The following is a 48,478-nucleotide window of genomic DNA, read 5'->3' on the forward strand; positions in this document are numbered from 1 at the left end:
AATCCGTTCGCTCGACTTGCATGTATTAGGCACGCCGCCAGCGTTCATCCTGAGCCAGGATCAAACTCTCCAATAAAGTTAGTTTGTCTAGCATCATAAAATAAAAATTGACGTTTCACGTTGTTTGTTTCGTTCAGTTTTCAAAGAACTTCTTCATCGCTCAGAAGCGACTTTATTAATATAACATTTCGTTATATTTTCGTCAACAACTTTTTTCAATAAGTTGTTTTTCGTTTGTTTTGTTTGTTACCTTTCGTGGCAACGAATATAAATATACCAGTTTGATTATTAAAATGCAATAGTTTTTCTAATAAAATTTTTAACTTAGTAAAAAAGTATAAAAATAGCACTTTTCTTCTATATAAATATAATTTTTCGCACTATCAAGATTTACTATCTCCAAGCTGTTCACACCCAAATAAAAAAAGCTTTGGAGAAATCTCCAAAGCTTAGTCTTGTTTATGACGCATAGCAGGGAATAATAATACATCACGAATAGATGGTGCATTCGTTAATAACATAACAAGGCGATCAATACCAATTCCTAGTCCACCTGTAGGAGGCATACCATACTCAAGAGCTTCGATATAATCATCATCCATCATGTGAGCTTCGTCATTACCTTGTTCGCGTTCTTTTAATTGCGCTTCAAAACGTTCTTTCTGATCGATTGGATCATTTAGCTCAGTGAATGCATTTGCATGTTCACGTGCAACGATAAACAATTCGAAACGATCTGTGAATCGTGGATCTTCATCATTCTTTTTCGCAAGTGGCGAAATTTCTACCGGATGACCGTAAATAAATGTTGGTTGGATTAATTTATCTTCTACTTTTTGCTCGAAGAATTCATTAATAATATGACCAACTTCCATTGTATCCTTAATTTCTACATTATGTTCTTTTGCAAGTTCACGCGCTTCTTCTACACTCATCGGATTCCAGAAATCTGCTCCAGAATGTTCTTTAATTGCATCTACCATATGAAGGCGTGTCCATTCTGGTTCTAGATTAATTTCATAATCACCATATTGGATTGTTGTTGTACCTAGTACTTGCTTCGCGATATGAGCAACCATATTTTCTGTTAGTTTCATAATATCTTTATAATCAGCATACGCTTCATATAATTCAATCATCGTAAATTCAGGATTATGACGAGTTGATACACCCTCATTACGGAATACACGGCCGATTTCATAAACTTTTTCTAATCCACCCACAATAAGGCGTTTTAAATGAAGTTCAATTGCGATACGCATATATAATTCCATATCTAACGCATTATGATGCGTGATGAAAGGACGAGCAGAAGCTCCACCTGCAATTGCATGCATCATAGGTGTTTCCACTTCAAGATAACCGTTGTCATCTAAGTATCTTCTCATTTCGCGAATGATCTTACTGCGAGTGACGAATGTTTCACGACTTTCCATACTTGTAATTAAGTCTAAGTAACGTTGACGGTAGCGTTGTTCAACATCTTTTAACCCATGATATTTATCCGGTAATGGACGAAGAGATTTCGTTAATAGTGTAAAGCCTGTTGCTTTCACTGAAAGTTCTCCAACGTTCGTTTTAAAAACTTTACCTTCAATACCTACTAAGTCACCTAAATCTGCTGTTTTAAATAATTCGTATTCTTCATCTCCAACAGCATCTTTACGAACATAAATTTGAACTTGTCCATGTAAATCTTGAATATGTGCAAATCCAGCTTTTCCTTTACCACGCTTTGTCATAATACGACCAGCGATAGAAACAGAGATTTCTTTCTCTTCTAATTCTTCTTTAGAGAACTCTCCATATAGGCTTAATAAGTCATTTGTTGCATTTGTACGTTCAAATCGTTTACCGAAAGGATCGATTCCTTGCTCACGTAAGTTATGTAGCTTTTCACGACGAACAAGCAATTGGTCGTTTAATTCTTCGTGGTTCATGTTATCCATGGTATTGATATCACTCCAGCTCTATTAATTTTTACAATATATACAGTATAGCATTTTCTACTCAACTAGAAAAACTGCCAGCAACTAACTGGCAGTTCTTCTTTCTTTCACGTAATTATAGGAAGTGTATAGAAGAATGTCAATCTTCCCTCCCTATTATTAACCAACGTGAATTGTTTGTTGTTTCGCTTCCACTTCTTCTACAAATACACCTAATACATTTGCAAGGTCTTCACGCGTATTACAAGCATTTATACCATTACGTACATTTGCATTACCACGAATACCTTTTAAATACCAAGCTGCATGCTTTCTCATCTCTCTTACAGCGACACTTTCGTTCTTTAAATCGATTAGACGATCTAGATGCAACATACATACGTCAATTTTCTCACGTACTGTCGGTTCCGGCATTAATTCACCTGTCTCTAAATACTTTACCGTACGATAAATCATCCAAGGATCTCCAAGGGCAGCGCGGCCAATCATAACACCATCTACACCAATTTCATCAAGCATACGCTTTGCATCTTGCGGCGTTGCGACATCACCATTTCCGATAACCGGGATATTTACAGCTTGCTTTACTTGTTTAATAATATCCCAATCCGCTTTTCCTTCATACATTTGTACTCGTGTACGCCCATGAACTGCTACCGCTTGTCCGCCAGCACGCTCAACAGCTTTCGCATTCTCGATTGCGAAAATATGATCCTCATCCCAACCAATACGCATTTTAACTGTAACTGGTTTTTCTACAGCATCTACAACTGCCGCTACCATTTCATATATTTTATTTGGGTCTAAAAGCCACTTTGCTCCTGCATCACACTTAACGATTTTCGGTACTGGACACCCCATATTAATATCAATGATGTCTGCTGTCGTATATTGATCTACGTATTTCGCAGCATCTACAAGGGTTTCTTTCTCTCCACCAAAAATTTGTAAACTTAATGGCTTTTCTCTCTCATCGATATATAACATATCTAATGTTCTTTTATTATTCAATAGTATCGCTTTATCACTTACCATTTCGGCACAAACTAGGCCTGCACCGAATTCTTTTACTGTCAAACGGAATGCAGAGTTACACACTCCCGCCATCGGTGCTAATACAACCGGATTTTTCATCTCAATATTTGCGATTTTTAACACTCGATTTACTCCTTCCTTCATAGTTACTTTGGCATTAGCTCATCTATCGAGACTTTTAATGCTTTAGCAACTTCCACTACAAAATCTTGGGAAGGCGATCGATTCCCTCTCTCAACTTCACCTAAAACAGATACAGATACCCCTAATTCTTTTGCAAAACCTTCTTGCGTATAACCTTTTAGTTTTCGAAAAGCACGAATGCGTCTTCCCCATTTTTCTGCTTCCATACCGTTACTCCCTCTCGCCTTTTCATTTCTTCTACTTGTGAACGTGAAATGTTTTGTTTTATATCTTGATTAATCTCTAACAACGGAACGATAACAAAAGCTCTTTCGAACATCCGCGGATGCGGAACAATAAGATTCTCTGCTTCAATATTTTCTTGATTATATAGTAAAATGTCAAGGTCGATAGTCCTAGGGCCCCACCTAATTTCCCTTTTTCTTCCTAGGTCATTTTCTACTTTTTGCGTTACTTTCAATAATTCTTGCGGTGATAAATTGGTAGAAATTTTTATAACTAAATTTAAAAAGCAACTTTGGTCAGTATAGCCAACTGGTTCCGTTTCATATACAGATGAAACATCTTCAACTTTGATATAAGGATTTTTATTTAGAAACTGAATCGCTTCCGTTAAATACGTATAACGTTCTCCAATATTTGAACCTAATGCAATATAAGCTATATTATTCATGGACGTTCTCTCGTAATCTCTACCGCTACAGCACGATAATGTCCCGGTATCGGCGGATCTGGTTTAATTACCTTTATCGTACATCTTGAAATACTCTCATATTGTCTCAATATATCTGTAGCGATATTCTCAGCAATACTCTCTACAAGCTTATATGTTCTATCTTCAACAACTTTTCTACATAACTCAAAAAGCTCTCCATAATTAACAGAATGCTCTAAGTCATCACTTTCTCCTGCTCGTTTCAAATCCAATTCTACCGTTAAATCCACCTTGAATCTCTGGCCCAATTTATTTTCCTCTGGGAATACACCATGATAACCGTAAAACTCCATATCATGAATATAAATTTTATCCAATTACTTTACCCCCTTACCAATCATCGCATCCATCATCTTAGCCATACGCGACATTTCCTTCACATCATGAACACGAACAAACTCACAACCCTTTTCAATACCAAGACAAACGGTAGCTCCCGTTCCCTCAAGACGTTCTTCTACCGGTAAATCTAGCACATGCCCAATAAAGGACTTCCTTGAAGTACCTAAGAGAACTGGATAACCTAGTACGTTTAACTGTTCTAAATTACGCATCGCTTCTAAATTTTGTTCAGGTGTTTTAGCAAAACCAATACCTGGGTCTAAAATGATATTCTCATCTCGCACACCAGCATCTTTAGCAATTTTAACACTGTCATATAAGTCAGCAATCATATCAGCCATTAAATTACGATAATTCATGTTATCGCGATTGTGCATTAAGATAATAGGTACATCATAATGGGCTGCAACTTCAGCGATTTTTGGTTCTGCCTTCGCTCCCCAAATATCATTAATAATATGAGCACCAGCTTCAATTGCTTGTTTTGCAACTTCAGCTTTATACGTGTCGATAGAAATAGGCAATTTTACCTCTTTTGAAACAGCCTGAATCATCGGAACAACTCGTTTTATTTCTTCTTCCACCGATACTTTAGCAAAACCCGGACGAGTAGATTCGCCACCAATATCAATAATATGAGCACCTTCATCTCGCATTTCTTTCGCATGGCGCACTGCAGCATCTACCTCATTATAACTCCCACCATCAGAAAACGAATCTGGTGTTACATTTAAAATCCCCATAATTAACGTTTTTTCATTTAAGTTCAATGTATATTCGCCGCAGCGCAAATCATAATCCCACTTCAAACTACACATCTCCTCTTCGCAATTCATTTCTGCTCCACAATTTCTCTCTCTGCATTTCATAAAGATTTATAAACCCTTTTGTAACCATCCCTACTTTACCCGGGAAATCTCGCTCCTCTATACGATTAAGCGGAACAATTTCTTGAATCGAGTTTGTTACGAAGACTTCATCAGCTGAAAGCAATTCATCTTTTGTAAAGAAACCTTCCTTCACTTCTACGCCTAGTTCTTCAGCAACCTTTATAATAAACGCACGAGTGATGCCATTTAAAATCCCTGTTTCGAGCGAAGGTGTATATAAAATATTATCCTTCACAAAAAAGAGATTCGAAACAATACCCTCTGCAACATAACCTGTTTCAGTAAGAAAAATACCTTCCTTATTCACAACATTTCCAATTTCACGTTTTCCTAAAATGTTATTTAAATAATGATGAGACTTCAAACGAGCCGCACCCTCTGGTGTATTTCGAACTTGTTTTAAAACAACCCCTTCTTTTTCTGCTACTTCTCCTAGGGCTGCTAAAGGTTTTATAAAAACAATAACAGACGGCTCTTCATACATTTCTGTTTGCAATCCAATTTCATCTATACCCGCCGATACATTAAAACGGACATACGCATTCTCTAATTTATTCTTAATGAGTAAATTCTTCAAAATAAGCAGTACTTCATCTTTCGTCATCGACCATTTAATTTGCAACATATCAAGCGCATCTATTAAACGGTCATAATGATCATCCAATAAGAAAGGATGACCATTATAAATACGAAAAGTCTCAAAAACTCCAAGACCATATAAATAACCGTGGTCATACGGCGAAATTCTCGCTTCACTCGCTTCTACATACTGACCGTTTACGTAAATTAACATGACGTCACACTTGGACTGTATTTACGAATGAAATTCTGCAACAACTCTTTCCCGTGAGACGTCATAATAGATTCCGGATGGAACTGTACACCTTCAATCGGTAATGTTGTATGACGGAGCGCCATAATTTCCCCTTCTTCTGTCCAAGATGTTACCTCTAAGCAATCAGGTAACGTCTCTTTCTTAACAATAAGGGAATGATAGCGCGTCGCGGTAAACGGATTTGGGATATCCGAAAAAATCGTCTTTTCATCATGATGCATAAGCGATGTTTTCCCATGCATTAATCGCTCTGCGCGGACAACCTCTCCACCAAACACTTGCGCAATGGATTGATGCCCAAGACAAACCCCAAAAATCGGAATCTTTCCAGCAAAGTATCGAATAACCTCCATACTAATTCCTGCTTCATTCGGACTGCATGGGCCTGGCGAAATCATTAAAAAGTCTGGTTTCATATTCTCAATATCTGAAATAGTCACTTCATCGTTACGTTTAACAACAAGCTCTTGTCCAAGTTCTCCAAGAAACTGCACTAAATTAAATGTAAAAGAATCATAATTATCTATCATTAATATCATTTCTCTCACCTAACCGTTTCTTCGCTACGTTCTTTTGCACGCCATAAAGCAATCGCCTTTTTTAACGACTCTTTATATTCATTTTCCGGATTTGAATCAATTACAATTCCCGCTCCTGCTTGTACATGCGCTTTTCCGTCTTTAGCAAGAAGTGTCCTAATTACAATATTCAATTCTGTATCTCCAGAATAACCGATCCAACCGATTGAACCTGTATAAATCCCTCGGCGAACAGGTTCTAATTCTTCAATAATTTCCATCGTACGTATTTTCGGAGCACCCGTAATTGTTCCTCCAGGGAATACAGCCTTCACTAAATCGAAAGCATCTTTATCTTCTTCCACCTCACCACGCACATTAGAAACAATATGCATAACATGTGAGTATTTCTCAATTACCATAAACTCGTCTACTTCTACAGTGCCATATTTACAAACACGTCCTAAATCATTTCGTTCTAAATCCACAAGCATGACGTGCTCTGCTCTTTCTTTTTCATTCTCAATTAATTCCCTTGCCAATTCTTCATCCTCTTGTTCATTTGCCCCTCTAGATCTCGTTCCAGCAATTGGTCTTGTACTTACTTCAGTTCCCTGTTTCTTAATTAGCAACTCTGGCGATCCACTTACAATTTGAAAATCCCCGAGCTCCAAGTAACCCATATATGGAGATGGATTAATTTCACGAAGACTTGTATATATTTCTAGTGGGTGTGTTTGTAACGTTCTTTCTTGTCTTGTCGACAAGTTTACTTGGAACACATCACCAGCCCCAATATATGCTTGAATACATTCAACCGCCTTCATAAAGCTTTCTTCAGTAAAAGCAACTGCTTCATTTTTCTTTTCAGGGCACGCAAACGGTATAGTCACTTCCGGCGCTTCTGTCGCCCAAAGAATCTTCCATTCATTTAATCGCTCTTTTGCCTCTTCATGCTTATCTACATAATGTGTAATAATCCATAATACTTTTTCTTTTTGATCATACACAAACACATCATCAAATAATAAAAAGAATATATCAGGTATATTAATATCATCCTCCGCAAGAGAAGGAAGTTTTTCAATATAACGGATGCAATCATAACTAAAGTAACCAATTGCACCACCTTGAAAAGGCGGGTATTCCGGATTATAATCCGTTTTCCATCGCTCCATATATTCCTGCATTAAATCCAATGGGTTTCCTTGCTTTATTGTTTCCTTACCACTTTCACTTATATGTAACGTTTCACCCTTCCCTCGGATTACCGCTACTGGGTTTAATCCCACGATGTTATAACGACCGCCACGTCCACTCTCTAACAAAATGTGTTGCGGTTTATCCTTAGAAAGAAATTTATATTGCTTAAAGAAATCTAACTGATATGGAATAGAAAGCGCTAAAGATTTTCTTCGTTGCATATCAACACCCCGTCTTCTTTTATCCCACCCTCTTATATTAACCACTTCAAGCTACATTCGTTATGTATATAGAAGGGTTATATTCGAAGGCTAGTGAAAATAAATTAATGATACTACCTCTTATTTTACATGAAGTTTTCTAGTCATTCACTCTTTTCCTATTTCCAATCCAAAAAGAAAAAGCATCCTTTTTCAAGGATGCTTTTTCAATCACATGTAATTAAGACTCAAATTGATAAAGTGGTGTACTTAAATAACGTTCACCATTACTTGGGATAATAACAAGTACCTTTTTCCCTTTACCTAACTTTTTCGCAACTTCTGTCGCTGCATAAATAACCGCTCCTGAAGAGATACCAACTAAAATACCTTCCTCTTTAGCCACTCTTCTTGCGTATTCGAACGCTTGCTCTGTTTTCACTTGAATGATTTCATCATATACTTCTACATCCAATGTTTCTGGAACAAATCCAGCCCCAATTCCTTGGATTTTATGTGGACCCGGTTTTCCACCAGATAACACCGGTGAATCCGCAGGTTCTACTGCATAAATTTTAATATCTTTATATGCTTCCTTCAGCACTTCACCAGCACCAGTAATCGTTCCACCTGTACCAATACCTGCAATAAATGCATCTAATTGATCACCCATTTGCTCAACAATTTCTGGACCTGTTGTTAAACGATGAATTTCTGGATTTGATTGATTTTTGAACTGTTGCGGTATAAAGTAGCCATGTTCTTTTGCTAATTCAGTCGCTTGACGAATTGCTCCGCCCATTCCTTCAGGCCCTGGAGTCAATACTAATTCAGCGCCATAAGCACGTAATAAATTGCGACGCTCAACGCTCATTGTTTCTGGCATTACTAAAATTGCCTTATATCCTTTAGCAGCTGCTACCATCGCTAAACCAATTCCTGTGTTACCACTTGTCGGCTCAATGATTGTATCGCCTTCTTTTAATAATCCTTTTTTCTCAGCATCTTCAATCATAGCTAATGCGATACGATCTTTAACGCTGCTCCCCGGATTCATAAATTCTAATTTTAAGTATATATCTGCGCTGTCTGATTCTACGATGCGGTTCAACTTAACGATCGGCGTTTTCCCGATTAATTCTGAAACTGATTGTGCCACTCGCATTCCTGTCACTCCTAACACCGAGTATTTTTATTGGTTTTGTCTATATTTAGATTTTGTCAGAAAATTCCCTGTTTGTCAATGTATTTAGAGGTAAATTCCCTTATTACAAATTCTCAATTAAATTTGTAATATCTTCTTTAGAGAACTTGTATCGCTCATTACAGAAATGACAATGAACTTCTGTTTCTTCTTCTTCTTCACGAACTTGCTCTAACTCCGTTTTACCTAAACTAATTAACACACTCTCGATACGTTCGCGTGAGCATGTGCAATTAAATTGAACATCCATCGTTTCTAATACTTTTACCTTATCTTCTCCAAGGACTGCATACAGTAACTCTTCTGGAGAAAGCCCTTGTTCGATCAATGTTGATACAGGAGGAATCTTCTGCAAACGCTCTTCAATGAATGAAATTGTTTCTTCCTGTGCACCCGGCATAATTTGAAGGATAAATCCACCTGCTGCTAATATGCTATCGTCTCCATTTACAAGGACGCCAACACCTACAGAAGAAGGCGTCTGCTCAGAAACTGCAAAATAATACGTGAAGTCTTCTCCTAATTCTCCTGAAACAATTGGAGATTGACCAATAAACGGCTCACGCATACCAATATCTTTAATTACCGTTACAAATCCTTCAGTACCTACCGCTTGATATACACGTAATTTCCCTTGTTCTGTTCCTTCAAAGTCAACATGTGGATTCGTTACATAACCACGTACATCTCCATTTGCATGAGCATCTACTAAGATAGGACCAATCGGACCATTTCCTTCTACCTTAATTGTTAGCTTTTGGTCACCTTTTAACATTGCCCCCATCATTGTACCTGCAGTTAAAGAACGACCAAGCGCCGCTGAAGCTGTTCTCCATGTATCATGACGTCTTTGCGCCTCACTTACCGTGTTTGTAGTACGTACACTATACGCACGCACTTCTCCATCAAACGCTAACGCTTTTACTAAATAATCTTTCATACTTATTTATTCACCTTTCTCATGCTGTAAATTTGCATTACGCTCGTATAACATATACAAACCTTTTAATGTTAAAAATGGATCTACAACATCAATTACATTCGATTCTTCTGAAATTAATTTCGCCAATCCACCTGTTGCAATAACTTTCGGTTCTTGTTTAGCTTCCTCTTTCATGCGCTTAACAATACCTTCCACTTGTCCAACATAACCATAAAGAATACCAGATTGCATCGCACTTACCGTATTCTTCCCAACTACACTGCTTGGTTTTGTAATTTCAATACGAGGAAGTTTTGCCGCTCTACTATATAAAGCCTCTGCTGAAATCATAATTCCCGGTGTAATAACTCCACCCATATAATGCTTTTCTTCGTTAATATAACAATATGTAGTAGCCGTACCAAAATCGACAATAATAAGCGGACTTCCATATAAGTGGATCCCTGCTACTGCATTTACGATTCGATCCGCACCTACTTCACGTGGATTTTCATATTTAATATTTAGCCCCGTTTTTATTCCAGGACCTACTACAAGCGGCTTAATTTTAAAATACTTTTCACACATGCGCTCTAAAGCAAACATAATTGGTGGTACGACTGAAGACACGATAATACCTTTCACATCTTCAAACGAAAGACCCTCATGCTCAAGCAACTGCTTCACAAGCATTCCATATTCATCTTCTGTCTTATGACGATCTGTTTCCATGCGCCAATGTTGACGAAGTTCCCCCTCTTCAAACACGCCCAGTACAGCATTTGTGTTCCCTACATCCAATACAAAAATCATATTCTCACCACTTATCTTATTTAATCTATATTTGTGTAGTATGTATAAAACTTATAAAAACATCATATCACACATACTTATATAATCAGCTTTTCTATCCTCATCATTTTACAAAAAGATTACTCCCCATTTCAATTTTTAATACCAGATTTATTTAAATTCTTTTTCTACTTAGTTCCCTTCTACAAATAAAAAAGGAGTGACTATCGTCACTCCTTCATCTCTTACTTATCTTCTGATTCTTCATCGTCCTTCTTCATGTTGATGTTTACTTTCACATCAGCTGAAGATGTTGGACGTTCTGGCAATCTGCCATAATCACATAAATGATTGATTTGCTCTGCATCTAACGTTTCTACTTCAAGTAACGTTTTCGCAATAAGATCTAGTTTATCACGATTGTCAGTAAGAATTTGTTTTGCACGAGCATAACATTCTTTCATAATCGTTTGCATTTCCATATCGATTTCGTGTGCAATCGCATCACTATAGTTTTGTTCTGAATGGAAGTCTCTTCCTAAGAACACTTGACCACCTTGTGAGCTACCAAATTGCATTGGTCCAAGCTTATCACTCATACCAAATTCCGTAACCATACGTCTTGCAATACCAGTCGCACGTTGGAAGTCATTATGAGCACCTGTACTCACTTCACCAAATACAATTTCTTCAGCTACTCGACCACCAAGTAAACCAGTGATTTTATCAAGTAACTCTGGTTTTGTCATGAAGTAACGATCTTCTTTCGGAAGCATTACTGCATATCCACCAGCTTGACCACGAGGGACAATTGTTACTTTATGAACGACATCAGCTTCATCAAGAACAACACCAATTACAGTGTGGCCCGCTTCATGGAAAGCAACGATATTACGTTCTTTTTCAGAGATAACACGACTTTTCTTAGCCGGACCTGCAATAACACGATCCGTCGCTTCATCAATGTCACTCATATCAATTTTCTTCTTATCTTGACGCGCAGCTACTAAAGCAGCTTCGTTTAATAAGTTTTCAAGATCGGCACCAGAGAATCCCGGTGTACGAGTTGCAATTGCTCTTAAGTTAATATTCTCATCAAGCGGTTTATTACGAGCATGTACTTTCAGTACAGCTTCACGGCCATTTACATCTGGACGATCTACTGTAATTTGACGGTCAAAACGACCTGGACGTAATAATGCTGGGTCAAGAATATCAGGACGGTTTGTCGCAGCGATGATAATAATACCTTCGTTTGCACCGAATCCATCCATTTCAACAAGTAATTGGTTTAACGTTTGCTCACGCTCATCATGGCCACCACCAAGACCTGCGCCACGTTGACGTCCTACCGCATCAATTTCATCAATGAAAATGATACAAGGAGCATTTTTCTTTGCGTTTTCGAATAAATCACGTACACGTGATGCACCGACACCGACGAACATCTCTACGAAATCAGAACCACTGATAGAGAAGAACGGAACGCCCGCCTCACCTGCAACGGCACGTGCTAATAAAGTTTTACCTGTACCTGGAGGTCCCACTAATAGAACACCCTTCGGAATACGGGCACCAACTTCAGCAAACTTGCGAGGATCTTTCAAGAATTCAACTACCTCAACAAGCTCTTGTTTCTCTTCATCCGCTCCAGCAACATCTCTGAAACGAACTTTTTTCTTTTCGTCATTATATAACTTCGCCTTACTTTTCCCAAAGTTCATAACACGGCTACCGCCGCCTTGAGCTTGGTTTAATAAGAAGAAGAATAAAATGAAGATAATGACAAACGGGATGATAGAAGTAAAGAAGGTTACCCAAGCACTTGTTTCTTCTGCTGGTTGATACTTAACTTCAGCACCTTGCGCTTTATCATTAATTTTCTTTTGTAATTCCTCAGTATTTGGTGCATAAGTAACAAATTGTTCTCCCTGGCTAGAGTTATTAAATTGTCCTTTTACTTCAAACACACCATTTTTCGGTTGAAGTTGCACATTACGCACTTCACCTTTTTCTAGTTTAGTAATGAATTTATCGTAGCTAACTGATGTCGTTTTTTGTGTCGAACCATTAAAATAGCTCACGATTCCAATTACTACTAGGAATATCAGTAAATAAAAGATGGTATTACGGAAGATACGATTCATTCCTAACCTCCTCTCACGGCATAAACACTATAGTAAATCGTAACATAGAAAAACTTTCCTATACAATTGTGACGCCTGTATTTAATTAATTTGAGTAAACGCTTGGTTTTAATACTCCTACATAAGGAAGATTACGGTACTGCTCTTTATAATCTAATCCATATCCTACAACAAATTCATGCGGTACAGTAAATCCAACATAATCCGCTTTCAAATCTACCTTGCGGCCTGTTGGTTTATCTAATAACGTAACGATTTTTACAGACTTCGCTTTACGATATTTAAATAGGTCTACTAAGTAACTTAGCGTAAGACCGCTATCAATAATATCTTCAACGATTAAAATATCGCGACCTTCTACAGAAGTATCAAGGTCTTTTAAAATTTTTACTTCGCCTGTTGAAACAGTTGAGTGACCGTAACTAGATACAGCCATAAAGTCCATTTCAAGATATGTATCTGTTCTCTTTAATAAATCTGCCATGAATGGCATTGCACCCTTTAGTACACCAATCGCAAGAGGTACTGTGTTTTTATAATCCTCTGCAATAATCGCGCCTAATTCGAGCACCTTTTCTTGTATTTGCTCTTCAGAAATTAATACTTTTTCGATATCTTGATTCATCATTTCATTATCCTCCCGGAAGACTCCTTGCTTTTGTAGTGAATAATCATATATTTATCCTTCTTTGCTGTCTCTTTCGAGATAGCAAATGCAGATCGCTTCAACAAGGGTAACCAAATAATATTCCCACTTGCATCACAAACGACCGGCCATTCTTCTCTTTTTTCTCTTGGTACTTTTGCTTCGATAAAAATAGCTTTTATCTTTTTCGTGCCATTCATACCTTGTATTGACATACGATCTCCATTTTCTCTAGACCGAATACGAATTGGATATGATATATCATTATACTTAGCAACAAATACTGTTTCATTCATGTCACTTGGTATATCTTCGCTCACCTCTGTTACAAGTTTATCCCCGTTCGATAGCGTAATTGTCCCGGGCACTGATAAGTCTTGTAAGAAAGGGGAAACAATTTCTTGTTTAAATCCAAAGCTACACTCCTCGTATGCGCGAACAATTTTCAAATCACCTGGGAAATCAAGTGAACCCGAAGGTTGTGTCCGCTTAAAAAACTCAATCACCTTGTCAATATGTATAGAGGAAAGAGAAGATGGAATCTTATATTCATAAAGATAGTTTAATATTAGTTGAATCCCTCTTCTTTGTAAAGGCATAGACATGGATTCAAAGGCAGGAATTGATAAGCTAATTTGTTTATCACTTTTTTTTGTAATTACTTTATTCATTTTCTCAAAAGCTAATTCCTGCAAATACGCCTCATCCTCTTGCATCTGCATGCTAAATTTTTGGAATTTCTCATGCACTTGTGGGTTTTCTTCTTTCAAATGAGGAAGAACATATTTACGTAATCGATTCCTTGTATATACTTCCTTTTTATTACTTGGATCTATACGAGGAATTATTTTTAGCTTATTACAGTAATTAACAATTTCTTCCTTCGTTACTCCAAGTAACGGCCTAATTAAATACCCATTATGAAAAGGACGCTTCACTGCAATTCCTGCATATCCTTTCGGAGTACTTCCTCGTACAAGACGCATTAAAATCGTCTCTACTTGATCATCACCATGATGTCCAAGGGCTACATATCTCGCATCATATTTCTTCATTATTCTTTCCAAAAATGCATATCTGCATTCTCTAGCAGCAACCTGTGCATTCATCCCGTATTGCTTTTGATATTGCGACACATTAATCCTTATCGTTTCGCAAATAACTCCCAGTCCTTTACAAAGGTCCTGCACAAACTGTAGGTCCTCATGAGATTCATCACCTCTAAACATATGATCCACATGCGCCACTACAATTTCAAACTGTTTTGCTGCTCTTTTTTCTAATAAATAATATAGAAGAGCCAAAGAGTCAGGACCACCAGAAACCCCTACAACAATTGTTGAACGTTCCTTTAATACATCATGCTGCCTTACAAAGTCATCTACCTTTTCAACAAATGTATCTTTCAACTTCGTAATCACCTTTCATTAAACAAGAACAGCAACGTTAGTTACCTTGTTTATAATGGTACAACTTTTACAAACATTGTGCAAAAAAAAGATATACAAAAATTACATTTTTATCTTACATCATCCGTACATATTCACAAAAATAATAACATTATGTTATAAAGCAAAAAAACCTAGGTATTCACCTAGGTTTTTAGAAAGAAAAAGCGATAAAGAAACATTACACTCCAACTTTATTGTGCCTGCATTCCCACAATTGGAATGGTAGCCCACTTCGGCATATTTTTCTTCACTTTCGCCACTACAATAGTCATATCATCATTTATATAACCATCACCAGAGCGAATCACCTCTTCCATGATGATATCAGCAATTTCTTGCGGATCTTCAGTTTGCAACTCTTTAATTTTACGCTTCATCCATAATTCATGATTCTCCACATGTTGCGCTCCCTCAAAAATCCCATCGCTCATCATAATAAGGATATCGCCTGTTTTTAATTGCTCACCCACTACATCAACTTCAACATCCTCAATTATTCCCATCGGCAAATTACTTGCTTCAATTTTCAAAATATTATTTGCGCGTTTAACAAAACTCGGCGTCGATCCAATCTTTAAAAACTTCGCACTCGCATCCCGCAAATCTACCATAGCTAAATCTAACGTCGTAAACATCTCTTCTGTTGTTCTTAAAGAAAGAATAGAGTTAATAGACTTAATCGCTATTTCTTCATCAATGCCTGATTGAAGTATTTTTTGTAATAACTTCACTGTTTCTTTACTCTCCATATGAGCTCTTTGCCCATTTCCCATACCATCACTAATCGCAAGAGCATATTTACCAACACTTAAATCCATCATCGCATAAGAATCACCTGAAACAAACCCACCGCCTTTTGCAGCTGTGGCTAAGCCCGTATCAAGAGAATACGTTTTTGCTGAACCAAATGATATTAAGCTGTGGCCATTCGGATAAGAAGATTTTTCTTCATGTTTAACAACAATATTTTCCTTTAAAATATCAGAAAGCATCGGTGCAACTAATTTTTCACACTCTCCGTGTTCATTAGATGCAACCGGAATCAACATTTCAATATCAATACTCCCTCTATCTAAACAATAAATATCAACATGCTCTATTTCTACACCAAAATCACGAAACGCTTGCAGAATCTGTTCTTCCTGTACTTGATGGTTTTCTCGCTCTCTTTGTATCTCCTTAGCAAAATCCTCCATAACTTTTGATACACCCAATAGTTGCTCCGCTACTATTCTACGATTTTCTTTCATTTGTTTTCTTAATTTTTGTCCCTCATAGAAGTGATCTAATTCGCCTGCTACTAAATCCGTCACTTTCTTTCCTCTCACACAATGCTTGTCCCATTCACGAACTAACTTCCGATTATGCTGTAACGTCCCCTCTTCTGTTTCACTCATTATTTGTTTCATATAATCGTACGTTTTATCGAAATTAACTACCCAGCATTGGTCCTTTTTAAAGCATGTTTGACATGTTTTTGCAGTAATTGTACTTAAGAACAAATCTGCCTCCGTCTCTTTATCTTCTTCCTCCACATATCCATATACAGAAAAGCTATTAGATAAAGCAGCAAACACATTAGCAAATTGATTAATTTTGTTCGCTGTAACATCACGCATCCTTCTTAAATACTGTTGTTGATCTTGCGAATGCTCCTGTGTGCCTGGCATAAATTTAGCAATACGATCCATAACAAGTTTCGGTGTTAATAAGAAGAAAGCAATCGCCACACCAGATTCGATTAAAGTTGTCACAATGTTTGTTTGCTTGTCTACATATAGCGTAATCAAGCTTGTCCCAATTAATAAACCTAAACTAACACCTATGCGCTTCCCTTCTTTTAACAAACCACCAAGCAATCCAGAAAAAGCAAGCAGACTAAGTTGGGACAAACTGGAGACATTTGCTAAACTTAATATTAACCCAGTGACGACCCCTACTGTAGATCCTGTAGCCGCTCCTGCGATAAACGCAAACACAAGCACTAAATACCTAGTAAAAATATGTTGAATAGAAGCGTCATATACGAACCAATCTGTTGTACCTGTTAAAACAGATGCTAATAATATAATTAAACAAACAATTTCTTCTGTCTCTAAGGCTTGTTGTTTCCCTTTTCTTTCTACTAAAAGCGGGACACTTTGTAAAAATATCATAGTTAATACGAAGCTAAGCCCGGCCTCAATTGTACTAACAAGTAAATCGTACATGGTGACTGTTTGTTGCGCAAAATATACGACAACTAAATGTGCGGTTAATGCGGAGATAAATACTTGGAATGGAACAAGTCCAACAGTTTTACGTGTAAACCGACTAAAGAAGATATTATAAATGAAGAAAGTAAAAATAGATGCAAAGGTAAAGAATAAATTATCTATCGAAACTGACAGTGCGCCCCCCATTAGGGCCAAGAATGCAAGCGGCATTTTATCCCGCTTCATAACATAAACAGCAGCAAAAAACGGCAGTGCAAACGGTAAAATGTTTGTTAATATATATGCTCGTCCTAAAAGAAAACCAATAACAACAATAATAAATCCCCATCTAAAGAAAACTTGCTCAAACTTCATTCGCAACTTACTTGTCCACTTTACTCCTCCAAGCTGACCTTCATTCATTGCCAATGCACTTGTATTCATAGTATTCCTTCCTGCTTTAGGCATATTTTTAACACCACCTGCATAGTTTAATTACTGTCATTATAAAAGATGATTATTGGGATTTTTGTCAAAACAACAGTTTTCACTTTTATAATCGTTCGACTTTTTATTCGAAATAACTCTACATATATACACAGTATGTATTTTATTTTTAATATTTTAATCGAACATTCAGAAAATATAGGGTGATTTTGTAGAAGTGTTGTATGTCTTAATTTATTTAACAAAAAAAGATCATGCGCATTTGCATGATCTTTTTAGATGACCCGTACGGGATTCGAACCCGTGTTACCGCCGTGAAAGGGCGGTGTCTTAACCACTTGACCAACGGGCCGTTAAATTAAATATAGCGGCGGAGGGGATCGAACCCCCGACCTCACGGGTATGAACCGTACGCTCTAGCCAGCTGAGCTACACCGCCATGTCGTCTTATTTAACGGACAATTAGTATCTTACCTCAGATATAATTTAAAGTCAACACATCTTGAAAACTTTTTTAAAAATATATTTTCACATATAAAAAAGCACCCTGAGCAATCGCCCTGGGCACCTCTCTATATTCTAAGAATTAAACGTTCTTATTATCCGCGACGTGCGCCACGGCCACCACGTTTAGATTCAGTGTTACGCTTTAAAGAAGTTAAACGATCTTCGCTATCCTTTAAGAAACGTGCCATTTTTTGCTCGAATGTTTCTTTTGGAGCGCGGTCGTTACCGCCACCGCGGTTATCTCTGTTGAAAGAACGATTACGTTGTGGACGTCCAGAACGTTGTTGATCACCACCGCGTTGGTATTCACCACGTGGACGATCTCCTTCTGTTTTTTCACGTTCTTTCGCTTTTTTAATAGATAGACCGATCTTACCATCTTTTTCAACGTTAATAACTTTTACTTCTACTTGGTCGCCCACTTTTAAGTGATCGTTAATATCTTTCACATAATTATCAGCAACTTCACTAATATGAACAAGACCCGTTAAGCCTTCTGGCAGCTCCACAAAAGCCCCAAAATTTGTAATACCTGTTACTTTACCCTGTAACTTGCTGCCTACCTCGATTGACATAAAAAAAATGCTCCTCCTTAGTGGTTAAAAAGTCAAATTTTACTTTATTATATATAATCCTAAAATATAGTGTCAATAAGACATACTCTACTTAGAAACAGGAAAAATTATCTCCCCTTTTCCAGAGAAGAAATAATCCCTTCTAGCAATCTTTAATACGTACTCTTCATCATTTAACTTTTGAACTTCGTCTTTTAGACTCTTTTCTTTATTCGTTAATGAATCCAGTTCTTTTTTCATGTCCTTAACTTTTGCTTCTTTTGCTTTAATGGAACTGTTTTGTTGATAAAACGTTACACTAATACTCGCAATAATTGTAAAAGCAAAGACAAGAAAAACCGCTAAACGGCGATAAAGTCGCTTCCTGTTCTCATCCGTTTGTATTATATGCTCTTTAACAGGATTTGGACTCTGTTTTTCGATTGTTCTTTGTCTCAGTTCCCTCATTTCCGAGGTCCCCCTAACTTCTTTTTTATACGCTCCCATAATTGGAAGATATGTCCCTTCAATTTTGCTATATATTGCAGGAACCCTACATGTTTCATTATAAAAAGTTTAACACGATTAGGGAGAAGTTTCCATATGAGCGAAGCAATAAATCGAACAGGCCAGAAAAAAACTTTCCATATGAAAAGTAATATCCAAATCACCATTTTCCATAACACATGTCCAATTGAAAGCAGTATACGAAATAAGAATAATATAAATGCAATAAATAGCTGCGCTATAATAATAACAGGTTTTATCATGAGTAGCTGTATAATTTGAACAAAAAAGTGTGTTGTTTGCACAAAAATATAGATGAGAAAATTTAACAGTCTCATGTATATTGCTTTCAATAAGCTTTGATATGCCGCAAAACCACATAATAATGCTAAAAATACATATATACGTAGTTCAGCTTCATTTACGAGAAGCAATACGTAAAAAACGAATAATGCTTGGACAATCCAAAATAGTATATCATGTATAAATACAAGCCAACGCTTACGTTCTTGACGTTTTAAAAATCGTTGGTATGTATCTAAAGACGCTCCAATCCAAGCACCCATTCCGATCATTGAGAGCATCGTATACAACTGAATTGTTAAACTCATTTAAACAACTTACTAAAGAAGCCTTTAGTTTTCTCCCCTTGATTCTCATCAATATACAGCATCTCATGAACTTTTCCTTTAATCGATACAACACCTTTTTCTACATCTAAATTTTTCATTTGCAAATTTTGACCACGAATTGTTAAAAAGCCCATTACAGTCTCAAGTAAAAACTCTTCACTATCAAAACTCTCTACCTGCTTTACACCGGTAATATCAATTACACGCCTGCCACGCATAATAATATCATGCTCTACAGAAACATTTTGTTGATTAGAAGACATAGGTGAGTAACCATTATTCACGTAAATCCCCCCATACATTTATACTAGCTAATAGTAATGTATGAAAGGATAAACGATTTTAGAACAAGCCTTCTTCAGCCTTTACTTTTTCTTCACGAACTAAGCTATACATATTTGCTGCATCTTCTTTTTTAGTCGTTTCTTTCAATTCGTTTATTTTTACAGTTACTATTTTTTGACCAAAACGAATTGTTAGTTCATCAGCTACTTTCACATCCGAACTCGCTTTTGCCACTTGACCATTAATGGATATTCTTCCTTGATCAGCTACTTCTTTTGCCAATGTTCTTCTTTTAATTAAACGTGATACTTTTAAAAACTTATCTAGACGCATATTAAATCCCCCTATTAACGCTCTGTCTGTTTTGCCTCTTCCCATAAAACATCTAACTGCTCTAATGATAAATCTTGCATCTCTTTATTCATTTCAGCTACCTTTGCTTCCATGTATAAAAAACGACCGACGAATTTCTCATTCGTTGAACGTAACGCTTCTTCTGGATCTATTTTATAATGACGAGCTATATTAACAAATGCGAATAATAAATCGCCAAATTCACTTAACATCTTCGCCTCATCCATGTTTGTCACTTCTTGTTGGAACTCTTGCCATTCTTCTAAAGCTTTCTCTATCATCGGCTGTACATCAACCCAATCGAAACCAACCTTGCCAGCTTTTTTCTGTATTTCATAAGCGCGTAGTAACTGTGGCAAGCTTTTGGGAACTCCATTTAAAACAGATTCTTTTACAAATCCTTTTTCTTGTTTTTTAATTTCTTCCCAATTGGCAATTACTTCATCGGCATTATTTACATCCATATTCCCAAATACATGCGGATGACGACGAACCATTTTCTCAGATAAAGTTCGAATAATATCATCTATAGAGAACCAACCTTCGTCCTCTCCGATTTGGGCATGAAGCATAACTTGTAATAAGATATCACCGAGTTCTTCTACTAAGTGATCATCATCCTCTTCATCAATTGCTTCTAACACTTCATAAGCTTCCTCAATTAAATATTTCTTTAAAGATTGATGTGTTTGCTTTTTATCCCACGGACAACCATTCGGTCCACGCAGGTCTGCAATAATTTCTCTAAGCACATCAAACTGTTGATATAAGGACGCACGTTCCTTAACTGGTGGTACATACACACTCGTTAAATTATTCAACTCCGTTTCATGATCTAACATGTACAACGGTACCTTTTTAACTTGTTCAAATGAAGTCCCTGCAGCTGTTACGATATACACTTCATAATCATCTGGCAATATCTCCATTAAAGTTAATTTCACATCAGATGCAACGAATGCATCATATACTTGGCAAAAGATTAAATGTTGACGTAATTCTAATTGTCCTCTTTCAAATGATGTGGCGTCAATTAATTGGAATCCTTCAATCGGATCAATCTTTAGACTGGCAAACATAGGATCAAGGAAACTTTGTCCACCTTCAATTCGCACCTCAATATTCGCTACTTCACCTTTTTCCAACAGTAGCTGAACCGTTCTTTCTGCTACAAGCGGATGCCCTGGAACAGCATAGATGATTTCTGTGCCTTCAGCTTTTTCTATCAATGTATTCGCAATTGTTTCATATACAATTTCAAATGTATCATGCGCTTCATATACATTGTCAAAGGCAGTATATTGTATACCTTCTTTCTCCAACTCTTCTATAACGGGATGTTCCTTCGTTCTAACAAACATGTGATCTGCTTCTTTTATTTTTCGATATACACCCATCGTTAACTGGTCTAATTCACCAGCACCTAATCCTAAAATAGTAATGATTCCACTCAAAACCTGCCACCTCTATCCACTCTTCTTCAATGAACCTTCTTTTTTCTCTTTTTTCATAACCGTTCCTATTTCCGCTTTCGTAAATACACGTAATTTTAAAATTAAAAACATATATGCCAATCCGCCGATGGCTACACCTAACAACGCCTCAAATGTTGCAACACCTCTATGACTTGTATCCATTACTAATCCAGACATTTGCAATACACGCATAAACATTATTAATACAAATCCCATACTGAAACCACTAATAACTATACCTAACATATTCCGTTTATCGATAAGCGATTCCGATACAGCCCGCATAAGTAACATACTATTTAATACGGAAATTACAATTAATGCAACTAAAGTTGCAATTGCGGCTCCCTTCGCACCGAAATACGGCATTAATATATAGTTTAAAACTAGCTTCAAACAACCTCCAAATACAACAAATATTGCTGGTTTTAATGTTTGTCCTAACCCTTGCAAAATAGAAGCGGTTGTAATTGACAATGAACTAAATAAAATAGATAAAGATAAAATGGATAAAACATCTGACCCATCACTGTTTTCAAACAACATAATATTCGTAGGCTGGATAATACAAGTTAATCCAATAGCCGCTGCAAATCCGATAACAAATGTTATTTTCATTGCTAACCTTACCTTTTCTCGAATAAAGGTAAGATCTCCTCTTTCCTTCGCTGCTGTAATAATTGGAATAAGCGACAACGAGAAAGAAGTTGTCACGACAGTACCTAATTGCATAAGCGGGATACTTCTGTCATAAACACCTTTTAACACCTTTGCACTTTCAGCCGGCTCTCCTGCTCCAATAAGTAAAGAATAGAAAGAAACAGAATCAGCCATTTGTATAAAAATAAGCACTAAGTTACTAACACAAATTGCTAACCCCTGCCAAAACAGGATTTTAATAATCTTCTTTTTCCCTTTAATCCTCTTTACACTTTTGAAGAATATAGAACGAAAGTCATGACGCATATAAAGTATAAGTACGATAATCCCAATCAGTCCACCTGCGATTGAACCTAGCATAGCACCTGCACCAACTGTATATAAATCAAATTCGTGAGCAATTAAGAATAGGGATAAAAATACAATAATAGAAACACGAATCGTTTGCTCTATCACTTGCGACACAGCTGTTGGCATCATATTATTGAATCCCTGGAAATATCCTCTTGCTACAGATAAAAACGGCATCAATATGAATGAAAAGGAAATAACACGTAATAGCTTATCTAAGTGTATATCGCCCATGGCTGCCGCAATTGCTTCGGCACCAAAGAACAATGTAAAAAATCCTATGAAACCAATTCCTAATAAAAACCAAAAAGATACACAAATAATTTCTTCTGCTTCTTGTTTTTTCCCTCGTTCTAATCGTTCCGCAACCATTTTTGAAATTATAATGGGAAACCCATAAGTAGCTAAAATTAAACAAAATCCATAAAACGGATATATTTGTTGGTAAATATAAAAACCAATATCACCCGCTATATTTTGATATGGAATACGGTAAAAAGCGCTTAATACCTTTGTAACAAAACTTGCGATTGTTAATATAATAGCCCCACGCCAAAAGGCTTGATACTTCTTCGATTCCATACAAGAAAACTCCTTTTTCTATTCTCACCCCTCGTATTATATCATAAAGAAAAGGACAAGCTTACTCACCTACACAAGTAAGAATACGTTCGTGCAACGCTAGAAATATTCAATGAAAAAAGGTAGCAAAGCGCTACCTTCATTCAATATACATATATCTCCAAATAATTGATTTCTCAAGAAGAAATATCATAATTAGGAAAGATTGCTACTTCTAAAATTATACACCTTTACTGTTCCATTTGTTTCGCTAAGAAACTGGCAGCAGTATTGACCGCTTTGTGCTCTATTTCGCTTATGATCGCTTCTTTTGAAAAAATAATGACAGCTCCAATTGGGTCTCCATTTGCAACAATCGGTCCAACTGTATAAGAATGAACCTTTTCTGTTACACCATCAATAATGGAAACATCACTTTCGTCCGTCATAATAACAGACTTTCTTTCTTCCATCGTTTTTTCAATTAGATCGCCAACGCTTTTATTTAAGTATTCTTTTTTTGATACGCCTGATACTGCGATAATAGAATCTCGATCGCATACAAGCACATTATGTCCTAAGCTATCATATAAAGCATCTGCATATTCTTTTGCAAAATCACCTAGTTCGCTAATTGGAGAATATTTCTTTAAAATTACTTCTCCATCGCGATCAACAAATATTTCTAATGGGTCCCCTTCTCGAATACGTAAAGTTCTACGAATTTCCTTTGGGATCACTACCCTACCTAAATCATCAATTCGACGTACGATTCCAGTTGCTTTCATTCTAATGCTGCCTCACTTTCTACTGATGATGAAAGTGGTGAATTTACCTGTTCATGTAAAAATCACCAACTGTTAGACATAGTATTTTACACATTAGTTCTTCTATGCACGCCGAATTGTATTTTTTTATCTTATATTAGGCATTTATGACTTCTTTTTTTACATCTGGCAAGCCTTTTAATAAATTTTCAGCAATTGTTAACCACTTCGATGTCTCTAAGCCATTTGTTTTCATGACGATTTTCAATTGTGATCCTTCCATTCCTAAACCGATCATACGTCCAAAACTATTTCCGAGCATGAATAATTTTCCACCATCAATATTTTGACTCGCTTGTTCTGAGAACAGAATTGTTACTTCAAATTTATTTTGCTTGATTAATTCAATTTGTTCTTTCATTGCCAATACTTTAATATTTGCAATTTGTAATAAGTAACCAACTTCTTGCGGGTAATCACCAAATCTATCTATCATCTCTTCCTGCAACTCTTCAATATCTTCAATCGCAGAAACACCTCTAAATTGTTTATACATCATAATTTTTTGTTTACTATCCGAAATATAAGCATCTGGTAAATATGCATCTACTTCTAAATCAATTTCAACATTAACTGTATTTTCAACTCCGTCTGTTCCTCTACGCTGTTCAATTGCGTCTTTTAACATTTGAGAATATAAATCAAATCCGACAGAATCAATAAATCCATGTTGTTCAGCTCCTAACAAGTTACCTGCACCACGAATTGATAAATCTCGCATCGCAATTTTGAAACCAGACCCAAGCTCTGTGAACTCCTTAATGGCTTGCAGACGCTTCTCTGCAACTTCTGATAACACTTTATCTCGTTTGTATGCAAAGTAAGCATATGCAACACGATTAGAACGTCCAACACGCCCACGAAGCTGATACAACTGCGATAATCCCATACGATCTGCATCAAATACAATTAATGTATTTACATTCGGAATATCTACACCTGTCTCAATAATCGTTGTACTTACAAGAACATCATGCTGCCCTTCTAAAAACGATAGCATAACAGACTCTAATTCACTTTCGTTCATTTTCCCATGTGCATAAGTGACACGTGCATCTGGAACTAACATCGAAATTTCATCTGCTTTTCGTTCGATATCCTCCACACGATTATATAGGAAGTAAACTTGCCCACCTCTTGCAAGCTCGCGTTCTATCGCCTCTCGCATTAACGCTGGATTATACTCAACTACATATGTTTGAACTGGGAAACGATTTTCCGGCGGCGTCTCAATAACAGATAAATCACGCACACCAAGCATAGACATATGAAGCGTACGCGGAATCGGGGTTGCCGTTAATGTTAATACGTCAACATTTGCTTTTAATTGTTTAATTTTTTCTTTATGTGTTACGCCAAATCTTTGTTCTTCATCAATAATAAGAAGACCTAAATCTTTATAAGTAACATCTTTAGATAAAATACGATGCGTTCCGATTACAATATCTACCGTGCCATCTTTTAAACCTTTAATTGTTTCATTTTGCTGCTTTCTCGTACGGAATCTACTTAATAATCCTATATTGATTGGATAATCTTGAAAACGCTCTCGAATTGTTTCATAGTGTTGTTGTGCAAGGATCGTTGTCGGCACTAAAATTGCAACTTGTTTTTCATCCATAATTGCTTTAAACGCCGCACGAATAGCTACTTCCGTCTTTCCATATCCTACATCACCACAAAGAAGCCTATCCATCGGACGTCCGCGTTCCATATCCTTTTTAATCTCTTCAATAGAACGTAATTGATCCTCTGTCTCTTGATACGGGAAAGAAGACTCAAATTCTTGTTGTTCTGCCGTATCTGGTGTATATGCATAACCCTTTGAAGCTTCGCGCTCAGCATAGAGTTTAATGAGGTCATCCGCAATGTCTTGTACAGATTTTTCAACTTTTGTTTTGACCTTTTTCCAATCGTTTCCGCCCAATTTATAAACTTTCGGATCCTTACCCTCAGATCCTACATATTTTTGCACTTGGTCAATTTGTTCAATTGGAACGTATAACTTATCATTACCTTGATATTTAATATTCAAATAATCTTTATGAACACCGTTAATCTCTAATGTCTCAATACCTAAGAATTTACCTATACCATGATTTACATGAACTACATAATCCCCAACTTTTAATTCCGAATAACTTTTAATGCGTTCAGCATTCGATAACTTTTGCTTACGTTGTGATTTTTTAACTTTCTTATGAAAAAGCTCTTTTTCAGTAATGACAACAAGCTTTTGCATCGGCATTTCAAACCCTGCATGTAAATCACCTACAGCAATTTGTAACCTTCCAGGCAATAATATATCTGTGCCCTCTACAATATCTGCATCAATATCATAATCACTTAAAATATGTTGTAGTTTTTTCACACGCTCATCATCTGTACCTAGCACAACGGTCGTAAAATGCCCCTCGTTCCATCTATCAATTTCAGTTTTCAACAACTGCATCTGCCCATGGAAATCTTGCATTGTTTTACATGTCACATTCACAATGTTTTGCGGATGTGTATGCGCTATATGACGTAAGAATAACGTTAAATATACAAAACTTCTTTTTTTATGATGAAGAAATTCTTCAAACGAATGAGAGAAAGATAAATCTTGAATAATTGTTCCCTCACCAAGAAGGGATATATACCATTCCGCCTCTTCTGATTCAAGATGAGATGCTGTTTCTTGAATACGTGAAATTTCATCTAAAATCACAACACCATCTTCTGGTAAATAATCTATCAGACTAGCAGGTTCGTTATAGAAAATAGATAAATATTTAAACATCTGTTCTATACTTTGCCCGTTTTTTAACATCTCAATTTCATGACTTACCGTCTCAAGCACTGTAGTCTTCAACTTATCATCGGAAAGTTTTTGCATCGTCTTAGTCAGACCTTCTTCAAGATGCTTTATTCCCGATTTCAATTCTTCCTGTGAAAATAGAAACTCTGTTGCTGGACCGAATCTAACACTTTCTTTTTTATCTTGAGAGCGCTGTTCATCCACATCAAATAACCGAATAGAATCAACTTCTGTATCGAAAAATTCAATACGAAATGGTAGCTCCTCAGTTAGTGGATAAATATCTAATATTCCCCCGCGCAAACTAAATTCTCCAGGAGCTTCTACCATAGACTTACGTTCATAGCCAATATGATGTAAAGTATGCAAGAATGTATCTAAATCAATCTCTTGCCCTAGACTGATTTCGATTTGCCTTTGCTTCCACAACTCTTTCATTGGTAAAAATCTGCGTAGTCCTGCAACTGGTGCTACAATAATCCCGTGCTCTCCTGCAGCTAAGCGATTTAACACTTCAATACGTTGTGCCTTCAATTCTGGGCTTGCAACACCAAGTTCTGATGCTATCAATTCATTTACTGGATATAGCCATACATCTTTTTCACCAAGTAACGCCACTAAATCTTCATGTACTTTTTGTGCTTGATATAAATTATGCGTCACAATAAGTTGTGATTTTTTTGTTTTTTTATATAAGGCCGCCATTAATAACGAACGAGAAGATGTTGCCATACCTGATACAAGTTGCTCTTTCAAACCATCTTCTAGTCCATTAATGACCGATTGGATCTCTTCATTTTTATAAAACTGCTCTAATAAACCTATCATTTTCAAAACCCCTCTCAACATAAAGAGCAAGCCACTATATTTTATGCAAATATTTTGGAAAAAGAAAACAGAAAAATGCTTTGGACACGCCAAAGCGACAACATTTTATTGCAGAAATTTTTCATATTCATAATACTCAGGATAAGATGCGAGCGTTTCTTGACATAATTCACAAATCGTTTTTATATATATATTTCCATTCTCATGAAAATGAATCATCTCTACTACTTCTTGCTCTGTTAGTTGAAATAAAACGTCGCTATATACTTTTTCTGCGGTAACGGAGCCTACATTACTCCCGCAATGTCTGCAATAATAATACCCTTCCATACTAGCCTCCTAAAAATACAATTACTGCTAGTATGGGTAAAAACAGAATAAAATATTCCTAATCATACCCTTAACTATTGAAAGTATTCATGATTTGAAGAAAAGGTTTATTTAACCATTCTTCACATGCATCTGCTGCTTTTTCAATAGAATGATTTACATCAGGAATTTCTTCCGATGTAAAACGTCCTAATACATAATCTACTACCTTCATTCCATTTTTCGGACGATCAATTCCCATGCGGATACGTTGAAACTCTTGTGTTCCTAAATGTGAAATTGTTGATTTCACACCATTATGTCCACCAGCACTACCTTTCATACGAAGGCGTAATTTACCTACAGGGATATCTAAATCATCGTACAGAACAACGAAGTCCTCTACATCAATTTTATAGTAATCCATTAGCGGACGAATACTTTCCCCAGATAAATTCATATATGTAAGTGGCTTTAATAAGATTACTTTTTCTCCATTAACAAATCCTGCACCAAATAAGCCTTTAAACTTTTGTTCGTTCAAAGAAATATTCCAACGCTTTGCAAGTTCATCAATCGCCATAAATCCAATATTATGCCTTGTTAATTCATATTCTCTACCTGGGTTCCCAAGTCCTACTATCAATTTCATTCTTGTACCACTACTTTCTTTTTTCGATACGAAAAGACGTAACCAATCTTGGTTACGTCTCATTCTATCCAATTAATTGAATAATACACTTACAGATTCTTCTTCGTATACACGAATGATTGCTTCTCCGATTAGTGGAGCAACTGAAAGTTCATGTACTTTGTCGATTTTCTTCTCTTCTGGTAATACGATAGAGTTCGTTACAACTAACTCTTTAATATTTGAGTTTTGGATACGCTCAATTGCTGGACCAGATAATACTGGGTGTGTACAGCAAGCATATACTTCAGAAGCACCGTTCTCAACAAGAGCGTTTGCTGCTAATGTAATTGTACCAGCTGTATCAATGATGTCATCAATTAAAATTGCTGTTTTACCTTCAATATTACCGATAATGTTCATTACCTCAGATACGTTCGGACGAGGACGACGCTTATCAATAATAGCGATTGGTGCTTTTAGGCGATCTGCCATTTTTCTAGCACGAGTTACTCCACCGTGGTCAGGTGACACGATTACGATATCTTTAAGACCTTTTGTTTCAAAGTAATCTGAAAGAATCGGTACACCCATTAGGTGGTCGATCGGGATATCAAAGAACCCTTGAATTTGTGGAGCATGTAAATCTAGAGTGATTACACGAGTTGCACCTGCTGTTTCAAGCAAGTTTGCTACAAGTTTCGATGTAATTGGTTCACGAGAACGCGCTTTACGGTCTTGACGCGCATAACCATAGTAAGGAATAACAATATTAATTGTTTTTGCAGATGCACGTTTTAATGCATCGATCATAATAAGTAATTCCATGATATGTTCGTTTACTGGGAAGCTTGTAGATTGAATAATGAATACATCGCAACCACGGATACTTTCTTCAATGTTAATTTGAACTTCTCCATCACTAAAACGATCAACAGAACATTTTCCTAGTCCTACTCCAATGTGCTTTGCAATTTGCTCAGCAAGTTCCTTATTAGAGTTTAAAGAGAATACTTTCAAATTAGAATTTAGATATTGAGTCGACATCTAGATTAACCCTCCACATTATGATTTTTTCTTATTCAGCAATTGATCAACATAGTCTTCTTTGTTAACTTGACGTGCACGTGCTACAGATAATGCTTTTGATGGAACATTCTCTGTAATTGTAGAGCCTGCTGCCACATAAGCACCATCTTCAACTGTTACAGGAGCAACAAGGTTTGAATTACATCCAATAAATACCCCGTTACCAATCACAGTTTTGAATTTATTCTTACCGTCATAGTTCACCGTAATTGAACCACAACCAAGATTCACGTCTTCTCCAACTTGCGCATCCCCGATATAACTTAAGTGTGAAGCTTTACTTCTATTACCAAAAACAGTTTTTTTGATTTCCACGAAGTTTCCAACGCGTACTTCATCTCCAATAACTGAATCTGGGCGAATATGTGCAAATGGACCAACCGATACTTCTGTACCAAGCTTACTATCATGTACAGTAGATTGACGAATTGTCGTACGATCTCCAATTTCACTATCGCGAATTACTGTATGCGGTCCAATTTCACAATCAGAACCAATTACAGTGTTCCCCTCAATAATTGTTCCTGGATGAAGAACTGTATCACTACCGATAATTGCATCAGCAGAAATATACGTGTTACTTGGATCAATAATTGTAACACCATTTACCATGTTCTTTCGGTTGATACGGTTTTTCATAATAATTTCCGCTTGCGATAGAGCGACTCTGTCGTTAACACCTAACGTTTCATCGAAGTGCTCTGTTTGATAAGCTGATACAATATGACCTTCATTTTTTAAAATCTCAATAACATCTGGCAGGTAATATTCACCTTGTACGTTATCATTTGAAACCTTAGAAAGTGAAGCGAATAAAGCTTTATTATCAAAACAATACGTACCTGTATTGATTTCTTTAATAGCTAATTCTTTCTCATTTGCATCCTTATGCTCAACAATCTTTTCAACATGACCATTCTCATTACGAACGATACGACCATATCCAGCAGGTTCTTCTATGTAAGCTGTTAACACCGTTGCCATTGCCCCTGCTTCTTTATGTTGCTGAAGTAATGCTTCCATCGTTTCAGCAGTTATTAGCGGCGTATCACCACAAATAACTAAAGTTGTTCCTTCTTCATTTGCAAGTACACCTGCAGCTTGATCTACAGCATGCGCTGTACCAAGTTGTTCTGCTTGTAATGCAAACTCACTTACGTTTCCTAGCTGTTCTTGTACCATTTCAGCACCATGTCCTACGACTGTTACAAGTTTCTGCAACCCTAATTGAGATACTTGATCGACAACATGTTGTACCATAGGTTTTCCACATACAGGATGAAGCACTTTGTATAGCTTAGACTTCATACGTGTGCCTTTACCTGCAGCTAGAATCACTGCAAATCTGTTTGACATATAGACCCTCCATCGCAACCTATTTATCCATTAACGATATTATCCTAAATCATCATATATTTCAAGAAACACATTTTAACTATTAAATTTTACCATAATTCTTATAAGATGTTTTACTCTTTAGTATCTTTTTTAAGAAATAAGCTATACTATTTAAAATGATTTTGAAAAAATTAGAAGTTTATCTCTTCATTTCGTTGAATTCAGAATCTTAAGAACAGGAAACGTATATAACTACAAAAAAAAAACAAACCCCTGTAAATGCTTACAGGAGTTTGTTGCAAAATTATAGGGCTTCCTTTAAAAAGCCCTTTTCATTCGAATTTTACGAAGCGCCCGCTTCTTCAAACTCAACCTCTTCTAACTCGCCTAAACGATGATACTCTGTTAAAACCGCATCTTGAATTTTAGAGCGTGTACCAGAATTAATTGGATGTGCAATGTCACGGAATTCTCCATCTGGAGTACGTTTACTTGGCATTGCTACAAATAATCCATTATTACCATCAATTACACGAATATCATGAACAACAAATTCATGGTCTAGAGTAATAGAGGCAATTGCTCTCATGCGGCCTTCTGTGTTTACGCGGCGTAATCTTACGTCAGTCACTTCCATCTTGTGTTCACCACCCTTTTCTAAATAAGCGATATATTTGTATAAATTCCACAAAATTTCTATTTTCCCTTTAATTTTTTAAAAATTTTTAAGATAAAAATTTTTAATGTAATTGAATATAGAGATTAGTGGAGGTTATCGCTTACAAAGAATTACTTAACTAGGGCAATTACTTCAATTTCAACTGAAACATCTTTCGGTAATTTTGCTACTTGTACGCAAGAACGAGCTGGCTTATGAGCAGAGAAATAAGATCCATATACTTCATTAACAGCATTAAAATCATCCATGTCTTTTAAGAATACTGTTGTTTTTACTACTGTATCAAATGAAGCACCTGCTTCTTCTAATACTGCTTGTAAATTTTGAAATACTTGCTCTGTTTGTACTGTTACGTCTCCTGCTACAAGCTCTCCACTCGCAGTTAACGGAATTTGTCCTGAACTGTAAAACATATTATTTACAATAATCCCTTGTGAATATGGTCCAATTGCTTGTGGTGCATTGTTTGTTTGAACAACTTTCATACTTTTCACCCTTTTATTATTTATTTTTACTCTTTAAAAATAGTGCACGAAAAGCAGTTTGTCCATCCATTTTATAATTTATAAATAGAATAAAAAAAGATAAAGCTATTTGCTTTATCTTTTTACTCAGCCTCAACAATCCCTTCATCAAATGGTGCCAGTGAATAATTTCCCTTTTCCACTTGAATCGCTTTTTCTTTCACATCAACTTCTGATAGACGAATTAATGATACAAAGTTATTAATTAGTCTTTCTTCAATATCTGTGGACTCTACTAATACACCAATACCAACAACATTAGCTTTAAACTCTTCTAACATACTCATCATACCTTGAATTGTCCCGCCAGCTTTCATGAAGTCATCAATAATTAAAACATTGGATCCTTCTGGAAGGCTACGCTTTGCTAACGTCATTGTTTGAATGCGCTTAGAAGAACCTGATACATAGTTAATACTAACAGTTGGTCCTTCTGTTACCTTATTATCTTTTCTTGCAATCACTACCGGTACATCTAAGTAGTTCGCCACTGCATATGCAAGTGGAATCCCCTTCGTTGCCACCGTCATAACTGCATCAATTGGTTGCCTAGCAAAAACAGAAGCAAACAAACGACCTGCGCCATTAATATGACGAGGATTACTTAAAAGATCTGTCATATATAAGTAACCACCAGGCAAAATACGATCTGGATTTTCGAATAAGCTACACAGCTCACCAATAATTAGATCTGCCTCTTCTTCACTTATATATGGTATATATTTCACTCCTCCTGCTGCTCCTGGTATCGTTTGCAATGTGCCGACCCCTTGTTGTTCAAACGTTTGCTTAATAATAACTAAATCTTCACTAATAGAAGACTTAGCTGATTGATACCTTTCAGCAAAAAAAGTGAGAGAAACTAGCTGACGAGGGTTTTGTAACAAGTAATAAGTCATATCGACTAATCTTGTACTTCGTCTAATTTTCATACTCTCACCTCAAATCACGAATATTCTAAACAAATCATAACGTATTATACGTCTTTATTCAAGCGTTTCTCGCTCTCCTAATAAACGTACTGCGTATACTTGTTCACAAAATCCTTTTAATCCGTTATATATACGATGCATTCGCGAATCATGGTGCACTAGGCCGAATACAGTCGGACCACTTCCACTCATTAATACAGCATCTGCTCCAAATCGCTTCATTTGTGCTTTAATACGTGCAACTTCAGGATGCATAGCAAACGTTACATCTTCTAAAACGTTACCAACAGTATCGCAAATCCCTTTGTAGTCTCCAGCGTTTATGACATCCACCATTTTATCTACATTTGGATGTGTAACTCGATTTAACTTTAAATTTCCATATACATCAGCAGTAGATACACCAATATGAGGCTTTGCTAAAATAACCCAACAAGAAGGTGGAGTTTTTATGTGCTCAATCTGCTCTCCTCTTCCAGTGGCAATTGCTGTCCCACCATATACACAAAACGATACATCTGATCCAATTTCTGCGCCAAGCTCTGCTAATTGATCAATTGTAAGGCCTAAATTCCATAATTTATTAAGACCACGTAATGTCGCTGCTGCATCACTACTTCCACCCGCTAATCCAGCTGCTACTGGAATCGTTTTTTCAATAGTAATAGATACACCTTTTTTCACATTAAACTTCTCTTTTAATAATTTCGCTGCTTGATAAGCCAGATTTCTTTGGTCGTCTGGGACATACCGATTATGGGATAAAATTTCAATACGGTCTTCTGCTAATTCCATTAGTTCTAAACGATCCGCTAAATCGATTGTTGTCATAATCATTTTCACTTCATGATATCCGTCTTGTCTTTTTCCCAGTACATCTAACGACAGATTAATCTTTGCTGGTGCTTTCACTAGTAGCTTCAATCTATTCACCCACTCTATGTACTCAATCTTTTATCGTTTATTTTACCATAAATTTATAGTAAGACGATGACACTTCCCTAATTATAACGAAAAGCATTCAGAATGAAACTACTTATGTAAAATGATGGCACCTTTTATAGTACAAAAAGCCGAGGAATCATTCCTCGGCTACCGTAGCATAGAAAGTATCTTACAACTACTGGTTTTGTTTCATTAATTGCTGTTCTGCAATTTCTATAGCACGTTTCACCATGTTACCAGCATCTTTCGCACGAATTCCGCCCCATCCTTCTTTCTGAACAACATCATAAAAGCCTAGCTCTTTTGCAAGCTCTTCTTTAAATTGATTTGACATGACACCTCTTCGTCTACTCAATGCAGAGTCCCCCCTTATTTTGCTACGGTATAATTAGTATGCAAAATAATATAGCTTTTCATTTGTGGGAATATATGTAACGATACATGAATTATAAAATCACTTCATTATGAGGTTCACCATAAAATGTTAACTCTACTGTCTCTGTTAAAACATCCGCATAGCTATACGACACACGTTGCAACGCATCTTCTTGTTGATCCAGTTGTACAACAAAAACAGAACGGTACGTTTCTGCGAGTACACCTGATTGTTCTACAGTTTTTCTTCTCCCACTGTTTGCCTTTAACATCAGTCTCTGTCCAAGATGGTGATCTAATTCGCTTTTAATTTCATCTAAACGTTTTGACATATACTTCGTTACACCTCGCTGTAATTTAGATTGAACACTTAAAACACGATATATCTATCCCAATTATTAACCGCAACTCACAGACAATATCTTTATAAAAGCATCATGCGTTCGAATAGATAGAAGAAATACTATATTGTAAAAGTATCATTATGTAGTCTGTGCGTTCTTGTCTCTTTTTATCCAAACTGATTTAAATCCTCTCCAAATAAAAAAGCAAGATACATATGTACCTTGCTTATTCTTCATAATGTTGAAAAGGTAATCCAGTTCGTAAAATCCCCCTCGTCTCAATCCCGCCAAGTCCCTTTTCACCAGTAATCGTATTACGTACAACATCCCATACATTGACTCGCTCCATAAATGACGTAAAACTAATTTTACCAACCACATATACAGGGTCTAGTGCGTGAATATTAATTCTAGATGGGGAACTAGCAAAATTAGCGCCTGCTCGAATTAATGCTTCAAAGTGTGATTGACATGCCCCAGCAAAAATAACGAGTTGATCCAATGATGGATATTTTTTTCGCACTTCTCGGACAGCCTGTACAAAATGCCTTGAATGCCTATATGCTGCTAAATCTCCCTTTACTCCTTTTGATTTTGTATACGCATCGTGCCCTGTAATAACTAAAATGTCCGGCCGAAAATGGTCTATTAAATCTACTACCTTTTCATGCATCTCCGTTTCTTTACAATGAATACCTTGTACAGGAACACCAATTTTATTATATAAATCTAGGCACTTGCGCAAATATAACGGGTCTCCATCTATGTGCAATACACGTCCTGGCATTTGAAAATAATTCACTTCACTTGTATATCCACCAGTTGAAGTGTGTTCATGCCTTTGTTTCATTAATACGTAATCTTGTTGAAACAAACGATACGTACGCTCCATTGTTTCTTTCTCACGCTTTGCTCTCTTTTTATGTTCTCGTTGATCTATACTAATTAAATCTTCAAGTGGCGCATCTGCCACTAATCTAATTTCCTCTCCAAATAATATAGCTATCTCGCCTTTTATTTCTATAATACGAAAAAGGATATCCCTATTATGAGAATATCGTTCCACTAATTCTCCAACATGTAAAGCCATTCTCCTACCTCCAAACTCGTTAGGCCATCTTACCTGTTTTAAAGTATGAATTTAGGAGGAGAAAGGTGACAAAAGGGACAGTTCAAATTGAACTGTCCCTTTTGTATTCTTATGATAACTTATGAAGAACTAATGCATTACTTAATGTCGCAAACTCTTCGATAGATAGCGTTTCGCCTCTTCGTTTTGGATCAATTCCTACTTCTGTTAAAATTCGATCCAACAGCTCTTTATCTTTCGGGAAACCATTTAAATTATTTGATAAATTATTCATTAAAGTTTTACGACGTTGCGCAAAACTTGCTCGTACTACTTCAAAGAAAAATGTCTCATCAGTTACTTCTACTACTGGTTTCGGACGCTTTAGAAGGCGGATAATTGCAGAATCAACATTTGGTTGTGGTACAAACACTGTACGCGGTACAGTCATAACTGTTTCTACCTCTGTATAATACTGAATAGCAATGGATAAAGAACCGTACTCTTTCGTTCCAGGCTTAGCCTCTAAACGATCCCCAACTTCTTTTTGCATCATAACAACAAATCCACGAACCGGTAATTTCTCTTCCAGCAATTTAAATAAAATTGGCGTTGTAATATAGTATGGTAAGTTAGCTACTACCATTACATCTTGTCCTTCTTCAAATTGCTCACTAAACACCTCATGTACATCTGCCTTTAGCACATCTTTATTGATAACTGTAACGTTTCCATATGGAGCTAACGTCTCATCTAAAATTGGTAATAGCCTTTGATCAATTTCAAAAGCCACTACTTTTTTGGCACGCTTCGCTAATTGTTCTGTTAATGCACCGATACCTGGTCCAATTTCAATTGCACCACTTTCTGAACCAATTTCAGCGTGATCAACGATACGATTTAATACATTCGTATCAATTAAAAAATTTTGTCCTAAACTTTTTTTGAATGAAAATCCATACTTTTCAACAATGTCTTTCGTACGATTTGGCGTTGCGATATCCTTCATTTTCTTTCCTCCTGTATGACTTGCTTATAAGCTTCTGCAAATGATTCTTTTGAGACTTGAAACATTTGTAAACGTTTATGTAACTGTTTTGCGTTTGTATAACCAATCTTTAATAGCTTACCCATTCTTTCTCTGCGACTCTTTGCCATTTCTCCGCCCACTAAACCTGCATCGACTAGATCGCTCCAACTGATTTCACTTGTGTAAGCTTCCATTTCTTCATGTATATTCTCTAAAGCACGGCGAATTGATTCATTAGAAGCATGTTCAATCCCGACACCTTTTTTCCTCTTAGCAAGTGCTTCTTCCTTCGGTAAAAAAGCATGTTTACATCCAGGCACCTTATCAGAAATAATTTTTCGAATACGCTCTCCAGGATAATCCGGATCTGTGAAAATAATAACGCCTCGTTTTTGTAGCGCTAATTTAACTTGTTCAATAACATGATCACCGATTGCTGAACCGTTCGTTTCAATTGTATCCGCATCAACAGCACGCTTAATCGCAACTGTATCATCTTTACCTTCTACAACGATAATCTCTTTAATTTTCATGCTTGCCTCCACACTCGTTTCGTCTCTACTTAGTAAAACAAAAAAATGACGACTTTTCCATTATTATTTTCCCCATTCTTACATTTTAAAAAATAGAATGTCCAAAACTTTGTTCTCTCTCCTTATTGTAACACCTACTCATTCACTCTTATCTTTTCTGTCACTCCTGCTATTTTTTTACAAAAATAAAAAAAGAATGGGTCCTCCCACTCTTTTATTCAACACCAAATAAAGCTTTTGCATTTTTTGTTGTTATTTCCGCTACTTCTTCATAAGAAATTCCTTTTAAGTTCGCAATTTCTTCTGCTACGAGTTTTACATAACTCGGTTCATTTCGTTTTCCTCGAAATGGATGTGGTGTTAAATACGGACAATCAGTCTCTATTAACAATTTCTCTAATGGAATCTCCGTAGCAACTTCTTTCGGCTTCTTAGCGTTTTTAAATGTAACTGGTCCACCTAATGAAATTAAAAAGTTCATATCAACACATCGCTCTGCTACTTCTACACTGCCGCTAAAGCAATGCATAATGCCTCCTACTTCAGCTGCATTCTCTTCTTCTAGAATATCAACAATATCTTGCGTTGCATCGCGGTTATGTATAATAATCGGCAACTTTACCTTTTTCGCTAACGCAATTTGTTTACGGAATACTTCTTTCTGTATTTCTTTTGGCGACTTATCCCAGTGATAATCTAAGCCCATTTCTCCAAGTGCAACGACTTTAGGATGAGAAGCAAGTTCTTCTAACCAAACTAAATGCTCTTCTGTCATGTCGATTGCATCAACTGGATGCCATCCAACTGCAGCGTAAATAAAATCATAGGTTTCAGCTAATTCAATCGCCTTTTTTATCGTTACTTCATCAAAACCAACAACAACTGTATAAGTAACTCCCGCTTCTTTCATTCGGGCAATAACTTCTTGCAAGTCTTCTTCAAATTGCTCTGCATTCAAATGTGAATGTGTATCAAACAACATAATACATAACTCCTTTTATATTGAAATCAAATTTATTCTACGCAAATAAGCTCTTTTATAACTTAACGATAACAATACTACAATCTTAATGCAAAAATGAGAGTGTAAAAAGAAAAAAGACGCTTCACACATGTTACACGTGAAACATCTCTTTTCTTGTCTTAATTACTTGATTTTTGTACCATTTGGTAGGTTTTGGTCAATAGATGCTAATGACAATACGCCATTCTCTTCACCCGCTAAAATCATACCTTGCGATAATTCACCGCGTAATTTTACAGGTTTTAAGTTTGTTACACAAATAACCTTTTTACCTTTTAGGTCTTCTGGCGAATAGAATTTTGCAATTCCAGAGACAACTTGACGCTTTTCTGTGCCTAAGTCTAGTTGAATTTTTAACAACTTATCTGCCTTTTTCACTGGTTCAGCGGATAGTACTTCAGCTACGCGCAATTCTACTTTAAAGAAATCATCAATTGTAATTTCTTCCGCTTTCGGTTCTTCTTCTTTTTTCTCTTCTACTTTAGGAGCAGAGCTTTTCATTTGTTCTTTAATGTACGCCACTTCCACGTCCATTTCTAAACGAGGGAAAATTGGTTGTCCTTTTTCTACTTTTGTTCCAGCTGGAATACAGCCAATTGTAGATAGGCTTTCCCAAGATGTATGTGCTTCATCAGTAAGGCCAAGCTGAGCAAACATTTTGCTTGGTGCTACTGTTAAGAATGGCATAAGCATAATACCCGTTTGACGAAGTACTTCTGCTAAATGAGCCATTACAGACGCCAACTTTTCACGATCATTCTCATCTTTCGCTAATACCCATGGTTGTGTTTCATCAATATATTTATTCGTACGGCTAACCAATTGCCAAATTGAGCTTAGAGCTACAGAGAATTCCATATTCTCCATTGCTTCTTCAACTTTTTTCAATGTATCTTTCGCAAATGTTACTAACGTTTCATCAAATTCTGTTACATTTGCTTTAAATGCAGGGATTTCTCCGTTAAAGTACTTATCAATCATAGCTACTGTACGATTTAATAAGTTACCTAAATCATTTGCTAAATCGAAATTAATACGCTCCACAAATCCTTCTGGCGTGAATACGCCATCAGATCCGAATGGAACTTCACGAAGTAAGTAATAACGTAATGCATCTAATCCGTAACGATCGATTAATGTAACTGGATCTACTACATTTCCTTTCGACTTACTCATCTTTCCATCCTTCATTAAAATCCAACCGTGAGCAAAGACTTTTTTCGGAAGAGGTAAATCTAATGCCATTAAAATGATTGGCCAATAAATTGTATGGAAACGAACGATTTCTTTTCCAACTAAATGCACATCTGCCGGCCAGAACTTCTTATACATCTCTTCATTTTCTGTTCCATAACCTAATGCTGTAATGTAGTTAGATAGTGCGTCAACCCATACATAAATAACGTGTTTCGGATTACCTGGAACACGAACTCCCCAGTCAAATGAAGTACGAGAAACTGCTAAATCTTCTAATCCTGGTTTAATGAAGTTATTAATCATTTCATTCTTACGAGACTCTGGCTGAATGAAATGTGGATTATCTTCATAGAATTTTAATAGTCTGTCGACATATTTACCCATTCTAAAGAAATACGATTCTTCACGAACAAGTTCTACATCATGACCACTATCTGGACTTTTTCCTCCAACTACTTTGTCACCTTCCATAATTGGATCTACTAATTGATGCTCCGTATAGAATGTCTCATCTTGTACAGAATACCAACCTTCATATTCATCAAGATAAATATCACCTTGATCTACTAGTTGCTTAAAGATTTTTTCAACAACATCTTTATGACGATCTTCCGTTGTACGAATAAAATCATCATAAGAGATATCCATTTTCTCCCAAAGTTCTTTAATTCCTGCAACAATGTTATCCACATATGCTTGTGGTGTAACGTTTAATTCTTCTGCTTTCTTTTGGATCTTCTGTCCATGCTCATCAGTTCCTGTTAAATAATGAACATTATATCCTTGCATACGCTTATATCGTGCCATTGCATCTCCTGCTACTGTTGTATAAGCATGTCCAATGTGTAATTTTCCACTTGGATAATAAATTGGGGTAGTAATATAAAAGGATTTGTTTTCCTCTGTCATTGTTTTGGACCTCCCGGATAACCTCATATGTATTTATAAATAGTATATCAAAAACTTATATATAAAGTGAAACTTTAATCTGTCGGGGTTTTGTTCCCTCCCGCGGACTATTAACCCGACTCCCACTTAACTGCTTTGCTCCGGCCGCACTTTAAATTTAAAATCTTATTGCTTGTTAATGCGTGATAAAAATGAGTTAATGATTAGTATATTTACCATCTATTACTCATATTTCAAGAAAATATACAATCTCCACTTGCAATTTAAAAATTTTTCTGAAAATAAAGTGAAATAATAGTAGAAATTAATCCCATTCTATTATATATAAGAAGTAAGAAATCTATAAATCTTTTTAAAAAATATAGAATTAAAGAATTGACGGAAATGTAAATGATTGGTATCATATGTCCATAGGGTATTTTGTCGAAAAATGACGAATCTAAAAATAGACTCGAAACTTATAAACTATTTCTTTAGGAGGAAAAGAATTATGAAATCTACTGGTATCGTTCGTAAAGTTGATGAATTAGGTCGTGTGGTAATTCCAATCGAATTACGCCGTACTTTAGGTATTGCAGAAAAGGATGCACTTGAAATCTATGTTGATGACGAGAAAATCATCTTAAAAAAATATAAACCAAACATGACTTGCCAAGTAACTGGTGAAGTATCTGATGGTAACCTATCTTTAGCTGAAGGTAAAATTATCTTAAGCAAAGAAGGCGCTGAGCAAATCTTAAACGAACTTCAAGATTATATCGAAACAGCAAAATAAGCTTCTCAATTATGAGAAGCTTATTTTTTATCGACATGATAGATTTGATATACATCGCGTTTCGACAAATCTCGATCTTTAGCGACTGTTTTTATCGCCTCTTTTGAATTCATACCTTTTTCATTTATATAATGTTCAATATGATTATATACTGAAATAGATTCCCACCATTGTTCTTCTGGAGCAGGTTCTTCCGTTGAACCAGCTACTAAAATACAAAACTCACCACGAACTTCATTTTGTTTCGTCCACTCAATTGCTTCTTCAACTGTTCCTCGAATAAATTCCTCGAATTTTTTCGTTAACTCTCGACATAATACAATTTCTCTATTTCCCAATACTTCTTGCATCGAGATTAATGTATCATCCAGGCGGTGAGGCGCTTCATAAAACATCATTGTAGTTTGTATGTAACGAAGCTTCTCTAATTCCATTTTTCTTTCCTTTTTATTTCTTTGTAAAAACCCATAGAAATAAAACTGTTTTGTTTCAAGGCCTGATGCAATTAATGCTGTAAGTGCTGCATTTGCCCCAGGAAGCGGGATTACATGATATTGCTCAGCTACTGCCCCGACAACAATATCATAGCCTGGATCGGAAATACACGGCATACCAGCGTCACTAACAAGTGCCACAGTCTTTCCTTCATCTAACTTCTCTAATATTTTCTTTCCACTTACTTCTTTATTATGCTCGTGGTAACTCATAACAGGCGTTTCAATTTCAAAATAATTACAAAGTTTTTTCGTTTGTCTCGTATCTTCAGCAGCAATTAAATCAGCTTCTTTTAAAATTCGGATTGCACGAAATGTCATATCTTCTAAATTTCCAATAGGAGTTGGTACTAAATATAAAACTCCCTTTTCATTTTGTTGAAAGCTTTTTTGTTGCCACATAGCGTTCTCCTTTTTGCATATATTCTTCTTTTTGTTTTCTATTTAATTGCTTAAAATAATACTCTGCTTGCATAGCTGTACGCTTATCTTCATGAAATTCTACGTATTTTAACACAACAGGAAGTCTAGCGCGCGTATACTTAGCTCCTCTTCCGCTATTATGGGTCCCAATCCGCTTCTCTATATGATTTGTATATCCAGCATAATAACTTCCATCAGAGCACTCTACTACATAAAAACAATGTTTATTCTTCTCCATATAAAATCGAGCGAATCTCCTTTGTATATTCATTATTTTCTTCATATACAAAAAGAGGTGGCAATATTTTTAAATCTGCGTTTCCATCTTTAATTCCTTCAATTAACAACGTATTTGCTTCTTTCCCTGCCTTAGGATAAACAAATTGTACACGCTTTGGTTCAATTTTGTATTTACGCATTAATGTAACAATATCTAATAAACGACCTGGACGATGTACAAATGCTACTTTCCCGCCCTGTTTTACTAGCTGACTGCTTGCAGATACAACATCCTCTAATGTACACATAATTTCATGACGAGCTATCGCTAAATGCTCATTCATATTCTTTTCAGAAGTTGCAGGCGTTTGGAAATAAGGCGGATTACATGTGACAACATCATACTGGTGACGTCCAAGTTTCTCCGGCATATCTTTCAAATCCCCATGTATTAAATGAATTCTTTCTTCTAACTTATTATATTGAACGCTTCTTATACCCATATCATATAAGCGTTCTTGGATTTCCACACCAGTAATATTCCCTTTTGTTCTTGTACTTAATAGAAGGGGCACAACTGCATTACCTGTACACAAATCAAGTAAATTACCTTTTTGAATTGGTACCCAAGCAAAGTCTGCAAGTAAAACAGCGTCTAATGAGAAATTAAATACTGATGGGCTTTGTATGATCTTCATATCTTGTGCTAATAAGTAATCTAAACGTTCATCTTCATATAAATTCATATGTTACTCCTTTTCTTACACTTAACCTACCCTATTTCATCTTCTTGTAATAAAAAACATATTTAATTCTACTCTCATGTATAAAAAATTACCTTTCCAATAATAATTGGAAAGGTAATTTCACTTTTTATTTAAAAATGACAGGCAGAATAAACAATCTCCCTCTTTACGTACACTTCCATAATGCAGATTACAAATATGAAAACCTTCTTGATATAGTCTTGCTAAATTATCGTAGCCTTCACCAATATCTGTCTTTGGCTTCACTTCTTTACGTTTTTGAGTTTTTTGTTTTTCTTTAATCTGCACTTCTTCAAAACGGTGTCGCAAATTTTCATTTTCCATTTTTATATGTTGGTTTTCTTCCAGTAACTCTGCAAGATGTTGTTTTAATTCTCCCAACTGTTTGTATAAATGTCCAATTTGCTCTTCCATACTAGAAACCGATGCAAAAATATCTTTTTTCTCCACAAGCACCCACCTCATTAATCTGTGGTTTGACTCGAAACGACCCCTTTATTCACTAACTCATCTAACGTATATTCTACTATCCGTTCCTTGTCTACTAGTTCCACTTGAATTAATCTTTCTAAAATATTTAATCCGATAACACGGCCAGTACCATGCGGGGTTTGTATACGTTGATCTAAATCAGGAAGTTGTTCCTTTGCTGCCTCATATTCATCGTTCTCATATTTTAAGCAACACATTAAGCGACCACATAAACCAGAGATTTTTGCAGGATTTAATGATAAATTTTGATCCTTTGCCATCTTAATGGATACAGGTTCAAAATCTCCTAAAAAAGTAGAACAACAAAGCATACGACCACATGGACCAATACCACCAAGCATCTTCGCTTCATCACGAACACCAATTTGTCTTAGTTCAATTCTTGTCCTAAAAATTGCCGCTAAGTCCTTCACTAGTTCGCGGAAATCAATCCGACCATCCGCAGTAAAGTAGAAAATAATCTTATTGCGATCGAACGTATACTCTACATCTACAAGTTTCATATCAAGATTATGTTCTACTACCTTTTGCTGACAAACTTGATATGCTTCTTTTGCAGCATGTTTGTTCTCTTCAACAATGGTACGATCATTTTCATTTGCAATACGAATAACCTTTTTTAGCGGTAATACAACGTCGTTTTCATCAACTTGCTTTTTGGTAATAACTACTTTTCCGTATTCAATACCTCTTACCGTTTCTACAATTACAAACTCATTTTCAGAGATATCGAACTGATTCGGATCAAAGTAATACACCTTTCCGGCCTTCTTAAAGCGAACACCTACTACATCATACAAAACGGTCATCCCTCCTGCAACCGCAACACTAACTGTTCGAACACAAGCTGCGCATTTACATTAGCGTTGATTCTATTTTTTGCCTCTAATATATTAAAGAGAGCTGATACAATGCGCTTCTGAGCATAGGAGAAAGATTCAAACATCTCTTTCTGCTCACGAAAAACAAGCCGATCTTCTTCTCCAAGTTGAACATATAATAAATCCTTATAAATAAGGAGTAACATATCTAAACCTTGCTGTAATTGTTCTTTCTCTCCAAAGTGTTTTCCCCATTTTTCTTGTACAAAAAAAATAGAGGCTTTATCTTTTTCGAGCGCTTCACATAATTTTATCACTAAAGCTCGTGCTTGTGCAAACCATTCATCATTACATAAAGTTAAAGCTTCATCAAAACTATTCGTGAGTTGTGCAGCAAGTGTCGATAAAGATACCGTAATACCTTCATCCTGTAATCTTCTAATTAAAGATTCCGTAGGTAACGGTCTAAATGTAACAACTTGACAGCGAGATAAAATCGTATTTAAAATTTGATGACTTTGTTCAGTAAGTAAAATAGCTGTTGTATCACTACTTGGTTCTTCTAAAAATTTCAAGAGTGTATTCGCTGCATTTGCTGTCATACGGTCTGCGTGCTCAATAATATATACCTTTTTATTTGCTTCTAATCCTGTTTTGGAAAACTCTTCTTGTAAATCATGAATTTGCTGCTTCTTAATAGATAATCCGTCTGGTTTTACAATATGTAAGTTCGGGTGGTTACCTGAATCAATTCGCTTACAATTTGTACATACATGACAAGGCTCTACCCCATTCCGCTGAGAACAGAGGAAACTCTTTGCCATTTGAATTGCTGTCGCAAACTTTCCTGTCCCTTTCCCTCCTTCTAACAAGTAAGCGTGGGATATACGCTCTTTTGCGATGCTATTCATCAACATTTTTACACCGATGGGTTGTATAGCAGAAAGCTGCTCCCACGTCTTCGTCATAATGCATACCTCACTTATTTCATTCTTTCCTTCTATTATAACAATTTATCTTCTATAACCTGAATAACTTCTTCTATAAGTTTTTCCATTGGTTGATCAGCATTTACTAATACAATACGATCCGAGAAGCGTTCTACAACTTGTAAATACCCTTCACGCACACGTTTATGGAAAGAGATATCTTCCATATCTAACCGATTCACTTCACGTCCTGCATCTTTTGCAATTCGCGCTAAGCCAACCTCTGGCTCAATATCTAAGTAAATTGTTAAACTAGGCATACAGTCCTCTGTTGCGAAACGATTTATTTCAAATACTTTATCCATACCTAATCCTCTTGCATATCCTTGATACGCTAAAGAGCTATCTATAAAACGATCACATAATACAAGGTAATCCTCATTAAGCGCCGGCATAACTTTTTCTACTAAATGCTGTCTACGTGCAGCAGCATATAACAGCGCCTCTGTACGTGCTTCCATCATCGTATATTCTTGTTTATGCAAAATCGTTCTAATATCCTCAGAAATTGCAATACCACCCGGTTCTCTCGTCGCCATTACCTTTTGTTCCTTTTGTTCAAAGTATGGCAATAAACTTTGAATTAATGTTGTTTTACCCGAACCTTCTGGACCTTCAATTGTTACAAATAATCCCTTCATCCTAAAACCTACTTTCTATATCATACACTTTCATATATTTCGTGCTACCTTGAAAACGAGCGCCTGCTTTTTCTAAATACATAATTTGTTCTTTATGTTCTGAAGTAATTCTTTCTCCATACATAATCAATGGAATACCAGGTGGATACGGAATTACCATTTCCGCTGCTACCATCCCAACTGCTTCTTCTACAGGTACTACTTTTGTTTCGTATTCTTCCAGTTGTTTATATGTATACGGCAGGGGAGAAATTTCTCCTTTATAAGTATAACGAATAGATTCCGTCTTGTCTTTCACCTCATAGTATTGCAATGCCACTCGGATCATCTCTATAGCCTTCATATATTTCTTATTTACTTGCAAAGGCAAAATAAATAAGACATTATATGGATCTGCCATTTCTGTATATATACCGACCTTTTCAAATACAGACTGTAATTCGTATCCCGATAACTGACAACGCGTCTGTGCGGTAATCTTTAGCCCGTCTTGTAATGGATATTGTAAAATAGCTATTTGTGGAATAGTACTCAATTCTTCTTTAAATTCCTGTAAAAACTCGACAATTTCATCATGTCCCTTTTCTTTTATACGTGCTATTGTAAAGCGTGCAATATCAAGAGAAGCCATAATTGGATACGATGGACTACTGGATTGTAGCATACTTAAATAAGTAGAAACTTTTTCTTCTTTCACTAAGCGACTATTTATATGTAAATAGGATCCCATCGTCATCGCGGGTAATGTTTTATGCGCAGAATGAACTACAATATCTGCACCATATGCTAACGCTGACCTTGGAAATGCCCCGCCTAAACAAAAATGAGCTCCATGTGCTTCATCTACTAGCACAGGGATTTTATGTGCATGTGCATAAGCAATGCTTGCCTCTAGATCCATCCCCATACCATAATAATTAGGATGCGTTAAAATGAGTGCTTTCGCATTTGGGTATTTTCCAATTGCTTCCTTAATAATCTCATCATGAATTCCCACTGGTACGTTATAAGCTTCATCAATCCATGGATCTAAAAAAATAGGATTTGCTCCCGCTAATTTTAAACCATTAATAATCGATTTATGACAATTTCTTTGTACAAGAACAATATCATGTTCCCCACAACAAGACAAAATCATTGCTAGATTCCCGACTGTTGAACCATTAATTAAAAAATAACTTTTGTTCACTCCATATACATCAGCTAATAATTGTTGTGCCTCATCTATACATTCAAACGGACTATGTAAATCATCTAATCCTGACAACTCAGTTACATCGATAGATAATATATCTTTAAACTCCTCTACTACCTCCTGAGGGAAGTTTAAACCATTTTTATGACCTGGAACATGAAAGGATAACGGCCTTCTTTCTTTAAACTCTATTAATGCTTCATATAAAGGTATGCGATTTTGATTCATCTATATCTCTTCCTTATTATTTCATTCTTTATCTATTATACAGAACAAAAAAAATAATAGGCATATGCCTATTTAAAAATATGATACTTCTAATTTCCGAAGCTGTTTTAAATAATATATATACTTCGGATCATCTGTTTCCGTATTCACCATGTCCTTTTCACATTCATAACATATTAAATTATTATAAACATATATCCCTTCTTTTCTTTCTGTCTCACAAACAATACAAACTTCGTTTTGTGATTTCATATCTTTCCCTCCCTATTTAAATGGACATATTTTATACTTCTATTCCTTAACAATTTACAGAAAAATATACATCAATCTCTTATATAATATGATTCATCCTTGGGCAACGTGTTTGTATTACCATTACTTCTTTTTGCATACTGTTTGAAAACAAAAAAAAACACAAGTCTTTTGACTTGTGTTTTTAGTTGCTTGGCGACGTCCTACTCTCACAGGGACAAGGTCCCAACTACCATCGGCGCTAGAGAGCTTAACTTCCGTGTTCGGTATGGGAACGG

At 36.1% G+C, this 48,478-nt stretch carries 50 protein-coding genes, 2 tRNA genes and 2 rRNA genes; 1 reads left to right on the forward strand and 53 read right to left on the reverse strand.

Features of this window, described 5'->3' with window-relative positions; all coding sequences use genetic code 11:
- From ACVWY7_RS26195 to metG, 43 genes are all read right to left on the reverse strand, one after another.
- A 16S ribosomal RNA gene (locus ACVWY7_RS26195) occupies window positions 1-76 on the reverse strand; the annotation flags it as partial.
- Between the two features lie 373 nt (window positions 77-449).
- Window positions 450-1,949, reverse strand: coding sequence for a lysine--tRNA ligase (gene lysS / locus ACVWY7_RS26200; RefSeq protein ID WP_000369671.1), 1,500 nt, complete (start codon window positions 1,947-1,949; stop codon window positions 450-452).
- A 159-nt stretch (window positions 1,950-2,108) separates the two neighbouring features.
- Entirely contained in the window at window positions 2,109-3,107 is a 999-nt protein-coding gene (gene dusB, locus ACVWY7_RS26205; protein WP_000912262.1) for a tRNA dihydrouridine synthase DusB, read from the reverse strand.
- 23 nt (window positions 3,108-3,130) lie between these two features.
- Window positions 3,131-3,334: a helix-turn-helix domain-containing protein gene (locus ACVWY7_RS26210; RefSeq protein WP_000387027.1), complete on the reverse strand. Its 204-nt coding sequence runs from the start codon at window positions 3,332-3,334 to the stop codon at window positions 3,131-3,133.
- Window positions 3,286-3,801 carry a 2-amino-4-hydroxy-6-hydroxymethyldihydropteridine diphosphokinase gene (gene folK, locus ACVWY7_RS26215; RefSeq protein WP_001059445.1) on the reverse strand — a complete coding sequence of 172 codons (516 nt, stop codon included), beginning with the start codon at window positions 3,799-3,801 and terminating at the stop codon, window positions 3,286-3,288. Before folK ends, ACVWY7_RS26210 begins: the two co-directional genes overlap by 49 nt.
- On the reverse strand, window positions 3,798-4,160 hold the full coding sequence (gene folB / locus ACVWY7_RS26220) for a dihydroneopterin aldolase (RefSeq protein ID WP_000358064.1): 363 nt from the start codon (window positions 4,158-4,160) through the stop codon (window positions 3,798-3,800). Before folB ends, folK begins: the two co-directional genes overlap by 4 nt.
- A complete protein-coding gene (folP, locus tag ACVWY7_RS26225; protein WP_002157735.1) occupies window positions 4,161-5,021 on the reverse strand; it encodes a dihydropteroate synthase in 861 nt (286 codons plus the stop codon).
- A complete protein-coding gene (gene pabC, locus ACVWY7_RS26230; RefSeq protein WP_456524066.1) occupies window positions 4,996-5,868 on the reverse strand; it encodes an aminodeoxychorismate lyase in 873 nt (290 codons plus the stop codon). Before pabC ends, folP begins: the two co-directional genes overlap by 26 nt.
- Window positions 5,862-6,449: an aminodeoxychorismate/anthranilate synthase component II gene (pabA, locus tag ACVWY7_RS26235; protein ID WP_000602300.1), complete on the reverse strand. Its 588-nt coding sequence runs from the start codon at window positions 6,447-6,449 to the stop codon at window positions 5,862-5,864. Before pabA ends, pabC begins: the two co-directional genes overlap by 7 nt.
- Window positions 6,450-6,454: 5 nt before the next feature.
- Complete coding sequence (gene pabB / locus ACVWY7_RS26240; RefSeq protein WP_001189690.1) at window positions 6,455-7,852, reverse strand: aminodeoxychorismate synthase component I; 1,398 nt, start codon at window positions 7,850-7,852, stop codon at window positions 6,455-6,457.
- Window positions 7,853-8,072: 220 nt separating this feature from the next.
- The gene (gene cysK / locus ACVWY7_RS26245; protein WP_001261709.1) at window positions 8,073-8,996 is read right to left on the reverse strand and encodes a cysteine synthase A; all 924 of its coding nucleotides are present in this window, start codon (window positions 8,994-8,996) and stop codon (window positions 8,073-8,075) included.
- 103 nt (window positions 8,997-9,099) lie between these two features.
- Window positions 9,100-9,975 (reverse strand): redox-regulated molecular chaperone HslO, encoded by an 876-nt coding sequence (hslO, locus tag ACVWY7_RS26250; protein WP_000656366.1) that lies wholly within the window; start codon window positions 9,973-9,975, stop codon window positions 9,100-9,102.
- 6 nt (window positions 9,976-9,981) lie between these two features.
- Window positions 9,982-10,770, reverse strand: a complete 789-nt coding sequence (locus ACVWY7_RS26255) for a type III pantothenate kinase (protein ID WP_000578367.1) — start codon at window positions 10,768-10,770, stop codon at window positions 9,982-9,984.
- Between the two features lie 224 nt (window positions 10,771-10,994).
- Entirely contained in the window at window positions 10,995-12,896 is a 1,902-nt protein-coding gene (gene ftsH, locus ACVWY7_RS26260; protein ID WP_001079659.1) for an ATP-dependent zinc metalloprotease FtsH, read from the reverse strand.
- 85 nt (window positions 12,897-12,981) lie between these two features.
- Window positions 12,982-13,524: a hypoxanthine phosphoribosyltransferase gene (gene hpt / locus ACVWY7_RS26265; RefSeq protein ID WP_000981838.1), complete on the reverse strand. Its 543-nt coding sequence runs from the start codon at window positions 13,522-13,524 to the stop codon at window positions 12,982-12,984.
- A complete protein-coding gene (gene tilS / locus ACVWY7_RS26270) occupies window positions 13,521-14,951 on the reverse strand; it encodes a tRNA lysidine(34) synthetase TilS (protein WP_105990053.1) in 1,431 nt (476 codons plus the stop codon). Before tilS ends, hpt begins: the two co-directional genes overlap by 4 nt.
- Before the next feature lie 233 nt (window positions 14,952-15,184).
- Complete coding sequence (spoIIE, locus tag ACVWY7_RS26275; protein ID WP_001123531.1) at window positions 15,185-17,656, reverse strand: stage II sporulation protein E; 2,472 nt, start codon at window positions 17,654-17,656, stop codon at window positions 15,185-15,187.
- Between the two features lie 259 nt (window positions 17,657-17,915).
- Window positions 17,916-17,987 (reverse strand) — tRNA-Glu (locus tag ACVWY7_RS26280).
- Window positions 17,988-18,000: 13 nt separating this feature from the next.
- A tRNA-Met gene (locus ACVWY7_RS26285) sits at window positions 18,001-18,074 on the reverse strand.
- 160 nt (window positions 18,075-18,234) lie between these two features.
- Complete coding sequence (locus ACVWY7_RS26290; protein ID WP_000021452.1) at window positions 18,235-18,717, reverse strand: S1 domain-containing RNA-binding protein; 483 nt, start codon at window positions 18,715-18,717, stop codon at window positions 18,235-18,237.
- An 87-nt stretch (window positions 18,718-18,804) separates the two neighbouring features.
- Window positions 18,805-19,164 (reverse strand): cell division protein DivIC, encoded by a 360-nt coding sequence (gene divIC, locus ACVWY7_RS26295; protein ID WP_001208736.1) that lies wholly within the window; start codon window positions 19,162-19,164, stop codon window positions 18,805-18,807.
- Window positions 19,161-19,814 carry a spore cortex biosynthesis protein YabQ gene (gene yabQ, locus ACVWY7_RS26300; protein ID WP_000059769.1) on the reverse strand — a complete coding sequence of 218 codons (654 nt, stop codon included), beginning with the start codon at window positions 19,812-19,814 and terminating at the stop codon, window positions 19,161-19,163. Before yabQ ends, divIC begins: the two co-directional genes overlap by 4 nt.
- The gene (gene yabP, locus ACVWY7_RS26305; RefSeq protein ID WP_001059101.1) at window positions 19,811-20,119 is read right to left on the reverse strand and encodes a sporulation protein YabP; all 309 of its coding nucleotides are present in this window, start codon (window positions 20,117-20,119) and stop codon (window positions 19,811-19,813) included. The genes yabQ and yabP overlap by 4 nt, the downstream gene beginning before the upstream one ends.
- A 58-nt stretch (window positions 20,120-20,177) precedes the next feature.
- Window positions 20,178-20,453 carry an RNA-binding S4 domain-containing protein gene (locus tag ACVWY7_RS26310; protein ID WP_001234876.1) on the reverse strand — a complete coding sequence of 92 codons (276 nt, stop codon included), beginning with the start codon at window positions 20,451-20,453 and terminating at the stop codon, window positions 20,178-20,180.
- Window positions 20,454-20,467: 14 nt separating this feature from the next.
- Window positions 20,468-21,928: a bifunctional methyltransferase/pyrophosphohydrolase YabN gene (gene yabN, locus ACVWY7_RS26315; protein WP_456524067.1), complete on the reverse strand. Its 1,461-nt coding sequence runs from the start codon at window positions 21,926-21,928 to the stop codon at window positions 20,468-20,470.
- A 12-nt stretch (window positions 21,929-21,940) separates the two neighbouring features.
- On the reverse strand, window positions 21,941-23,542 hold the full coding sequence (locus ACVWY7_RS26320; protein ID WP_456524068.1) for a putative polysaccharide biosynthesis protein: 1,602 nt from the start codon (window positions 23,540-23,542) through the stop codon (window positions 21,941-21,943).
- 230 nt (window positions 23,543-23,772) lie between these two features.
- Window positions 23,773-24,309 carry a stage V sporulation protein T gene (gene spoVT, locus ACVWY7_RS26325; RefSeq protein WP_000648303.1) on the reverse strand — a complete coding sequence of 179 codons (537 nt, stop codon included), beginning with the start codon at window positions 24,307-24,309 and terminating at the stop codon, window positions 23,773-23,775.
- 136 nt (window positions 24,310-24,445) lie between these two features.
- Window positions 24,446-27,976, reverse strand: a complete 3,531-nt coding sequence (gene mfd / locus ACVWY7_RS26330; RefSeq protein ID WP_000579715.1) for a transcription-repair coupling factor — start codon at window positions 27,974-27,976, stop codon at window positions 24,446-24,448.
- A 105-nt stretch (window positions 27,977-28,081) separates the two neighbouring features.
- Window positions 28,082-28,306, reverse strand: coding sequence for an anti-sigma-F factor Fin (locus ACVWY7_RS26335; RefSeq protein ID WP_000399440.1), 225 nt, complete (start codon window positions 28,304-28,306; stop codon window positions 28,082-28,084).
- 70 nt (window positions 28,307-28,376) lie between these two features.
- Window positions 28,377-28,937 (reverse strand): aminoacyl-tRNA hydrolase, encoded by a 561-nt coding sequence (gene pth, locus ACVWY7_RS26340; RefSeq protein WP_003170434.1) that lies wholly within the window; start codon window positions 28,935-28,937, stop codon window positions 28,377-28,379.
- Between the two features lie 72 nt (window positions 28,938-29,009).
- Window positions 29,010-29,963: a ribose-phosphate diphosphokinase gene (locus ACVWY7_RS26345; protein ID WP_000107420.1), complete on the reverse strand. Its 954-nt coding sequence runs from the start codon at window positions 29,961-29,963 to the stop codon at window positions 29,010-29,012.
- Between the two features lie 18 nt (window positions 29,964-29,981).
- Window positions 29,982-31,361, reverse strand: a complete 1,380-nt coding sequence (gene glmU, locus ACVWY7_RS26350) for a bifunctional UDP-N-acetylglucosamine diphosphorylase/glucosamine-1-phosphate N-acetyltransferase GlmU (RefSeq protein WP_000071032.1) — start codon at window positions 31,359-31,361, stop codon at window positions 29,982-29,984.
- Between the two features lie 325 nt (window positions 31,362-31,686).
- Window positions 31,687-31,980, reverse strand: a complete 294-nt coding sequence (gene spoVG / locus ACVWY7_RS26355; protein ID WP_000454041.1) for a septation regulator SpoVG — start codon at window positions 31,978-31,980, stop codon at window positions 31,687-31,689.
- A 152-nt stretch (window positions 31,981-32,132) separates the two neighbouring features.
- On the reverse strand, window positions 32,133-32,507 hold the full coding sequence (locus ACVWY7_RS26360) for a RidA family protein (protein ID WP_000869808.1): 375 nt from the start codon (window positions 32,505-32,507) through the stop codon (window positions 32,133-32,135).
- Between the two features lie 122 nt (window positions 32,508-32,629).
- A complete protein-coding gene (gene purR, locus ACVWY7_RS26365; RefSeq protein ID WP_000702472.1) occupies window positions 32,630-33,478 on the reverse strand; it encodes a pur operon repressor in 849 nt (282 codons plus the stop codon).
- Between the two features lie 54 nt (window positions 33,479-33,532).
- Complete coding sequence (ispE, locus tag ACVWY7_RS26370; protein WP_000772094.1) at window positions 33,533-34,402, reverse strand: 4-(cytidine 5'-diphospho)-2-C-methyl-D-erythritol kinase; 870 nt, start codon at window positions 34,400-34,402, stop codon at window positions 33,533-33,535.
- Between the two features lie 196 nt (window positions 34,403-34,598).
- On the reverse strand, window positions 34,599-34,778 hold the full coding sequence (sspF, locus tag ACVWY7_RS26375; protein ID WP_001985066.1) for an acid-soluble spore protein SspF: 180 nt from the start codon (window positions 34,776-34,778) through the stop codon (window positions 34,599-34,601).
- Window positions 34,779-34,869: 91 nt separating this feature from the next.
- Window positions 34,870-35,130, reverse strand: coding sequence for a biofilm formation stimulator Veg (gene veg / locus ACVWY7_RS26380; protein WP_000044349.1), 261 nt, complete (start codon window positions 35,128-35,130; stop codon window positions 34,870-34,872).
- A 238-nt stretch (window positions 35,131-35,368) separates the two neighbouring features.
- Window positions 35,369-36,232, reverse strand: a complete 864-nt coding sequence (gene yabG, locus ACVWY7_RS26385; RefSeq protein WP_001173738.1) for a sporulation peptidase YabG — start codon at window positions 36,230-36,232, stop codon at window positions 35,369-35,371.
- A gap of 109 nt (window positions 36,233-36,341) precedes the next feature.
- Entirely contained in the window at window positions 36,342-37,220 is an 879-nt protein-coding gene (rsmA, locus tag ACVWY7_RS26390; RefSeq protein WP_456524069.1) for a 16S rRNA (adenine(1518)-N(6)/adenine(1519)-N(6))-dimethyltransferase RsmA, read from the reverse strand.
- A complete protein-coding gene (gene rnmV / locus ACVWY7_RS26395) occupies window positions 37,217-37,774 on the reverse strand; it encodes a ribonuclease M5 (RefSeq protein WP_000692830.1) in 558 nt (185 codons plus the stop codon). The genes rsmA and rnmV overlap by 4 nt, the downstream gene beginning before the upstream one ends.
- 214 nt (window positions 37,775-37,988) lie before the next feature.
- Window positions 37,989-38,756, reverse strand: a complete 768-nt coding sequence (locus ACVWY7_RS26400) for a TatD family hydrolase (protein ID WP_073526323.1) — start codon at window positions 38,754-38,756, stop codon at window positions 37,989-37,991.
- 165 nt (window positions 38,757-38,921) lie between these two features.
- Complete coding sequence (gene metG, locus ACVWY7_RS26405) at window positions 38,922-40,904, reverse strand: methionine--tRNA ligase (protein WP_000134151.1); 1,983 nt, start codon at window positions 40,902-40,904, stop codon at window positions 38,922-38,924.
- 490 nt (window positions 40,905-41,394) lie between these two features.
- Here metG and ACVWY7_RS26410 point away from each other — a divergent pair, with 490 nt between their 5' ends.
- Window positions 41,395-41,679: an AbrB/MazE/SpoVT family DNA-binding domain-containing protein gene (locus ACVWY7_RS26410; protein WP_000843036.1), complete on the forward strand. Its 285-nt coding sequence runs from the start codon at window positions 41,395-41,397 to the stop codon at window positions 41,677-41,679.
- 20 nt (window positions 41,680-41,699) lie between these two features.
- Here the strand turns inward: ACVWY7_RS26410 and rsmI are convergent, their stop codons facing one another.
- The 10 genes from rsmI to rrf all read right to left on the reverse strand — a co-directional run.
- Window positions 41,700-42,575 carry a 16S rRNA (cytidine(1402)-2'-O)-methyltransferase gene (gene rsmI, locus ACVWY7_RS26415; protein ID WP_000267809.1) on the reverse strand — a complete coding sequence of 292 codons (876 nt, stop codon included), beginning with the start codon at window positions 42,573-42,575 and terminating at the stop codon, window positions 41,700-41,702.
- A complete protein-coding gene (locus tag ACVWY7_RS26420) occupies window positions 42,544-42,834 on the reverse strand; it encodes a GIY-YIG nuclease family protein (RefSeq protein WP_000414342.1) in 291 nt (96 codons plus the stop codon). Before ACVWY7_RS26420 ends, rsmI begins: the two co-directional genes overlap by 32 nt.
- Window positions 42,821-43,561 (reverse strand): tRNA1(Val) (adenine(37)-N6)-methyltransferase, encoded by a 741-nt coding sequence (locus ACVWY7_RS26425; protein WP_001055360.1) that lies wholly within the window; start codon window positions 43,559-43,561, stop codon window positions 42,821-42,823. The genes ACVWY7_RS26420 and ACVWY7_RS26425 overlap by 14 nt, the downstream gene beginning before the upstream one ends.
- A gap of 120 nt (window positions 43,562-43,681) precedes the next feature.
- Entirely contained in the window at window positions 43,682-44,032 is a 351-nt protein-coding gene (gene yabA, locus ACVWY7_RS26430) for a DNA replication initiation control protein YabA (RefSeq protein WP_000412056.1), read from the reverse strand.
- Window positions 44,033-44,046: 14 nt separating this feature from the next.
- Window positions 44,047-44,874: a PSP1 domain-containing protein gene (locus ACVWY7_RS26435; RefSeq protein ID WP_000272429.1), complete on the reverse strand. Its 828-nt coding sequence runs from the start codon at window positions 44,872-44,874 to the stop codon at window positions 44,047-44,049.
- 5 nt (window positions 44,875-44,879) lie between these two features.
- Window positions 44,880-45,863: a DNA polymerase III subunit delta' gene (gene holB / locus ACVWY7_RS26440; protein ID WP_000169571.1), complete on the reverse strand. Its 984-nt coding sequence runs from the start codon at window positions 45,861-45,863 to the stop codon at window positions 44,880-44,882.
- A gap of 35 nt (window positions 45,864-45,898) precedes the next feature.
- A complete protein-coding gene (gene tmk / locus ACVWY7_RS26445; RefSeq protein ID WP_000677237.1) occupies window positions 45,899-46,525 on the reverse strand; it encodes a dTMP kinase in 627 nt (208 codons plus the stop codon).
- Between the two features lies 1 nt (window position 46,526).
- Entirely contained in the window at window positions 46,527-47,948 is a 1,422-nt protein-coding gene (locus ACVWY7_RS26450) for an aminotransferase class I/II-fold pyridoxal phosphate-dependent enzyme (RefSeq protein WP_073526321.1), read from the reverse strand.
- Between the two features lie 72 nt (window positions 47,949-48,020).
- On the reverse strand, window positions 48,021-48,200 hold the full coding sequence (locus tag ACVWY7_RS26455) for a sigma factor G inhibitor Gin (RefSeq protein WP_000842027.1): 180 nt from the start codon (window positions 48,198-48,200) through the stop codon (window positions 48,021-48,023).
- Between the two features lie 190 nt (window positions 48,201-48,390).
- Window positions 48,391-48,478 (reverse strand): 5S ribosomal RNA (gene rrf / locus ACVWY7_RS26460); the annotation flags it as partial.

The sequence above is a fragment of the Bacillus sp. TE9106W genome (assembly GCF_054062215.1).

Coding starts and splice junctions, on each gene's coding strand:
- lysS (WP_000369671.1), bottom strand. CDS start 1,949: ATGGATAACATGAACCACGAAGAATTAAACGACCAATTGCTTGTTCGT.
- ACVWY7_RS26210 (WP_000387027.1), bottom strand. CDS start 3,334: ATGGAAGCAGAAAAATGGGGAAGACGCATTCGTGCTTTTCGAAAACTA.
- folK (WP_001059445.1), bottom strand. CDS start 3,801: ATGAATAATATAGCTTATATTGCATTAGGTTCAAATATTGGAGAACGT.
- folP (WP_002157735.1), bottom strand. CDS start 5,021: ATGAATTGCGAAGAGGAGATGTGTAGTTTGAAGTGGGATTATGATTTG.
- pabC (WP_456524066.1), bottom strand. CDS start 5,868: ATGTTAATTTACGTAAACGGTCAGTATGTAGAAGCGAGTGAAGCGAGA.
- pabA (WP_000602300.1), bottom strand. CDS start 6,449: ATGATATTAATGATAGATAATTATGATTCTTTTACATTTAATTTAGTG.
- pabB (WP_001189690.1), bottom strand. CDS start 7,852: ATGCAACGAAGAAAATCTTTAGCGCTTTCTATTCCATATCAGTTAGAT.
- cysK (WP_001261709.1), bottom strand. CDS start 8,996: ATGCGAGTGGCACAATCAGTTTCAGAATTAATCGGGAAAACGCCGATC.
- hslO (WP_000656366.1), bottom strand. CDS start 9,975: ATGAAAGATTATTTAGTAAAAGCGTTAGCGTTTGATGGAGAAGTGCGT.
- ACVWY7_RS26255 (WP_000578367.1), bottom strand. CDS start 10,770: ATGATTTTTGTATTGGATGTAGGGAACACAAATGCTGTACTGGGCGTG.
- ftsH (WP_001079659.1), bottom strand. CDS start 12,896: ATGAATCGTATCTTCCGTAATACCATCTTTTATTTACTGATATTCCTA.
- hpt (WP_000981838.1), bottom strand. CDS start 13,524: ATGATGAATCAAGATATCGAAAAAGTATTAATTTCTGAAGAGCAAATA.
- spoIIE (WP_001123531.1), bottom strand. CDS start 17,656: ATGCCTAAAGCAGGAAGGAATACTATGAATACAAGTGCATTGGCAATG.
- ACVWY7_RS26290 (WP_000021452.1), bottom strand. CDS start 18,717: ATGTCAATCGAGGTAGGCAGCAAGTTACAGGGTAAAGTAACAGGTATT.
- divIC (WP_001208736.1), bottom strand. CDS start 19,164: ATGAGGGAACTGAGACAAAGAACAATCGAAAAACAGAGTCCAAATCCT.
- yabQ (WP_000059769.1), bottom strand. CDS start 19,814: ATGAGTTTAACAATTCAGTTGTATACGATGCTCTCAATGATCGGAATG.
- ACVWY7_RS26310 (WP_001234876.1), bottom strand. CDS start 20,453: ATGCGTCTAGATAAGTTTTTAAAAGTATCACGTTTAATTAAAAGAAGA.
- ACVWY7_RS26320 (WP_456524068.1), bottom strand. CDS start 23,542: ATGGAATCGAAGAAGTATCAAGCCTTTTGGCGTGGGGCTATTATATTA.
- spoVT (WP_000648303.1), bottom strand. CDS start 24,309: ATGAAAGCAACTGGAATCGTACGTCGAATTGATGATTTAGGTAGGGTA.
- mfd (WP_000579715.1), bottom strand. CDS start 27,976: ATGATAGGTTTATTAGAGCAGTTTTATAAAAATGAAGAGATCCAATCG.
- ACVWY7_RS26335 (WP_000399440.1), bottom strand. CDS start 28,306: ATGGAAGGGTATTATTATTGCAGACATTGCGGGAGTAATGTAGGCTCC.
- pth (WP_003170434.1), bottom strand. CDS start 28,937: ATGAAATTGATAGTAGGACTTGGGAACCCAGGTAGAGAATATGAATTA.
- ACVWY7_RS26345 (WP_000107420.1), bottom strand. CDS start 29,963: ATGTCGACTCAATATCTAAATTCTAATTTGAAAGTATTCTCTTTAAAC.
- glmU (WP_000071032.1), bottom strand. CDS start 31,361: ATGTCAAACAGATTTGCAGTGATTCTAGCTGCAGGTAAAGGCACACGT.
- spoVG (WP_000454041.1), bottom strand. CDS start 31,980: ATGGAAGTGACTGACGTAAGATTACGCCGCGTAAACACAGAAGGCCGC.
- ACVWY7_RS26360 (WP_000869808.1), bottom strand. CDS start 32,507: ATGAAAGTTGTTCAAACAAACAATGCACCACAAGCAATTGGACCATAT.
- purR (WP_000702472.1), bottom strand. CDS start 33,478: ATGAAAATTAGACGAAGTACAAGATTAGTCGATATGACTTATTACTTG.
- veg (WP_000044349.1), bottom strand. CDS start 35,130: ATGTCAAAACGTTTAGATGAAATTAAAAGCGAATTAGATCACCATCTT.
- yabG (WP_001173738.1), bottom strand. CDS start 36,232: ATGGCTTTACATGTTGGAGAATTAGTGGAACGATATTCTCATAATAGG.
- rsmA (WP_456524069.1), bottom strand. CDS start 37,220: ATGAAGGATATCGCAACGCCAAATCGTACGAAAGACATTGTTGAAAAG.
- rnmV (WP_000692830.1), bottom strand. CDS start 37,774: ATGAAAATTAAAGAGATTATCGTTGTAGAAGGTAAAGATGATACAGTT.
- ACVWY7_RS26400 (WP_073526323.1), bottom strand. CDS start 38,756: ATGTTGTTTGATACACATTCACATTTGAATGCAGAGCAATTTGAAGAA.
- metG (WP_000134151.1), bottom strand. CDS start 40,904: ATGACAGAGGAAAACAAATCCTTTTATATTACTACCCCAATTTATTAT.
- ACVWY7_RS26410 (WP_000843036.1), top strand. CDS start 41,395: ATGAAATCTACTGGTATCGTTCGTAAAGTTGATGAATTAGGTCGTGTG.
- rsmI (WP_000267809.1), bottom strand. CDS start 42,575: ATGTGGCAACAAAAAAGCTTTCAACAAAATGAAAAGGGAGTTTTATAT.
- ACVWY7_RS26420 (WP_000414342.1), bottom strand. CDS start 42,834: ATGGAGAAGAATAAACATTGTTTTTATGTAGTAGAGTGCTCTGATGGA.
- ACVWY7_RS26425 (WP_001055360.1), bottom strand. CDS start 43,561: ATGAATTTATATGAAGATGAACGTTTAGATTACTTATTAGCACAAGAT.
- holB (WP_000169571.1), bottom strand. CDS start 45,863: ATGACGAAGACGTGGGAGCAGCTTTCTGCTATACAACCCATCGGTGTA.
- tmk (WP_000677237.1), bottom strand. CDS start 46,525: ATGAAGGGATTATTTGTAACAATTGAAGGTCCAGAAGGTTCGGGTAAA.
- ACVWY7_RS26450 (WP_073526321.1), bottom strand. CDS start 47,948: ATGAATCAAAATCGCATACCTTTATATGAAGCATTAATAGAGTTTAAA.
- ACVWY7_RS26455 (WP_000842027.1), bottom strand. CDS start 48,200: ATGAAATCACAAAACGAAGTTTGTATTGTTTGTGAGACAGAAAGAAAA.